Annotated in this window: 54 protein-coding genes, 1 tRNA gene, 1 riboswitch and 1 other annotated feature (1 of these 57 running past the window's edge); of the genes, 34 read left to right on the top strand and 21 right to left on the bottom strand. The window is 40.2% G+C overall.

Going from position 1 to position 57,671, the window contains the following annotated elements; all coding sequences use genetic code 11:
• A protein-coding gene (gene typA, locus E4T92_RS08130) for a translational GTPase TypA (RefSeq protein WP_135094210.1) crosses the window boundary here: on the top strand, positions 1–1,164 show its 3' portion. It extends 687 nt beyond the left edge of the window; only the last 1,164 of its 1,851 coding nucleotides appear in the window; the start codon falls outside the window, past its left edge; the stop codon is at positions 1,162–1,164.
• A gap of 272 nt (positions 1,165–1,436) precedes the next feature.
• On the opposite strand, the gene E4T92_RS08125 is transcribed toward typA, so the two are convergent.
• Positions 1,437–2,651: a pyridoxal phosphate-dependent aminotransferase gene (locus E4T92_RS08125; RefSeq protein ID WP_077542105.1), complete on the bottom strand. Its 1,215-nt coding sequence runs from the start codon at positions 2,649–2,651 to the stop codon at positions 1,437–1,439.
• Between the two features lie 144 nt (positions 2,652–2,795).
• Here E4T92_RS08125 and E4T92_RS08120 point away from each other — a divergent pair, with 144 nt between their 5' ends.
• The 4 genes from E4T92_RS08120 (at position 2,796) to E4T92_RS08105 (ending at position 7,947) form a co-directional block, all read left to right on the top strand.
• Complete coding sequence (locus E4T92_RS08120; protein ID WP_135094209.1) at positions 2,796–4,088, top strand: isochorismate synthase; 1,293 nt, start codon at positions 2,796–2,798, stop codon at positions 4,086–4,088.
• Complete coding sequence (menD, locus tag E4T92_RS08115; protein WP_135094208.1) at positions 4,079–5,785, top strand: 2-succinyl-5-enolpyruvyl-6-hydroxy-3-cyclohexene-1-carboxylic-acid synthase; 1,707 nt, start codon at positions 4,079–4,081, stop codon at positions 5,783–5,785. The genes E4T92_RS08120 and menD overlap by 10 nt, the downstream gene beginning before the upstream one ends.
• A 32-nt stretch (positions 5,786–5,817) precedes the next feature.
• Positions 5,818–6,561, top strand: coding sequence for a 2-succinyl-6-hydroxy-2,4-cyclohexadiene-1-carboxylate synthase (menH, locus tag E4T92_RS08110; RefSeq protein ID WP_135094207.1), 744 nt, complete (start codon positions 5,818–5,820; stop codon positions 6,559–6,561).
• A 69-nt stretch (positions 6,562–6,630) separates the two neighbouring features.
• Positions 6,631–7,947 carry an MFS transporter gene (locus tag E4T92_RS08105; protein WP_135094206.1) on the top strand — a complete coding sequence of 439 codons (1,317 nt, stop codon included), beginning with the start codon at positions 6,631–6,633 and terminating at the stop codon, positions 7,945–7,947.
• Positions 7,948–8,022: 75 nt separating this feature from the next.
• Here the strand turns inward: E4T92_RS08105 and raiA are convergent, their stop codons facing one another.
• The 3 genes from raiA to E4T92_RS08090 all read right to left on the bottom strand — a co-directional run bounded on the left by raiA (position 8,023) and on the right by E4T92_RS08090 (position 11,257).
• Complete coding sequence (gene raiA, locus E4T92_RS08100; RefSeq protein ID WP_077542100.1) at positions 8,023–8,343, bottom strand: ribosome-associated translation inhibitor RaiA; 321 nt, start codon at positions 8,341–8,343, stop codon at positions 8,023–8,025.
• 227 nt (positions 8,344–8,570) lie between these two features.
• The gene (locus E4T92_RS08095; RefSeq protein WP_135094205.1) at positions 8,571–9,950 is read right to left on the bottom strand and encodes a sodium:alanine symporter family protein; all 1,380 of its coding nucleotides are present in this window, start codon (positions 9,948–9,950) and stop codon (positions 8,571–8,573) included.
• 82 nt (positions 9,951–10,032) lie between these two features.
• Positions 10,033–10,158, bottom strand: a riboswitch (glycine riboswitch).
• A gap of 208 nt (positions 10,159–10,366) precedes the next feature.
• Entirely contained in the window at positions 10,367–11,257 is an 891-nt protein-coding gene (locus E4T92_RS08090; protein WP_077550354.1) for a LysR family transcriptional regulator, read from the bottom strand.
• A 116-nt stretch (positions 11,258–11,373) separates the two neighbouring features.
• Between E4T92_RS08090 and E4T92_RS08085 the strand changes: the two genes are divergently transcribed.
• From E4T92_RS08085 to E4T92_RS08075, 3 genes are all read left to right on the top strand, one after another.
• Positions 11,374–11,757 carry a nuclear transport factor 2 family protein gene (locus tag E4T92_RS08085; protein ID WP_077542096.1) on the top strand — a complete coding sequence of 128 codons (384 nt, stop codon included), beginning with the start codon at positions 11,374–11,376 and terminating at the stop codon, positions 11,755–11,757.
• Between the two features lie 49 nt (positions 11,758–11,806).
• A complete protein-coding gene (locus E4T92_RS08080) occupies positions 11,807–12,943 on the top strand; it encodes an NADH-dependent flavin oxidoreductase (protein WP_135094204.1) in 1,137 nt (378 codons plus the stop codon).
• A 371-nt stretch (positions 12,944–13,314) separates the two neighbouring features.
• Positions 13,315–13,782 carry a flavin reductase family protein gene (locus E4T92_RS08075; RefSeq protein ID WP_228063582.1) on the top strand — a complete coding sequence of 156 codons (468 nt, stop codon included), beginning with the start codon at positions 13,315–13,317 and terminating at the stop codon, positions 13,780–13,782.
• Between the two features lie 183 nt (positions 13,783–13,965).
• Here the strand turns inward: E4T92_RS08075 and tkt are convergent, their stop codons facing one another.
• A complete protein-coding gene (tkt, locus tag E4T92_RS08070; RefSeq protein WP_135094203.1) occupies positions 13,966–15,963 on the bottom strand; it encodes a transketolase in 1,998 nt (665 codons plus the stop codon).
• A 96-nt stretch (positions 15,964–16,059) separates the two neighbouring features.
• Positions 16,060–16,728: a YtjB family periplasmic protein gene (locus tag E4T92_RS08065; RefSeq protein WP_135094202.1), complete on the bottom strand. Its 669-nt coding sequence runs from the start codon at positions 16,726–16,728 to the stop codon at positions 16,060–16,062.
• Between the two features lie 70 nt (positions 16,729–16,798).
• Here E4T92_RS08065 and serB point away from each other — a divergent pair, with 70 nt between their 5' ends.
• On the top strand, positions 16,799–17,743 hold the full coding sequence (serB, locus tag E4T92_RS08060; RefSeq protein ID WP_135094201.1) for a phosphoserine phosphatase: 945 nt from the start codon (positions 16,799–16,801) through the stop codon (positions 17,741–17,743).
• Between the two features lie 18 nt (positions 17,744–17,761).
• The gene (locus E4T92_RS08055; protein WP_018355389.1) at positions 17,762–18,253 is read left to right on the top strand and encodes a YajQ family cyclic di-GMP-binding protein; all 492 of its coding nucleotides are present in this window, start codon (positions 17,762–17,764) and stop codon (positions 18,251–18,253) included.
• A 210-nt stretch (positions 18,254–18,463) separates the two neighbouring features.
• On the opposite strand, the gene argH is transcribed toward E4T92_RS08055, so the two are convergent.
• Positions 18,464–19,837, bottom strand: a complete 1,374-nt coding sequence (gene argH, locus E4T92_RS08050) for an argininosuccinate lyase (protein ID WP_135094200.1) — start codon at positions 19,835–19,837, stop codon at positions 18,464–18,466.
• Between the two features lie 237 nt (positions 19,838–20,074).
• Between argH and E4T92_RS08045 the strand changes: the two genes are divergently transcribed.
• From E4T92_RS08045 to rho, 3 genes are all read left to right on the top strand, one after another.
• A complete protein-coding gene (locus E4T92_RS08045; protein ID WP_135094199.1) occupies positions 20,075–20,707 on the top strand; it encodes a DUF417 family protein in 633 nt (210 codons plus the stop codon).
• Between the two features lie 52 nt (positions 20,708–20,759).
• On the top strand, positions 20,760–21,653 hold the full coding sequence (locus E4T92_RS08040) for an AraC family transcriptional regulator (protein WP_135094198.1): 894 nt from the start codon (positions 20,760–20,762) through the stop codon (positions 21,651–21,653).
• A gap of 131 nt (positions 21,654–21,784) precedes the next feature.
• Positions 21,785–23,047 carry a transcription termination factor Rho gene (rho, locus tag E4T92_RS08035; RefSeq protein WP_018355393.1) on the top strand — a complete coding sequence of 421 codons (1,263 nt, stop codon included), beginning with the start codon at positions 21,785–21,787 and terminating at the stop codon, positions 23,045–23,047.
• Between the two features lie 379 nt (positions 23,048–23,426).
• On the opposite strand, the gene aspS is transcribed toward rho, so the two are convergent.
• Positions 23,427–25,193 (bottom strand): aspartate--tRNA ligase, encoded by a 1,767-nt coding sequence (gene aspS, locus E4T92_RS08030; protein ID WP_135094197.1) that lies wholly within the window; start codon positions 25,191–25,193, stop codon positions 23,427–23,429.
• A 215-nt stretch (positions 25,194–25,408) separates the two neighbouring features.
• On the opposite strand from aspS, the gene cmoA reads away from it, so the two are divergent.
• Positions 25,409–26,134: a carboxy-S-adenosyl-L-methionine synthase CmoA gene (gene cmoA, locus E4T92_RS08025; RefSeq protein ID WP_135094196.1), complete on the top strand. Its 726-nt coding sequence runs from the start codon at positions 25,409–25,411 to the stop codon at positions 26,132–26,134.
• Between the two features lie 66 nt (positions 26,135–26,200).
• Here cmoA and pgtP read toward each other — a convergent pair whose 3' ends face one another.
• The gene (pgtP, locus tag E4T92_RS08020) at positions 26,201–27,532 is read right to left on the bottom strand and encodes a phosphoglycerate transporter protein PgtP (protein ID WP_135094195.1); all 1,332 of its coding nucleotides are present in this window, start codon (positions 27,530–27,532) and stop codon (positions 26,201–26,203) included.
• Positions 27,533–27,797: 265 nt separating this feature from the next.
• Between pgtP and gloA the strand changes: the two genes are divergently transcribed.
• The 4 genes from gloA (at position 27,798) to priC (ending at position 31,239) form a co-directional block, all read left to right on the top strand.
• Positions 27,798–28,205 (top strand): lactoylglutathione lyase, encoded by a 408-nt coding sequence (gloA, locus tag E4T92_RS08015; RefSeq protein ID WP_077542085.1) that lies wholly within the window; start codon positions 27,798–27,800, stop codon positions 28,203–28,205.
• Between the two features lie 74 nt (positions 28,206–28,279).
• Positions 28,280–28,963, top strand: coding sequence for a ribonuclease T (gene rnt, locus E4T92_RS08010; protein WP_077542084.1), 684 nt, complete (start codon positions 28,280–28,282; stop codon positions 28,961–28,963).
• A 91-nt stretch (positions 28,964–29,054) separates the two neighbouring features.
• Positions 29,055–29,178, top strand: a sequence feature (His leader region).
• 94 nt (positions 29,179–29,272) lie between these two features.
• Positions 29,273–30,625, top strand: a complete 1,353-nt coding sequence (locus tag E4T92_RS08005) for a Na+/H+ antiporter family protein (protein ID WP_135094194.1) — start codon at positions 29,273–29,275, stop codon at positions 30,623–30,625.
• Positions 30,626–30,657: 32 nt separating this feature from the next.
• Positions 30,658–31,239 (top strand): primosomal replication protein PriC, encoded by a 582-nt coding sequence (priC, locus tag E4T92_RS08000; protein ID WP_135094193.1) that lies wholly within the window; start codon positions 30,658–30,660, stop codon positions 31,237–31,239.
• A gap of 90 nt (positions 31,240–31,329) precedes the next feature.
• Here priC and E4T92_RS07995 read toward each other — a convergent pair.
• Positions 31,330–31,419, bottom strand: a tRNA-Ser gene (locus E4T92_RS07995).
• 137 nt (positions 31,420–31,556) lie between these two features.
• The gene (rne, locus tag E4T92_RS07990; protein WP_135094192.1) at positions 31,557–34,325 is read right to left on the bottom strand and encodes a ribonuclease E; all 2,769 of its coding nucleotides are present in this window, start codon (positions 34,323–34,325) and stop codon (positions 31,557–31,559) included.
• A 403-nt stretch (positions 34,326–34,728) separates the two neighbouring features.
• Between rne and rluC the strand changes: the two genes are divergently transcribed.
• The 3 genes from rluC (at position 34,729) to E4T92_RS07975 (ending at position 36,746) form a co-directional block, all read left to right on the top strand.
• Positions 34,729–35,697 (top strand): 23S rRNA pseudouridine(955/2504/2580) synthase RluC, encoded by a 969-nt coding sequence (gene rluC, locus E4T92_RS07985; protein WP_135094191.1) that lies wholly within the window; start codon positions 34,729–34,731, stop codon positions 35,695–35,697.
• Positions 35,698–35,786: 89 nt separating this feature from the next.
• On the top strand, positions 35,787–36,065 hold the full coding sequence (gene hfq, locus E4T92_RS07980) for an RNA chaperone Hfq (protein ID WP_077542079.1): 279 nt from the start codon (positions 35,787–35,789) through the stop codon (positions 36,063–36,065).
• Between the two features lie 381 nt (positions 36,066–36,446).
• Complete coding sequence (locus E4T92_RS07975; protein ID WP_135094190.1) at positions 36,447–36,746, top strand: DUF5339 domain-containing protein; 300 nt, start codon at positions 36,447–36,449, stop codon at positions 36,744–36,746.
• Between the two features lie 61 nt (positions 36,747–36,807).
• Here the strand turns inward: E4T92_RS07975 and ruvB are convergent, their stop codons facing one another.
• From ruvB to nudB, 5 genes are all read right to left on the bottom strand, one after another.
• Positions 36,808–37,815 (bottom strand): Holliday junction branch migration DNA helicase RuvB, encoded by a 1,008-nt coding sequence (ruvB, locus tag E4T92_RS07970; protein WP_077542077.1) that lies wholly within the window; start codon positions 37,813–37,815, stop codon positions 36,808–36,810.
• A 13-nt stretch (positions 37,816–37,828) separates the two neighbouring features.
• Entirely contained in the window at positions 37,829–38,443 is a 615-nt protein-coding gene (gene ruvA / locus E4T92_RS07965) for a Holliday junction branch migration protein RuvA (RefSeq protein WP_135094189.1), read from the bottom strand.
• A 61-nt stretch (positions 38,444–38,504) separates the two neighbouring features.
• Positions 38,505–39,077 carry a crossover junction endodeoxyribonuclease RuvC gene (gene ruvC, locus E4T92_RS07960; protein ID WP_135094188.1) on the bottom strand — a complete coding sequence of 191 codons (573 nt, stop codon included), beginning with the start codon at positions 39,075–39,077 and terminating at the stop codon, positions 38,505–38,507.
• 46 nt (positions 39,078–39,123) lie between these two features.
• Entirely contained in the window at positions 39,124–39,864 is a 741-nt protein-coding gene (locus E4T92_RS07955) for a YebC/PmpR family DNA-binding transcriptional regulator (RefSeq protein WP_077542074.1), read from the bottom strand.
• A 68-nt stretch (positions 39,865–39,932) separates the two neighbouring features.
• On the bottom strand, positions 39,933–40,370 hold the full coding sequence (gene nudB, locus E4T92_RS07950; RefSeq protein ID WP_077542073.1) for a dihydroneopterin triphosphate diphosphatase: 438 nt from the start codon (positions 40,368–40,370) through the stop codon (positions 39,933–39,935).
• Positions 40,371–40,601: 231 nt separating this feature from the next.
• Between nudB and rsfS the strand changes: the two genes are divergently transcribed.
• The 9 genes from rsfS (at position 40,602) to lipA (ending at position 48,688) form a co-directional block, all read left to right on the top strand.
• On the top strand, positions 40,602–40,910 hold the full coding sequence (rsfS, locus tag E4T92_RS07945) for a ribosome silencing factor (RefSeq protein WP_135094187.1): 309 nt from the start codon (positions 40,602–40,604) through the stop codon (positions 40,908–40,910).
• Positions 40,911–40,962: 52 nt separating this feature from the next.
• The gene (rlmH, locus tag E4T92_RS07940; RefSeq protein ID WP_135094186.1) at positions 40,963–41,430 is read left to right on the top strand and encodes a 23S rRNA (pseudouridine(1915)-N(3))-methyltransferase RlmH; all 468 of its coding nucleotides are present in this window, start codon (positions 40,963–40,965) and stop codon (positions 41,428–41,430) included.
• Positions 41,431–41,448: 18 nt separating this feature from the next.
• Positions 41,449–43,401, top strand: coding sequence for a penicillin-binding protein 2 (gene mrdA / locus E4T92_RS07935; protein WP_135094185.1), 1,953 nt, complete (start codon positions 41,449–41,451; stop codon positions 43,399–43,401).
• Positions 43,402–43,409: 8 nt separating this feature from the next.
• On the top strand, positions 43,410–44,525 hold the full coding sequence (gene rodA, locus E4T92_RS07930) for a rod shape-determining protein RodA (RefSeq protein ID WP_135094184.1): 1,116 nt from the start codon (positions 43,410–43,412) through the stop codon (positions 44,523–44,525).
• Between the two features lie 52 nt (positions 44,526–44,577).
• Entirely contained in the window at positions 44,578–45,441 is an 864-nt protein-coding gene (locus E4T92_RS07925) for a septal ring lytic transglycosylase RlpA family protein (RefSeq protein ID WP_135094183.1), read from the top strand.
• A 20-nt stretch (positions 45,442–45,461) separates the two neighbouring features.
• The gene (locus tag E4T92_RS07920; RefSeq protein ID WP_135094182.1) at positions 45,462–46,649 is read left to right on the top strand and encodes a serine hydrolase; all 1,188 of its coding nucleotides are present in this window, start codon (positions 45,462–45,464) and stop codon (positions 46,647–46,649) included.
• Positions 46,650–46,759: 110 nt separating this feature from the next.
• Positions 46,760–47,038, top strand: coding sequence for a DUF493 family protein YbeD (gene ybeD / locus E4T92_RS07915; protein WP_135094181.1), 279 nt, complete (start codon positions 46,760–46,762; stop codon positions 47,036–47,038).
• A 1-nt stretch (position 47,039) separates the two neighbouring features.
• Positions 47,040–47,681 carry a lipoyl(octanoyl) transferase LipB gene (gene lipB / locus E4T92_RS07910; RefSeq protein ID WP_135094180.1) on the top strand — a complete coding sequence of 214 codons (642 nt, stop codon included), beginning with the start codon at positions 47,040–47,042 and terminating at the stop codon, positions 47,679–47,681.
• Between the two features lie 44 nt (positions 47,682–47,725).
• Positions 47,726–48,688 (top strand): lipoyl synthase, encoded by a 963-nt coding sequence (lipA, locus tag E4T92_RS07905; protein ID WP_077542064.1) that lies wholly within the window; start codon positions 47,726–47,728, stop codon positions 48,686–48,688.
• 75 nt (positions 48,689–48,763) lie between these two features.
• Here the strand turns inward: lipA and E4T92_RS07900 are convergent, their stop codons facing one another.
• On the bottom strand, positions 48,764–50,419 hold the full coding sequence (locus E4T92_RS07900) for a putative transporter (RefSeq protein ID WP_135094179.1): 1,656 nt from the start codon (positions 50,417–50,419) through the stop codon (positions 48,764–48,766).
• 160 nt (positions 50,420–50,579) lie between these two features.
• On the opposite strand from E4T92_RS07900, the gene E4T92_RS07895 reads away from it, so the two are divergent.
• From E4T92_RS07895 to mreD, 4 genes are all read left to right on the top strand, one after another.
• Complete coding sequence (locus E4T92_RS07895) at positions 50,580–52,367, top strand: ABC transporter ATP-binding protein/permease (RefSeq protein ID WP_135094178.1); 1,788 nt, start codon at positions 50,580–50,582, stop codon at positions 52,365–52,367.
• 149 nt (positions 52,368–52,516) lie between these two features.
• A complete protein-coding gene (locus E4T92_RS07890; RefSeq protein WP_077542061.1) occupies positions 52,517–53,572 on the top strand; it encodes a rod shape-determining protein in 1,056 nt (351 codons plus the stop codon).
• Positions 53,573–53,645: 73 nt separating this feature from the next.
• Positions 53,646–54,701 (top strand): rod shape-determining protein MreC, encoded by a 1,056-nt coding sequence (mreC, locus tag E4T92_RS07885; protein ID WP_135094177.1) that lies wholly within the window; start codon positions 53,646–53,648, stop codon positions 54,699–54,701.
• Complete coding sequence (gene mreD / locus E4T92_RS07880; protein WP_135094176.1) at positions 54,701–55,189, top strand: rod shape-determining protein MreD; 489 nt, start codon at positions 54,701–54,703, stop codon at positions 55,187–55,189. Before mreC ends, mreD begins: the two co-directional genes overlap by 1 nt.
• Positions 55,190–55,321: 132 nt before the next feature.
• Here the strand turns inward: mreD and E4T92_RS11270 are convergent, their stop codons facing one another.
• The 4 genes from E4T92_RS11270 to E4T92_RS07860 form a co-directional block, all read right to left on the bottom strand.
• Positions 55,322–55,642: an SEL1-like repeat protein gene (locus tag E4T92_RS11270; RefSeq protein WP_135094175.1), complete on the bottom strand. Its 321-nt coding sequence runs from the start codon at positions 55,640–55,642 to the stop codon at positions 55,322–55,324.
• Entirely contained in the window at positions 55,643–55,855 is a 213-nt protein-coding gene (locus tag E4T92_RS07870) for a hypothetical protein (protein WP_135094174.1), read from the bottom strand.
• A 15-nt stretch (positions 55,856–55,870) separates the two neighbouring features.
• Positions 55,871–56,404, bottom strand: coding sequence for a hypothetical protein (locus tag E4T92_RS07865; protein WP_135094173.1), 534 nt, complete (start codon positions 56,402–56,404; stop codon positions 55,871–55,873).
• Between the two features lie 307 nt (positions 56,405–56,711).
• Positions 56,712–56,894 carry a hypothetical protein gene (locus E4T92_RS07860; protein ID WP_135094172.1) on the bottom strand — a complete coding sequence of 61 codons (183 nt, stop codon included), beginning with the start codon at positions 56,892–56,894 and terminating at the stop codon, positions 56,712–56,714.
• Between the last annotated feature and the right edge of the window lie 777 nt (positions 56,895–57,671).

Below are 57,671 nucleotides of genomic sequence, written 5' to 3'. Positions count from 1 at the left end.
GGTCGCATTAAACGTGGTTCAATTAAACCAAATCAACCGGTCACTATCATTAATAGCGAAGGGAAAACCCGTCAAGGGCGTGTTGGTCAAGTGCTTGGGCATCTGGGTTTACAACGTTATGAAGAAGAAATGGCCTATGCCGGCGATATCGTGGCAATTACCGGTTTAGGCGAACTCAATATTTCCGATACCATCTGCGATATCAATGCCGTTGAAGCCTTACCTTCATTAACGGTTGACGAACCAACTGTGACGATGTTCTTCTGTGTGAATACATCTCCATTTGCCGGTCAAGAAGGAAAATATGTCACTTCACGTCAAATTCTTGAACGTTTAAATAAAGAATTGGTTCACAACGTAGCGTTACGTGTGGAAGAAACCCCAAACCCGGATGAGTTCCGTGTATCCGGTCGAGGCGAATTACATCTTTCCGTATTGATTGAAAATATGCGCCGTGAAGGCTATGAACTTGCCGTTTCCCGTCCAAAAGTTATCTATCGTGAAATTGATGGCAAAAAACAAGAACCTTATGAGCAAGTGACCATTGATGTGGAAGAACAGCACCAAGGTTCTGTGATGGAAGCCTTAGGTATCCGTAAAGGTGAAGTGCGTGATATGTTGCCGGATGGTAAAGGGCGTGTTCGTTTAGAATATATTATTCCAAGTCGTGGCTTAATCGGCTTCCGTGGCGAATTTATGACCATGACTTCCGGTACCGGTTTGCTTTACTCCAGTTTCAGCCATTATGATGACATCAAAGGCGGCGAAATCGGTCAACGTAAAAATGGTGTGTTAATTTCTAACGCAACAGGTAAAGCTCTCGCTTACGCATTGTTTGGTTTGCAAGAACGAGGCAAATTAATGATCGATGCCAACGTGGAAGTCTATGAAGGTCAGATTATTGGTATCCATAGCCGTTCAAACGATTTAACCGTTAACTGCTTACAAGGTAAAAAACTCACCAATATGCGTGCTTCAGGTAAAGATGACGCCATTGTCCTCACCACACCGGTGAAATTTAGCCTTGAACAAGCCATTGAATTTATTGATGACGATGAATTAGTGGAAGTGACACCGGAATCGATCCGTGTTCGCAAAAAACTTTTGACGGAAAACGATCGTAAACGGGCAAATCGTACCACAACCAGTACAAGCACCCACTAAACAAAAAATGGAATCAGTGATGATTCCATTTTTACATTGAAAGTGCGGTCAATTTCTACCGCACTTTTTCTGTTGTTCGGTATGATGTAGCAGTCACACAAAGCTGTTTTTGGGGTAGATAGGGACACACTGCGTGTGTCCAAATTTTAACCTATTGAAATGATTTGGCTTTATAACAGACACACGCAGTGTGTCCCTACATTTCGTTAATCCCTATTTTGTGTATTTTCCCATAATCATTAAAAATATGACGTTTTTCACCGCACTTTTTCCTATTGATGATAGTTTTCTAAGAAACGCCCTAATTTGGTAATCGCCTCTTCCAACTGGTTCACATAAGGTAAGGTGACAATGCGGAAGTGATCCGGTGAATGCCAGTTAAATCCTTTACCATGCACAAGCAACACTTTTTCTTGGCGAAGTAAATCCAGCACCATTTTTTCATCACTGTGAATATTAAATTTTTTCACATCAATTTTCGGGAACATATAAAGCGCTCCCATAGGTTTCACGCAGCTAATACCGGGAATTTGTGTTATCAATTCATAAGCTTTATTACGTTGCTCCAATAGACGTCCGCCCGGCAAAATAAACTCATTAATACTTTGATAACCGCCCAGTGCTGTTTGAATCGCATGCTGCATTGGTACATTGGCACACAAACGCATTGAGGCAAGCATATCCAATCCCTCAATATAACCTTGTGCATGATTTTTCGGGCCATTTAGAATCATCCAGCCTTGGCGGAAACCGGCGACACGGTAAGATTTTGACAAGCCGTTAAACGTCACTGTTAATAAATCCGGTGCTAATGCCGCAATGTGATGATGAACCGCATTATCGTATAAAATTTTATCGTAAATTTCGTCCGCAAAAATAATCAGATTATGTTGGCGAGCCACTTCCACGATTTCGTCCAACAAGGCTTTGCTATACACCGCTCCCGTTGGGTTATTTGGGTTGATAATCACGATAGCTTTGGTTTTCGCATTAATTTTAGCCTTAATATCATCTACTGCGGGAAACCAATTGGCATCTTCGTCACACAGATAATGCACGGCTTTGCCACCGGAAAGCGTCACTGCCGCCGTCCATAATGGATAATCCGGCATAGGAACCAACACTTCATCTCCATCATTTAATAAGGCTTGCATTGCCATCGTAATCAACTCAGACACGCCGTTGCCAATATAGACATCGTTCACTGTTGAGCCTTGAATACCCTTTGATTGATAATATTGCACAATAGCCTTACGGGCTGAATACAAGCCTTTTGAATCGCAATAGCCTTGCGCAGAAGGCAAATTACGCAAGACATCTACCAAAATTTCATCCGGCGCTTCAAAACCGAATGGGGCAGGATTACCAATATTTAATTTTAAAATTTTATTGCCCTCTTCTTCCAAACGGAGCGCTTCTTTATGTACAGGGCCACGAATATCATAACAAACGTGTTCCAATTTATCGGACTTAGGGAATAATCGCATATCAATTCCTTTTATTTTTGTGATAAGTGCGGTTAATTTACGCTGAATTTTCAATCTTGCAAAGATTTTGTAAAAAAATTTTTTGTGTCAGATAAATTACGGTAGAATACGAGCTAATTTTTTGTCTATTTTGAACAAGTTAAAATGGGTAGTTTAGAGCAAGCCAAAAGCCAATTAAGTTCTCAAATTGAAACTTATTTGCAACAAGGGAAAACTGATATTGTGCGTTTTCAAGCCACGATCGCCAATATCAATTTATTGGCATGGCTAAAATCACAAACCACTTATCCACAATTCTATTTGCGCTTTCGTGATGAAAATAAAGTCATCGCGGCATTGGGGGAAGTACGGTCTTTTTGCCAATTAAATATAGCACAAGAATTTATTGAGACATTTGATTTTCCTCTGCTAGGCGGACTACAATTTCAGGGATACGGACAATTTATTCTGCCGCAATTGATGATAGAAAAAAATGATAAAACTATCACGATAAGTTGCTTTGTAGAAGGCAGAGCGTCTGCGCAAACGGCTTTGGAACAATTAAAAACTTTGCCTAAAATAACCGCACTTTGCGAACTGCCAAAACAAATACCGCTCCGTACAGAGCAACGGGCAAATAAACAAATGTGGTGCGATTGGGTTAATCAGGCACTTTATGAAATAAAACAGGGCGAACTCACAAAACTGGTATTAGCGAATGAAACGGTTTTTCACTTAAAACAAGCCGTCAATGCTTATGACTTCCTTGCAGAAAGCGAGTGCCGGAATCAGGGCTGTTACCATTTTTTATGGGCGGAAAGTCCTCATTCCACATTCGTAGGCTCAACGCCTGAGCGCCTATTTGCCCGTGAATATAATTTATTTTTAACGGAAGCCCTTGCCGGTACCGCACCGATTACGGCTGACTCAAAAGAAAATCAACAACAAGCAGAATGGTTATTAAATGATGAAAAAAATTTAAACGAAAACTGGCTTGTGGTTCAAGATATTTCACAGAATATCAAATCTATGGTGGAATCTATTGATGTCAGTGAAGTAGAGCTTAAACCTTTACGCAAAGTTCAACATTTGTTGCGAAAAATTCGGGCAAATTTGACCGCACATTATCGAGATTCCGCACTACTCAAAGCGATTCACCCCACTGCGGCAGTTTCCGGTTTACCTCAACAACAAGCGAGAATGATTTTATCGGAAATTGAAACCTTTGATCGTGGGTGGTATGCCGGCACATTAGGATTAATGAGCGAGGCTTATTCGGAATTTTGTGTCGCGATTCGTTCCGCATTTATTGAGGGAAACCGAATTCGTGTCTTTGCCGGAGCCGGCATTGTTGAAGGCTCAGAACCTTTAGCAGAGTGGAAAGAAATTGAACGTAAGGCATCAGGATTAATAACCCTTTTTGCAGAAAATAATAATGGAGAAAAAGAATGTCTGTAAGCGTGTTTAATCGTTGTTGGTCAAAAGTGGTGTTAGAGACCTTGAGTCGCCAAGGTGTCTCCCATTTCTGTATTGCCCCCGGCTCACGCTCAACCCCTTTAACCCTTGAGGCCGTCCGCTTACAAAACGCTGGCCGCGCCACCTGTTATAGCCATTTTGATGAGCGTGGTTTAGGCTTTTTTGCTCTTGGTATTGCTAAATCCACTCAAGCTCCCGTGGCAATTATCGTCACTTCCGGTACAGCAGCAGCAAACCTTTATCCGGCAATCATTGAAGCACGCCAAAGTGGTGTCAATCTCATTGTTTTAACGGCAGATCGTCCACCTGAATTATGGGAATGTGGCGCCAATCAAGCCATCTTGCAACAAAATATGTTTGGCGACTACCCTGTTGCCAATGTCAACCTACCCAAGCCAAATGCCGACTATTCTGCACAATGGCTAGTTTCTCTGATTGAGCAAGCAATATTTCAGCAAACCCAACAAGGTGGCGTAGTTCATATTAATGTACCTTTTGCCGAACCACTTTATGAGGCTTCGGAAGATGCGATTGATACACATCCTTGGCTACAACCACTTCAACGTTGGCTTGCACACAATAAACCTTGGATTAGTCACGAATCTCAACAACAAGAAGTAATGATGCATGAAAATTGGGATCACTGGCGTACCAAACGTGGGGTGATTGTCGTCGGGCAACTCCCAATGGAACAAGCTATGGGTATCAATGCTTGGGCAACGACTATGGGCTGGGTGTTATTAACGGATATTCAATCCGGCGTAGAACCCATGACACCTTATGCCGATATTTGGCTTGCCAACCAAACTGTGCGTGAAAAATTATTACAGGCAGACATTGTGATTCAGCTTGGCTCTCGTTTTATCAGCAAGCGTATTAATCAATTTTTACAAGCCTTTAAAGGCGAATTTTGGATTGTGGAACAAACGCAAAAAGCGGTGGATCCTTATCATCATACCCATACACGTTTTAATGCGAAAGTCCACCACTGGCTACGGGCACACCCTCCTCTTCGTCAAAAACCTTGGCTACTGGAGCCTCTTGCGTTGTCCAAATTCTGTGCTGGTTTTATTGAGCAGCAAGTAGGCGGTAACCTTAACGAGGCCTCCCTTGCCCATCATATTGAACGTGTATTGCCTTACAATGGGATCTTGTTCCTCGGCAATAGTTTATTTGTACGCCTTGTGGACGCTCTCACCAAGCTCCCTGAAGGGTACCCGATTTATACTAATCGTGGTGCAAGCGGAATAGATGGTTTATTGGCGACGGCTGCCGGTATCGGCGTGGCAACCAATCAACCTGTTGTGGCAATGATTGGCGATACTTCAACCCTGTACGATCTCAATTCCCTTGCACTTTTTAAAAATGTCACACAACCGACCATTGTTTTTGTCATCAACAATAATGGCGGGGCGATTTTTGATATGTTGCCGGTGGAGGAAGAGGTCAAAGATCGTTTTTATCGCTTACCCCATAACAGTGATTTCTCACAAATTGCAGCAATGTTTGATATTAAATATGCTCACCCTTACACTTGGGCAGATTTAAGCAGCGTGTTAAAACAAGCCTACACGCGTCGTAAAACGACATTGATTGAAATCAAAACAAATCCAAACGATGGTAGCAATATTTACAAACGTTTAATTGAACAAATCAGCCATGCTGTGATTGGTGAATAAGGAAATTAAGGGCGAATCCCGCCCTTGTTTTTATGATGAATATTATTTTTCTCCACGGTCTTCTCGGCACCTCTTCCGATTGGCAAAAAGTTATCGAAAATCTACCGCACTTTCATTGCGTTTCTGTTGATTTACCCTTCCACGGCAAAGCAAAGGAAACCCCCGTCCAGAGTTTTAATGATACCGCTGAATATCTTTCCCAAAAAATCCAAAGTGCAGTCAAAAATGAACCCTATTTTCTCGTGGGCTATTCCCTTGGTGGGCGTATTGCTATGCATTATGCTTTACAAGCTCGTGTGGAAAAAGGGAACTTGCAAGCCATCATTTTGGAAGGGGCTAATTTAGGCTTAAAAACAAAAGAGGAGAAACAAGTACGCTGGCAAAACGATACCCATTGGGCAATGCGATTTACCCATGAACCGCCTGAGAATGTGTTGGAGGATTGGTATCAACAGCCCGTATTTTCCCATTTAACCGCCCATCAACGGACAACACTTGTTGAAAAGCGAAAAGCGAATTGTGGTGCGAACATTGGAAAAATGTTACTTGCCACCAGCCTTGCCAAACAACCGAATTTCCGAGACAAAGTGCGGTCAAGTTCTCTGCCATTTTTTTATTTTTGTGGTGAACAAGATCTTAAATTCCAAGCCCTTGCCTATTCCGAACAACTCAATTTAACAAGCATTCCCAATGCCGGTCACAATGCCCATTCAGAAAACCCTCTCCTATTCGCTCACAAACTTGAGAAACTGATTTTAGAAATTGCTCAACTTTAAAGGAAATGCTAGGATTTAAGCCTTTTCATTTATCACATTTTTTATCTTGTATTTTCTAAGGAAAGTAATATGACAGCACAACTTCGCAATAACCCGATGAAGGTGGCGCTTGCCTCAATGGTCGGTACAGCAATTGAATTTTTTGATTATTATATCTATGCAGCAGCTGCCGTACTGGTATTTAATACCCAGTTTTTCAACAGCGATGATCCCCTTTCAAATGATCTTCTTTCCCTCTCAACTCTCGCTTTGGCTTTTTTTGCCCGTCCTATTGGCTCAGCATTGTTTGGTCACTTTGGGGATAAAATTGGGCGTAAAAAAACCCTTGTCGCTTCCCTCTTACTCATGGGTGGCTCAACCGTGATTATCGGATTACTACCCAGCTATTCCCAAATTGGTATCTGGGCACCTATTTTGCTTTGTCTTTGCCGTGTTGGTCAGGGAATCGGCCTTGGTGGTGAATGGGGAGGTGCGGCTTTAGTGGCAACGGAAAATGCACCGGAAGGGAAACGTGCGTGGTATGGTACGTTTCCACAATTAGGCGCACCTATCGGTTTATTTGTCGCCAATGGAACCTTCTTCTTAGTCAGCTATTTTTGGGGGCAAGAAGCACTGGTTGAATGGGCTTGGCGAATTCCGTTTATCTCTTCCGTGTTATTGGTATTTGTCGGCTTATACGTCCGTTTAACCTTACACGAAAGCCATGTTTTCATTGAGGCGGAACAAAAAGGTAAAAAATTAAATGCTCCGGTCAGCGTTGTCTTTACCAAACACTTAAAACCGATGGTGATTGGCACATTCATTATGGTGGCAACCTATTCCCTTTTCTACATTATGACCGCCTTTGCACAGGCGTATTCACGTACTGCACCAAATCTTTCCGAAGCCGGTCATCCTCTCGGCTTAGGGATTCCGGCAAATACTTTCACGGGTTTATTATTAATCAGCGCTATTGTTTTTGGTATTTTTATCAGTATTTCCGGTATTTATGCCGATAAAATCGGGCGTCGTAAATGGCTGATTTGGGTGACTCTTGCCATTGGCGCACTCGGGTTATCTATGCCGCTATTCTTACAAAACGGGACACCTACAAGCGTATTCGCTTTTCTGGTTATCGGAATGGCAATCATGGGAATGACTTTTGGCCCAATGGCGGCACTGTTGCCGGAATTATTTCCAACCGAGGTGCGCTATTCCGGTGCTTCTCTCGCTTATAATTTAGCTTCTATTATTGGTGCCACTATTGCTGCCATGATTTCGTTGAAAATTAATGCCTCATTTGGTGTCATAGGTGTGGGAATTTATTTAGCGATTAACGCACTAATGACCTTATTAGCACTGCTTGCCTCAAAAGAAACAAAAAACGTTGATTTAACGCAGATCTAGCATATTAAGCAAAAATGCCAAGGTATTTACCTTGGCATTTTGTTTTAGAAAAGTGCATCAAAAATGACCGCACTTCTAATTAAAAGAATCCTTTAAACGTTCATCAGCACGGCGAGATTCACCTTTATGTTGCAATTTATTTAATTGACGCTCTAATTTTTCTTCCACCTCATTGATCGCTTTATACATATCATCAGCCGTTGCAGTCGCAATCAGATTACCAAGTGGCGTACCAATGGAAGCCTCAACACTAAAACCATTTGGTACTTTATTGAGTATAAAATGCGGATTAATTAGCTGCGTGTGCCATTTCTCCAATTTAGCCAGACGACCTTCCACATGTTCACGAATTGCAGGCGTGATTTCCATTTGTTTGCTGGTGATATTTAATGTCATAGCTGTACCTCTTCGTGTTAAGAACCTTTAGGTTCGGTTTGATTCAAGATCAAAATAGTCTCTTCAATAGGATTTTTCAAGCCATTTTTTAATGAAAAAAATACTAATATGTAAAAATATGATCTAGCTCTAATTTCTGAAGATTGCCAATTTTCTTTTCTGCGAGAATTGTTATGATAGAGAACTGCAAAAAGGATGCCTTTTGGCATCCTTTTCTTTTTGAGTGATTACAACTGAGAGGGGGATTGTTCATCTTGATCGTGATGATTAATCTTTAAACGATTGAAATAATCTTTGGTTTCTTCAACTACGATCTTGCGTAATCCGATTAAGGCAATTAAATTCGGAAATGCCATTAAGCCATTCACAATATCCGCTAAAATCCAAATTAAATCCAATTTCAAGAAAGAGCCGATCCCCACCAAAATAATAAATATTAAGCGATATAAACGAATACCACGGGTTCCGACCAAATACACGAAACAACGCTCACCGTAATAACACCAACCTAAAATTGTCGTAAACGCAAAGAATAATAAGCCTACAGTGACAACTGTTGCACCAAAATCTAACCCAAGCCCTTTGGCAAATGCAGCATTGGTTACCGTTGCACCGGCAAGTTCAGGGTTACGCCATGCGCCGGTAAGAACCAATACAATCCCTGTCATTGAACACACAATAATGGTATCTAAAAAGGTTCCGGTCATGGAAATAAGACCTTGGCGAACCGGCTCTCGTGTTTGGGCGGCAGCGGCAGCAATAGGTGCACTGCCTAAACCTGATTCATTAGAGAAGATCCCCCTAGCCACCCCCGATTGAATGGCTTTCATCACAGTAAAACCTAATACCCCGCCCAGTGCGGATTGCGGATCAAAAGCACTATGAATAATCAACATCACCGCATCTGGTACCCGTTCCCAATTCAACAAAATAATAATCATTGAGACGAGTACATAAGAAATCGCCATAAAAGGCACAATGATCGATGATGTCGTGGCAATACGTTTTACCCCACCTAAGATAATCATTGCGACCAATACCGTCACCACCACAGCAGTGATAAGAACCGGAATATGAAAGGTATCTTCCATAGCGTGCGTAATCGCATTCACTTGCGGGAATGTGCCGATACCGAAAAAGGCGACTAATACACCAAACACCGCAAACATCTTGGCAAGCCATTTGATGCCTAGACCACGCTCAATGTAATACATCGGGCCGCCGGACATAAACCCACGGCGATCTTTGACCCGATATTTCACCGCCAGTAAACATTCCGCATACTTGGTCGCCATACCAAGCAATGCTACCAGCCACATCCAAAAGATCGCACCGGGCCCGCCCGCTTGCACCGCTGTCGCAACACCGACAATATTTCCCGTCCCAATAGTTGCCGCTAAAGCCGTACTCAGTGCCGCAAAAGAAGACACATCCCCTTTTCCGCCACGTTCTTTTTTAAACAAATAACTAATTGCAAGCGGTAAATAGCGGACTTGAATAAAGCCTAAACGTAAGGTGAAATAAAGCCCTGTACCCGATAATAAAATCAGTAATGGTGGGCCCCAAATAAAGCTATCAATCGTGGATAAAATTGTCGTGAATGACATTGTGATTCCTCGTTGTCTAAAAACAAATAAACGCAACAAGGAGACAAAAAGCATCCGTGAAAAGAAATAAAATACAGATTGTCTTTTAGCCCCTGTCCTTTTGCCTGAGCGTTTGAAAAACGGCGTGAAAAACCACCGCTCTTTTGCGCCTTCGGCGTCCATTTACCCCACTATCTATAGGGCAATGGATCTCTCCAAGGGTTCGTCCAGTAACAGTCCCTGCACTGATGTGCGCCTGAAAGATTTTACATCGTCGGCGTAGGGTTAATTCCCTACTCTCCAGCTACCTTCATCCGAACTCATTTTTCTCTGATTCATCAGGAAAAACGGGGAGGATTTTAGCAAAATCAAAGACTTCAATCAATTGTCAAGCACAGAGAAAATAGCTAAAAAGTGCGGTCAATATTTATGATATTTTATATCCGAAGCCATTCCACCAAAGTTTTTAACAGTGGTGAATATTCTGTACGATTAGGAAAGTAGAGATAATAACCGGGATAAATGCATTCCCAATCACTTAATATACGGCAAAGTCTGCCAGACTGAATATCGGCTTCTACTTCATCTGCCATTTCCCATGAAATCCCTATATTGTCTAAGGCCGCTTGACGGGTCATGGGAGGCTGGTTAACAATCAAATTCCCCTGCATGGCTAATTTAAACCGTTCACCTGTTTTTGAGTGTTCAAATTCCCACGGCAACAAGTTGTTGTAAGTGGGAATACGTAAGCGAATACAGTTATGTTTAAGCAGCGCCTCCGGCGTTTGAGGTGTACCGTGGCGGGAAAGATATTCGGGTGTAGCTACATAACACATTCGGACAGCCTCCGACACTCTCACTGCAATCATATCTTTATCCATTAATCCTCCCTCACGAATACCGGCATCATAGCGTTCTGCTACGATATCAATAAACTTCATCTCTGCCGCAAGTTCCAGAGTAATATTCGGATAATGTTCCAAAAAACGGCGGAATTTTTGCCAAAGGACAACTGAAATCGCATGAATAGTGCCATTAATTCTCAGCACGCCACGTTGTTGGTTTTGATTATTTAAAATATTGAGTAAACGGCTATCAATGTCTTGAAATAATGGACAAAGCTGCTGATAAAGCTGCTGCCCTGCATCAGTCGTGGCAACGCTTCGGGTAGTTCGATTGAACAGTTTCAAGCCTAAACGGCGTTCTAACTGACTAATAGTATGGCTTACCGCTGCTCGTGAAAGATTCAATTGAGCCGCCACTTTGGTAAAACTACCCGTTTGAGCAACAAGCAAAAAAGTGCGTAAATCGTTTAAGTTTTCTTGCATAGCTAAAGATAGATTGTCAAATATTATTGAACAAGTTAGTTTAAATTTGGTATCTAGTCAATCTAAATTAGATCACTATAATGCCACCATCTTTTAAACAACAGAGGAAAAGAAAGATGACGAAACCAACTTACACAACTGAATATAAAGCCATCGAACAAGTTTTATTAAACGAATACAGTGAAGGAGGGAAACAAGCGAAAAGCGAGATTATGCAGCCTGCTTTTCACGAAGTCGCAACAATGTATAGCGTGGGTGAAAACGGAGCAATCGCAGGCGGATCTGTAACAGAAAGTTTATTCCCTGTGATTGACAACCACTTTACTCCCTCAGAAAATCCGACTGTTGCGATTGCCTATATTGATATTACCGGCAACGCAGCTTCCGCTCGTGTAGATACCGACAATCTAAGCGGCTATGGTTTTACTGATTATTTCAACTTGTTAAAAATAAATGGAACATGGCAAATTGTAAGTAAAATTTTCCATGCTCATTATTAATCCATAAGGCGGAAATTTCCGCCTTTTACGCTATTAAAGGAGATAAATTATGAACAAATTTCAACCGATCCTAGAGCCTTATACATTAAACAATGGCATCACAATTAAAAACCGGCTTGCTGTTGCCCCAATGACTCATTTTGCCTCACACAATGATGGCACAATCAGCGAGGAAGAACGTGTTTTTCTAAGCAATCGTGCCAGTGACATTGGCTTATTTATTGCCGCCGCAACCCTCGTGGCAGATGGTGGCAAAGCCTTTTACGGACAGCCCGAAGCCATTCACGAAAGCCAATTAGATAGTTTAAAAGCAACCGCAGATATAATCAAAAACCAGGGTGCAAAAGCCATTTTGCAAATTCACCATGGGGGTAAACTTGCCATTACGGAATTGTTAAACGGCAAAGATAAAGTCGCCCCCTCTGAAGATGAAAGCAGCGGTAGCCGAGCATTGACCAATAATGAAATCCATGAGCTAATCTCAAATTTTGCTAACGCCACAGAATTAGCTATCAAAGCTGGTTTTGATGGGGTGGAAATCCACGGCGCAAACGGTTACTTAATCCAACAGTTTTTCTCAGCCCAAAGCAACCGACGTACTGATCAATGGGGAGGTAGCCTAGAAAATCGTTTGCGTTTTCCCCTTGCTATAGTCGATGCAGTCATCGCTATGCGTGAAAAATATCATCGTCCAGATTTCATCATTGGCTATCGTTTTTCTCCTGAAGAAAGTGGCGACAATGGGTTAACGATGGTGGATACCTTTGCACTCATTGACGAATTAGTTCAAAAACCGTTGCAATATTTGCACGTTTCCCTGTGGGATTTTTACAAAAAAGCCCGTCGTGGTGCCGACAGCAATCAAACCCGCTTAGCATTAATACACGAACGCATCAACGGTAAACTACCGCTTATCGGTGTTGGTAATCTATTCACCGCAGAACAAATCCTCGCCGCCTATCAAACAGGTTGGGCAGAATTTATTGGTCTCGGTAAAACTGTGATGATTAATCCCAACATTGCCACGTTAATTCAAGAAAATCGCTTACAAGAAATCATCACCGAGCTTGACCCAAATCAAGCAGATCATTATGGTATTCCAAACCGATTGTGGGAAATGTGCGTAGTGGGTGGTGCGTGGTTACCACCTGTGAAAGGGAAAGCATGGCAACCGGTAGATATTTAACAATAATTTTCAATAAAATTGTCAACACGAACCTATCTAATCGTTGCAGTATTATGTAGCAAATACACAAAATAGACATTTCAATGATATGTAGGGACACACTGCCTGTGTCCGCTTATAACATATTGAAATACGGACACACGCAGTGTGTCCCTACCCCAAAAACAGATTTTTGCCACGGATAATACCGAATAGTTGTTGATTCGGTAGGGGGCGTAACGATGGCGTCTGTTATAAAAAACGGACAATCTCAATATGTTGAGAAAAAATAACGTCACGGTCACCCTATATTTTCCCCTTTGTATATTTACTAAGAACTCAAAACACGGTAAAAACCAACCGCACTTTTATCAATAAACAAGGAACAAAAAATGGCAATTAAACCTGTTGAACTGGAAAAGTTCTATCGCTTAATCAACCACGGTCCCACAACGATGATTTCCGCTAAAGCAGAGGGCATTGAAAATGTGATGTCTGCAGCGTGGGTCTGTGCAGTGGACTATCTACCGAAAGCCAAATTAATGGTAATCATCGACAAAGCCGCTTATACACGAAAATTGATTGAAAAGAGCGGTTATTTTGCCGTACAAATTCCCATCGCGAAACAAGCTAAATTAGTTGTCGAAATGGGACTGAGCCGTAAAGAAAATCCGGACAAATTAGATAAATTGAGTCTATTTTATCAAGAAGGCTTCGATGTTCCCTTGGTGGAAGGCTGTGCTGCTTGGATTATCTGTAAAGTGATCCCTGAACCTGAAAATCACGAGAAACACGATATGTTTATCGGTGAAGTGCTTGCAGCATGGGCAGATGATCGTATTTTTAACAAGGGACATTGACAATTTGATGATGCATCTGATGAACTGAGAACCTTGCACTATATTGCAGGTGGACATTTTACAAAATAGGAAAAGGGGTGAATGTAACAAGTGGAGAAGAATAAAGGATAGAACGCATTTTCCGATCAAAAAAGCACTATTGCATAAAAAAGGTGGGAATATCCCACCTTTCTAAGTTTAAAATTAAAGAATTTCTTTCGCTGTCGCCACCACGTTATCCACAGTGAAACCGAACAATTTGAATAACTGATCAGCCGGCGCAGACTCACCGAATGAATTCATTCCCACGATACGACCGGCAAAGCCCACGTATTTATACCAGAAATCAGAAATTCCCGCTTCAATCGCAACACGCTTAGTGACAGAGGAAGGCAAGACACTTTCACGGTATGCTTCGTCTTGTTTATCGAAACGGTTGGTGCTTGGCATTGAAACTACACGCACGTTTTTACCTTCTGCAGCAAGCACATCTGCCGCTTTAACGGCAAGTTCTACTTCTGAACCCGTTGCAATTAAGATTAAATCCGGTGTGCCGTTACTGTCTTTTAAGATATAAGCACCGCGTGCCACATTCGCTAATTGCTCAGAAGTGCGGTCCATTTGTGCCAAGTTTTGACGGGTGAAGATTAATGCACTCGGGCCGTCTTGACGTTCTACCGCTTGTTGCCACGCCACCGCTGATTCAACCTGATCGCAAGGTCTCCAGGTTTCAAGATTTGGAATTAAGCGTAATGAAGCCGTCTGCTCAATAGGTTGATGGGTTGGACCATCTTCGCCTAAGCCGATAGAATCGTGGGTATAAACAAACAATGCGCGTTGTTTCATTAATGCCGCCATACGCACTGCATTGTGAGCGTATTCATAGAACATTAAGAAAGTTGCACCATAAGGAATGAAGCCACCGTGTAAAGCGATACCATTCATAATGGCAGACATTCCAAATTCACGTACACCATAGTTGATGTAGTTGCCATCCACATTTTCATTTGCACGGATTGGTTTTGAACCGCTCCATAAGGTGAGGTTAGAACTTGCTAAATCCGCCGAACCACCTAAAAACTCAGGCAATACTTGTGCATAGGCTTCAATCGCATTTTGTGAGGCTTTACGGCTTGCAATACTTGCCGGATTAGCTTGTAATTTTTCAATGAAGGCTTGAGAATATGTTGACCAATCCGCAGGTAATTCACCAGTCATACGACGTTTAAACTCAGCCGCTAACTTAGGATAGGCTTTTTCGTACGCAGCAAATTTTTCTTCCCACGATTTTTCAGCTGCCGCACCTTTTGCTTTTGCATCCCACTCGGCATAGTATTCTGCCGGAATTTCAAACGGTGCATAATCCCAATTTAAGGCTTTGCGGGTTAAAGCAATTTCTTCATCACCCAAAGGAGCACCGTGGCTATCATGAGAATTTGCTTTGTTTGGTGAACCAAAACCGATAATGGTTTTGCAAATAATTAAGGTCGGTTTTTCTTTTTCTGCTTGGGCAAGAATGGTCGCCGCACGAATTTGTTCAGCATCGTGACCATCTACATTGCGAATAACCTGCCAGCCGTAAGCTTCAAAACGGGCTGCCGTGTCATCACTAAACCAGCCGTCAACATGACCGTCAATAGAAATATTGTTGTCATCATAGAAAGCAATTAATTTGCCTAAACCGAGTGTCCCCGCTAAAGAACAAGCCTCGTGAGAAATCCCTTCCATTAAACAACCGTCGCCTAAGAATACATAAGTATAGTGATCGACAATATCATGGCCTTCGCGGTTAAATTGACCGCCTAACGTTTTTTCTGCAATCGCCATACCTACCGCATTGGTAATCCCTTGACCTAGCGGGCCGGTTGTAGTTTCAACACCCGGTGCATAGCCGTATTCCGGATGGCCCGGTGTTTTAGAATGTAATTGACGGAATTGTTTTAAATCTTCAATGGAAAGATCATAACCGGTTAAATGTAACAAGCTGTAAATCAGCATTGAACCATGCCCGTTGGACAAAACAAAGCGGTCACGATCTGCCCATTTTGGATTGGTCGGATTATGTTTTAAGAAATCACGCCATAATACTTCAGCAATATCCGCCATGCCCATTGGCGCACCGGGGTGGCCTGATTTTGCTTTTTGTACGGCATCCATACTTAAAAAACGAATTGCGTTTGCGAGTTGTTTACGAGTCGCCATATTGTTTCTCCTGTGATTAAAAATAGTTTTCTGCATTCTACCTCATTTGCGTCAGAATTTAGGCAAAATAATTGAAATTTTATACAATTATTTAATCTATCCCCTACGCCGTCTTTGATGATAACGCTGAGTATTTGATTTCATGGGTAAATTGACCGCTCTTTTAGGCTCATTTGATGCACGATAGGTACGACGGTAATGACTTAAAAAATAATGAATGGAACTTGCTACCACTACCCCTAACAAAAATACGACGATCAATTCACCGTAAAGTTGGCGAAAAATTTGATTAATTTTACTTTGAGGAGATTGGGCATACTGCCCATCAAAAGTGACACGTAAAAAACCTTGAATCCCTAAGTTAGAGTAAATAGGCTCGACAATTTGCTGAGCGTTTTGTTCTCCATCCCGTTGTTCTAATCCTAATCTTTTACGTAAACGCTCAGAGTCTGTACTTTGTGCGAGCAATTTCCCTTGAGCATCATAAATTGAGGCATCCAATACAAAATGTTCCTGCACTAAATTATCTAGATTTTCCGTAAGCTTTTCAGTTTGTGCATTATTCACTAATAACACGGCAAATAAATTCGCTTGTTGACGGACTAAAATATGGGATAAATGAGAAACCTGATTCACACTCGCAAACTGCGAACCAATCTTAAACTGTTGCACACCAAATAAAATGACGGCAAAGGCAGCAGTGCAAAGGATCACAATCAGCACTAACATCACGGATTTTGTTAATTTTTCTTTGATTAAATGCAAGTTATTTTTCCCCAATTCGCCCTTAAATCGGCTAGAATAGTTTTACTTTTCACAATTTACAGGATTTTCTATGCAAATTCAAAACCTTGCAAGTATTACACAAAAATACCCGGCATTTCCAACCGCACTTTCGTCCGATTCGCCCCTTGTCTCATTAGAAGATAGTTTCATTCTCTACGGCATACAATTAAACCTTTCAACACTCACTCAATTTCAGCAAAAGTGCGGTCAAAATTTTCAGTGTTTTGATGCTTGGAATATCGCGAAAAATACGGTCGTTTTACTTAAAGGAAAATGGCATGATACCTTCCTTTCTACCGCTCACGAACTAGGTTTAGATATTGCTTTACTCAACTTTGAAGCAAAATTATCAGAAAAAGGATTATTAGTGATGGATATGGATTCCACTGCCATCCAAATTGAATGTATTGATGAAATCGCCAAGCTTGCAGGTACGGGGGAATTAGTGTCCGCAATTACCGAAAGTGCAATGCGGGGCGAACTTGATTTTGAACAGAGTTTACGCCGTCGGGTCAGCACATTAAAAGATGCTCCTGAAACTATTTTACAAGAAGTACGGGCAAATTTACCCTTAATGTCCGGTTTACAGGAAACCATTCAAACTTTACAACAATATGGCTGGAAAACAGCCATTGCCTCAGGCGGCTTTACTTACTTCGCCGATTATTTGAAAGATTTATTGAACTTAGACTGTGCTGTCTCCAATCAATTCGACATTGTAGATGGTAAGCTCACAGGTTTAGTCAAAGGCGATGTTGTGGATGCACAATATAAAGCCCACACACTTCAGCGTTTACGCGATGAATACCGCATTAGTGCTGAAAATACCCTTGCTATTGGTGACGGCGCGAACGATTTAGCCATGATGAATGTCGCCGGATTAGGGGTCGCTTTCCACGCTAAGCCGAAAGTGCAACAACAAGCGCAAATTGTGGTAAACTTCGCCGACTTAACTGCACTTTTATGTCTTTTAAGTGCAAGAGAAAGAATTTAACGTTAATGGGAGAAAATTATGCCATCTTTTGATATTGTGTCTGAAATTACTATGCATGAAGTGCGTAACGCCGTAGAAAATGCAAACCGAGTATTAAGCACACGCTACGATTTCCGTGGCGTGGAAGCCGTGATTGAACTCAATGAAAAAAATGAGACCGTAAAAGTGACGACCGAATCCGAGTTTCAACTCGAACAACTGATCGAAATCTTAATCGGCGCATTTGTTAAACGTGGTATTGAGCACGGATCATTAGATATTCCGACAGAAAGCGAACACCACGGTAAACTTTACACCAAAGAAATAAAATTAAAACAAGGCATCGAAACCGAAATGGCGAAGAAAATCACCAAATTAGTGAAAGACTCTAAAATTAAAGTTCAAGCCCAAATTCAAGGTGATCAAGTGCGGGTAACAGGTAAATCCCGTGATGACTTACAAGCGGTGATTCAACTGGTAAAAGGCGCAGAGCTAGGACAACCATTCCAGTTTAATAATTTTAGAGATTAATTCTTTTACCCAAAAAGTGCGGTCAGAAATTCCGGTATTATGTAGGGACACACTGCGTGTGTCCGTTATAAAATCAAATCATTTCAATAGATTAAAATTCGGACACACGCAGTGTGTCCCTACTCACCCCAAAAACAGATTTGTGCCACTATTATAATGGCCAGAAATTCAAATATTTTCCTAACCGCACTTTTTTATTTGCTTTATCCGTTAGGCAAATCTTGCTTTCGCTTCGGCAATCGCCTCTGCCACTCTCAGTGGTGAAACCCCACCTTTCGCACAACGTTTATCCAAACAAGATTGAAGGGAAAGAATATCATACACATCATCGCCCACCACTTCGCTAAATTGACGGAATTCCGGAATAGTAAGATCCTCCAATCCCTTACCTTTCTCAATGGCATACACCACTGTTTCACCCACAATATGATGAGAATCTCGGAAAGGTACGCCTTTTGCCACAAGATAATCAGCCAATTCGGTGGCATTGGAATAACCTTTTAGTGCTGCTTCACGGGTACGTTCAACATTCACTTTTAATTCATCCAGTACAAAGGTCGCCATATCGACACAATCTTGCCAAGTATCGAGGGCATCAAAAATCCCTTCTTTATCTTCCTGCATATCTTTATTGTAAGCGAGCGGTAAGCCCTTTAATGTCATCAGCATACCGGTTAACGCCCCCATTACTCGACCCGCTTTACCACGAATCAATTCACAAGCATCGGGGTTTTTCTTTTGTGGCATTAAAGAGGATCCCGATGTCACCCTATCCGATAATTCCACAAAATTCGCTTCGCCACTGTTAAAAATAATCATATCTTCCGCAAAACGGGAAAGATGTGCCATACTCAGGGAGGCGGTAGAAAGTAATTCTACGATATGATCGCGATCCGATACGCTGTCTAAACTATTGCGGGTGGCAAAACTAAAGCCTAAATCCTGAGCCAACACATCACGATCCACCGCATAAGCCGTACCAGCCAACGCACCACTACCAAGCGGGCAAGTGTTCATACGTTTATAAGCATCAGTCAAACGAGTGTAATCCCGATCAAACATTTCTACATAAGCCATACACCAATGGGCGAAAGTGATGGGCTGTGCACGCTGTAAATGCGTATAGCCCGGCATCACGGCTTCTTGGGTATTTTCAGCAGTTTGCACTAAATGGCGTTGTAAATTCCGAATCGAATCCTGTAATTCGATCACTCGTTGTTTACACCACATTTTAATATCAAGTGCGACCTGATCATTACGACTACGTCCGGTATGCAATTTTTTGCCAAGATTACCGACTTTATCAATCAGTTTACTTTCCACCCAGCTATGAATATCTTCCGCTTCATCTTGCAAAATCGCTTGCGGATTTGACCGCACTTCAAGCAATAATTCATTTAATGCTTGTTCTAATTGTTGCTGTTCCTCTTGCGTTAATACATTCACTTTGACTAAGGCTTTCGACCAGCCGATTGATCCTTCAATATCTTGTTCGGCTAAACGATAATCAAAACGTAATGAATCATTAAAATCTTTAAAACGCTTATCTGCGGCTTGTGTAAAACGCCCACCCCAAAGTGCCATAATATCCTCTTTCTTATCATCAATGACCCCAAAGTGCGGTCAAAATATACGGAATTTTTGAAGGGAACATTCTATCAATTCCCCCTAAATAAGTGAAATATTTTAAAAAAATCGCCAATATCTTCGAGGATAAAATGAGACAATTTATGGATAGATTAAGACAAATCATCTAATAACTTCAGTTTAATTACTTTAAAATCCGCCCCCGATTTATCATTAATAATTAGGAGTTATCTTATGCAAGTGTTGATCGAATTTATTGCTAAAATTATTGCCCCTTGGCAACGTCAATTTATCAATTTTATCCGTATTGCCATTTTTATTGTTATGGCTTGGATTGGAGGCTTAAAAGCCTTCCAATACGAAGCGGACGGGATTGCACATTTCGTATCCAATAGCCCTTTTATGAGCTTTTTTTATAATAACAGCGACAAATACGCCCCAAATGAAAAAGGCGAAATGGTTAAAGAATATGTTTTGCACAAAAACCCTGAAGGGAAAATGGTTCAAAAAAATATTGAATGGCATAAACAAAACGGAACTTATACCTTCTCTTACGGATTGGGCATCGTGATTGTGTCTATCGGGATTTTAACACTAATGGGGATTTGGAATGCCAATATTGGGCTGATTGGCGGGCTATTGACCTTCGGAATGTCAATTGTTACGCTTTCGTTCTTGATTACCACCCCGGAAACTTGGGTACCTAATCTAGGGGGTGATTTTCCTACCCCTAATTACGGTTTCCCTTATTTATCTGCAGCAGGACGTTTGATCTTAAAAGATATTATTATGATGGCAGGTGGATTAACCGTTGCAGCAGAATGTGCAAATCGAATTCTACGTAAGAAAGCAGATGGACTTGCGTAAGAAAAACGAAAAATAGGGAGCGGTCTCCCTATTTTTCTTTACAGAGGTAAAAATGGATATTCTCGATCAGCTTATTAAATTTGCCCAAATATCCGGGAGTATTAATGTTCAATGTCAATTACAAGAAGCCTGGTATATTCGCCATGAATGGCAATCTTGCCACGGGATTGTGCATATTGTTTCACAAGGGCAAGGCTATTTACATATTGACGGAATTGAAAAAGCAATAAAGCTGAAAGCAAATGATGTGGTCTTTTTCCCCCACTCTCTCGGGCATACCTTAACACATCAACCAAACTACCATCACCCAACTCCAATAAATACCCAAACGAAGGGTGCTTTTACCTTAAAACAATGCGGCAATGCAAGACCTGATTTAAGTTTATTTTGTGCTAACTTTACTTATGATAAACAATCAGAATTATTTAATAATCTCCCTGAGATGATCTTATTAAATTTGCGGGACGCCTCTTTAAAACCGTTATTAGACATATTGCAGCGTGAAGCCGATGATTATCAAGCCGGTTCTGCCAATATTATCAATGCCTTACTCAGTGTATTGCTCACCCTGTTAATTCGCACCTATTTGCAACAAGATAATGCACAACTCAACGGCTCTCTAAAGGGATTACGAGATAAACGTCTTTATAGCGTGATATCGAATATCATCGCAAAACCGGAACAGGAATGGAAAATTGAAACACTTTGCCATATAGCGAATCTATCCAAAGCCCAACTTATAAGGTTGTTTAATCAGCAAATTGGGGTCAGCCCTTATAATTTTGTCAATAATATGAGATTGCAGAAAGCAGCGGAATTACTGAAACACTCTCAGCAATCCATACTTAGTGTCGCACTAAATTGTGGTTTTCAATCAGAAAGTAATTTTGGTAAAGCATTTAAAAAATATTATCAATTAACGCCGGGACAATACCGTAAAAAATAAAATAATTTTGTAAAAGTTTGTGCTGAAAACTAGACACTATCCCATTTTAGTGATACCTTACGCACCAATTTCAGGGGCTCAGCCCACCATTCATTAACTCAACTCTTAATTAATCTCAACGATTACTCATTATGCATTTAACAGAACTTAAAAATACGCCGGTTTCGGATCTTGTGAAGCTAGGCGAGGAGCAAATGGGCTTAGAAAATTTAGCCCGTTTGCGTAAACAAGACATTGTCTTTGCTATCTTAAAACAACACGCAAAAAGTGGTGAAGATATTTTTGGCGGTGGCGTGTTAGAAATTTTACCCGATGGCTTTGGCTTTTTGCGTTCTGCTGATAGTTCATACTTAGCCGGTCCTGACGATATTTATGTTTCCCCAAGCCAAATCCGTCGTTTCAACTTACAAACCGGTGACAAAATTGAAGGCAAAATTCGTCCACCCAAAGAAGGCGAACGCTATTTTGCCCTGCTTAAAGTCGATCAAGTCAATGACGACAAGCCTGAAGTTTCCCGCAGCAAAATTCTCTTTGAAAACTTAACACCGCTCCATGCCAATTCCCGTCTAAAAATGGAAAGAGGCAATGGTTCGACAGAAGATTTAACCGCCCGTATTTTGGATTTAGCCTCGCCTATTGGTAAAGGTCAGCGTGGTTTGATTGTCGCACCACCAAAGGCGGGTAAAACCATGCTCTTGCAAAATATTGCACAAAGCATCACCCATAACTATCCGGAATGTGAGCTCATTGTTCTGTTAATTGATGAGCGTCCGGAAGAAGTGACAGAAATGCAACGCTCGGTAAAAGGCGAAGTCATTGCCTCAACCTTTGATGAGCCGGCGGCTCGTCACGTTCAAGTCGCTGAAATGGTGATCGAAAAAGCCAAACGCTCTGTCGAACATAAAAAAGATGTGGTGATTTTGCTCGACTCAATCACACGTTTGGCTCGTGCTTACAATACTGTTACCCCGGCTTCCGGTAAAATCTTATCCGGTGGTGTGGATGCGAACGCATTACACCGCCCTAAACGTTTCTTCGGTGCAGCACGTAATGTAGAGGAAGGTGGCAGCTTAACGATTATTGCAACCGCACTTGTGGATACCGGCTCAAAAATGGACGAAGTGATTTTTGAAGAATTTAAAGGGACGGGTAATATGGAACTCCATCTTTCCCGTAAGATTGCTGAAAAACGTGTCTTCCCAGCGATTGACTTCAACCGTTCGGGTACGCGTAAAGAAGATCTCCTCACCACACCTGATGAACTACAAAAAATGTGGATTCTTCGCAAAATCCTTAACCCGATGGGTGAAGTGGAAGCAATGGAATGGCTCATTGATAAACTCGGCGTAGCCAAAACCAACGAAGAGTTTTTTGAAATTATGAAACGTTCATAAATGATATGCCAAGAGGCTTAAAATCAAAATCAAAATCAACATCAAAATAAATACAAAAGGGAAACACAATGTTTCCTTTTTTGTTAACAGAAATCCAGAGATAAAAAAGTGCGGTCAAAATTGACCGCACTTTTTCTTAAAACCGGAATTATGTAGCTGTTGCACAACACTGATTTTATATTTGTTTATAGAGACACACTGCGTATGTCGGTTATAAAAAACAATTTCAGTGGATTATCAAGCGGACGCACGCACTGCGTCCCTACCACTAAGGTTATTTAATTAATTTAGCGATTTTTACAAAATAAATTTATTATGCTTTATGGTATCTTCCATTGAGATTCCTTGTGCATTGGCTAAATAATAACGCTACCTTTAATTATTCCCCTTTCACAACTGAGATAGCGAGTTCATCCAAGGCTTGTGGGTTCGCAAAACTTGGTGCTTCAGTCATTAAACAAGCCGCTGCCGTCGTTTTCGGAAAGGCAATGACATCACGAATATTGTCCGTACCGGTTAATAACATCGTTAAACGATCTAATCCAAAAGCAAGACCGGCATGGGGTGGCGTACCAAATTTTAATGCCTCCAACAAGAAGCCGAATTTTTCACGTTGTTGCTCCTCATCAATACCTAAAATACGAAATACCGTTTGCTGCATTTTCTGATCGAAAATACGCACCGAGCCGCCGCCCACTTCATAACCGTTAATCACCATATCGTAAGCATTTGCAACAGCCTCCGTAGGTGTAGCTTCCAATTGCTCAGGTGTGAAATCTTTTGGTGAAGTAAACGGATGGTGCATTGCCGCGAGACGACCTTCATCATCACGTTCAAACATTGGGAAATCAATCACCCAAAGCGGTTGCCACTCATCTAAACGGGTTAATCCCAGATCACGACCAAGTTTTAAACGTAGTGCTCCCATCGCATCCGTTGTAATTTGCCACTTATCTGCACCGAAGAAAAGAATATCACCAGTTTGTGCACCTACACGTTCAAATAAGGCTTTTAATACGTCTTCATTTAGGAATTTCGCAATCGGACTTTGTACCCCTTCAAGCCCTGCATTTACATCATTCACTTTTAACCAAGCTAAACCCTTCGCCCCATAAATACCAACAAACTGGGTATATTCATCAATTTGTTTACGGGTAATTTCATTGCCGTTTGGCACTCGAATAACGGCAACCCGACCATTAGGATCATTTGCCGGACCTTGGAATACTTTGAAATCCACATCTTTCACAATATCAGCGACATCAACCATTTCTAATGGATTACGCAAATCCGGTTTATCCGAACCGAAACGTTGCATCGCTTCTTGCCATGTCATCACAGGGAATTTTCCTAAATCGATACCAATGGTATCCAACCACAAGCCATGCACCATGCGCTCCATAATGTCACGTACTTCTTGGGCTGTTAAAAAAGAGGTTTCCACATCAATTTGAGTGAATTCAGGTTGGCGATCTGCACGCAAGTCTTCATCACGGAAACATTTCACTATCTGATAATAGCGATCAAAACCGGACATCATCAGCAACTGTTTGAAAAGCTGTGGAGATTGAGGTAAAGCATAGAACTTGCCTTTATGTACACGACTTGGTACAAGATAATCGCGCGCACCCTCTGGTGTTGCCTTGGTCAGCATTGGGGTTTCAATATCCAAGAAACCGTTATCATCCATAAAACGACGCACAAAACTGGTAATTTTCGCTCGGTTTTTCAAACGCTGCGCCATTTCCGGACGACGTAAATCAAGATAACGATATTTTAAGCGTTGTTCTTCTGTATTATTCTGATTGAAATCAAGTGGCAATACCTCAGAGGCATTATAAATACGCAATGCCTTTGCCAGAATCTCCACTTCACCCGTTGCCATATTTTTGTTGATTTGATTCTCCGGGCGGGACAGAACTTCCCCTTTAATTTGAATACAAAATTCGTTACGCAAACTTGCCGCAGCAGTTAATGCTTCTTGATATTTCGGGTCAAAGCACACTTGCACAATACCCTCACGATCACGCATATCAATAAAAATTAAGCCACCTAAATCACGGCGTCGATGAACCCAACCACTTAGTGTTACTTCTTGTCCGATGTTGTTACGGTTTAACGATCCGCAATAATGTGTACGCATCATACTCTTGTTCCTTAAATATTCTGTAAAAGTGGAAAATATCGCCGAATTATACGGAAAAAGCCATTCATTTTAAATCAGAAACAGAAATTTATTTGACCCACTGAAAACTTTCCCTAAAATAACCGCACTTTTAACCGAGGGGACGTGATATTAAAAACTGTGCTTGCATAAAATGTCGTATCTTATTACCCGCCTCTCCAATAAATAGCATATAAATCATGAAAGACACCCTCTTTTCTACGCCAATCGAAAAACTTGGCGATTTCACTTTTGATGAAAACGTTGCAGAAGTATTTCCTGACATGATCCAACGTTCTATACCGGGCTATACAAATATCATTACCGCCATTGGCATGTTAGCAGAACGCTTTGTTACGCCGAATAGTCAAGTTTATGATCTCGGCTGCTCACGTGGTGCTGCGACACTTTCAGCACGAAGAAATATCCATCAACCTGACGTCAAAATTATTGCTATTGATAATTCTCAACCTATGGTTGAGCGTTGCCGCCAGCACATTGCAGCCTACCACAGTGATATTCCCGTGGAAATTTTGTGTGAGGATATTCGCCATGTTGAAATCAAAAATGCCTCTATGGTGATTTTAAACTTCACTTTACAATTTTTGCCACCTGAAGATCGTATGGCGTTACTCACAAGAATTTACCACGGACTAAACCCTAATGGCGTTTTGGTCCTTTCTGAAAAATTCTGCTTTGAAAATGAAAAAGTCGATCATTTACTGATCGATCTCCATCATCAGTTCAAGCGAGCCAACGGTTATAGCGAACTTGAAGTCAGCCAAAAGCGTACTGCGTTAGAAAATGTGATGAGAACAGACAGCATTGAAACCCACAAAGTGCGGTTAAAAAATATCGGATTTTCTCAGGTAGAACTCTGGTTTCAATGTTTTAATTTTGGCTCAATGGTAGCCGTCAAATAACAAAATAAAAAAGCGCTCAATTCACATGGTTTTAAAAAATGAGCGCTTTTTATAAAAAACTAAGAATTAGTTTGAGCCACTTGGTTTATGAAATAAGGTGAATGCAATAAAGAGGAATCCTAAGAAACAAGACACAATGAGTGCATAAAATCCCCCATCCCATCCAAACAAATCAACCAGTTTACCCATCACATAACCCGCACTCGCCGATCCCAATAAATAACCAAACAAGCCGGTTAAACCTGTTGCCGTCCCCGTTGCAATACGTGGCACTAAATCAGCGGCTTGTAACCCAATCATCATAACCGGGCCATAAATTAAGAAACCAATCGCAACGAGACAAATATTATCCACAAATGGATTACCTGCCGGATTTTTCCAGTAAACAATAATAGCGATGAATACCCCGGTTAGAAACAATAACATTGGTGGGGCACGATGACCTTTGAAGACTTTATCACTTAAATAACCACTGGTTAACATACCGAAAATCCCGGCATATTCATATAAGAAATATGCCCAACTCTGCTTATCAACCGAAAAATGTTTCACTTCTTTTAGGTAAGTTGGTGCCCAATCAATAATGCCGTAACGAATGAAATAGACAAAAACGTTAGCAATAGCAATTGCCCATAAGAATTTGTTATTAATGATATATTTTTCGAAAATATCTTTAGAGGAAAGTGTATGTGCAGATTCAACATGTTGTACGATTTTTTCGCCTTTCCATTCATCCACAGGTGGTAGCCCCTGAGATTCCGGTGTATCCCGCATCAGCCAAAACATAATAAAAGCCAACACAATAGCAATTAATGCCGGCAAATAAAATAAAGATTGCCATGTACCAAAAATCGCTAAACCTAGGATCGCTAAAGGCCCAATTAAACCACCACCTAAATTATGGGAGACATTCCACCAACTCCACCAAACACCCCGCTCGGATATGGAGAACCAATTCGTCATGGTTTTTGCACCCGGGGGATATCCCATTCCCTGAAACCAGCCATTAAAGGCGGCTAAAATAATCATCAATGGAATAGAGGCTAATACTCCGGGCACTAATCCAAAAATTAAGCTCACTGCGGCCGAGCCAAGCAAACCTATCGTAATAAAATATTTTGGATTACTTCGATCAGACACATTCCCCATAATGAACTTACTAAAGCCATAAGCAAGAGATAATGCCACACCAACAGTCCCTAAATCCGCTTTAGTAAAACCATATTCATCAATTAAATAAGGTATCGCCAGAGAAAAGTTTTTACGAATAAGATAATATGCAGCATAACCGATGAACACGCCGGCAAAAACCTGCCAACGTAATTTTTTATACGCCGCATCGGTTTTAGAACGATCCATTCGTGGTGCCGGTGGAGAGGCTTTTAAAAAAGAAAACATATCAAACTCCCTGTATAAAATCTAAACACGCTCATTGAAATAGAATATAAACGTTTCGTTACAAAAACATTCAAGTAAAATCTCAACAACCCAAGTAAAGTATAACCCTCATATCAGACTCCAATTTTATTTTAAATCAAACAATGTTGGATTTTTTCCAACGGGCTTGATAAATTGAAACCTTTCACCACTTTTACTGATTTATAGTTTGATCTATGGCATAATTTTACTTCGTTTCCTCACATTATTTATAAAGGACAAACCCATGCGAATTTTACATACGATGTTACGTGTGGGCGATTTAGATCGCTCAATTAAATTTTATCAAGAGGTTTTGGGCATGCGTTTATTACGTACCAGCGAAAACCCTGAATACAAATACTCTTTAGCCTTTCTCGGTTACGATGATGAAGATAAATCCTCAGTCATTGAACTGACTTATAATTGGGGAGTGACAGAATATGATCTCGGCACAGCATATGGCCATATTGCTATCGGGGTAGATGATATTTATACCACCTGTGAAGCTGTTCGTACTATGGGTGGAAAAGTCACCCGTGAACCCGGTCCGGTAAAAGGCGGTAGTACGGTGATAGCCTTTGTAGAAGATCCTAACGGTTATAAAATCGAATTTATTGAAAATAAAAGTGCAAAAGCCGGGCTCGGCAATTAAAAGTGCGGTCAGTTTCCGCAAGGTTTTAATAACGTAGCGTTGTCTACGTTATTTTATTTTTTTAGGATACGATTATGTCCGATTCTCAAATTCCTTATCATCATCAATTAAAAAATCGCTTCAGAGGCTATTTCCCTGTCATTATTGATGTGGAAACGGCTGGTTTTGAGGCTAAAAAAGATGCGCTATTAGAACTGGCGGCTATTACGCTAAAAATGGATGAAAATGGCTATTTACAGCCCGATCAAAAATGTCATTTTCATATCGAACCTTTTGAAGGGGCAAATATCAACCCCGAATCATTGAAATTCAATGGCATTGATATTCACAATCCATTACGCGGTGCAGTATCCGAATTAGAAGCGATCACTGCGTTATTCCAAATGGTACGCCGTGGGCAAAAAGAAGCAGATTGTCAGCGTTCTATTATCGTGGCACATAATGCAGCTTTCGATCAAAGTTTTGTCATGGCTGCAGCGGAGCGTACCGGCGTCAAACGCAACCCATTTCATCCCTTTGGAATGTTTGATACTGCAAGTCTGGCAGGATTAATGTTCGGACAAACGGTTCTCGTGAAAGCCTGCCAAGCCGCAAACATTCCTTTCGACGGCAAACAAGCTCATTCTGCGCTCTATGACACTGAACGTACCGCGGAATTGTTCTGTTATATGGTAAATCATTTAAAAGATCTTGGTGGATTTCCCCACTTAAATAGAGCGGAAAACGAAAAAACGAAGGAAAAATCAACCGCACTTTAAATTTTTCCAAAAGAGGGGTTGCAATCGTTTTCGTTTTCCAGTAGTTTAAAAGACAATTCTTACTTGGAGATTTAAATATGAACATTATCCGCCATCATCACCATTTCACTGAATAATCTTTCAGGTATGTGGCGTGCTTGGAAGACATCTTCCGAGCCAAATAGGATAGTGAAAAATCTTACCCCTCGGAAGGCAACTTTCGAGGGGTTTCTTTTATCATACAGGAGTAAATTAACGATGCGACATTATCCCTTTTGTTTCTTGAACGTTTCCCCCTATTCACACATTAATCTATAAGGAAAAAACACAATGTTATCAAACCCCGTTGTTATCTCAATAATTGTGCTACTTGCACTTAGTCTGCTACGTATCAATGTTGTAATCGCTCTCGTGATCGCTGCACTCACCGCCGGTTTATTCGGTGATCTTGGTTTAACAAAAACCATCGAAACCTTCACCGGAGGATTAGGTGGTGGTGCTGAAGTTGCCATGAATTATGCCATGCTTGGCGCCTTTGCTATCGCAATCTCGAAATCAGGCATCACTGATTTACTCGCCTATAAAATCATCAAAAAAATTAATAAAACGCCAACAGGCAACAATCTGGCTTGGTTTAAGTATTTAATTTTTGCAATATTGGCTCTATTTGCGATTTCATCTCAAAACCTATTACCGGTACATATTGCCTTTATTCCTATTATTATCCCGCCACTATTATCAATCTTTAATCGTCTAAAAATTGATCGCCGAGCAGTGGCATGTGTACTCACCTTTGGTTTAACCGCTACCTATATGCTTTTACCGGTGGGCTTTGGTAAAATCTTTATTGAAAGTATTTTGGTGAAAAATATCAATCAAGCAGGAGCATCGCTCGGCTTACAAACTGATGTCGCCCAAGTTTCACTGGCAATGTTACTACCGGTCGCCGGCATGATCTTGGGGCTATTAACAGCAGTCTTCATCACTTATCGCAAACCTCGTGAATATAATGTAGCTATTGAAGAACCGACTACCAAGGAAATTGAAGCGCATATTGCGAATATTCAACCAAAACACATCACGACAAGTTTAATTGCTATTGTCGCAACCTTCGCAACACAATTAGTCACCAGCTCAACAATCATTGGTGGCTTGATCGGTTTGGTTATTTTCGCTGTATTTGGTATCTTCAAACTCAAAGAAAGTAATGATATCTTCCAACAAGGCTTGCGTTTAATGGCGATGATTGGATTTGTGATGATTGCTGCTTCAGGATTTGCTAACGTCATTAATGCCACCACAGGTGTGACAGATTTAGTGCAAAACCTTAGTAATGGTGCAATTCAAAGTAAGGGCTTGGCCGCATTTTTGATGTTACTTGTTGGTTTGCTCATCACCATGGGAATAGGCTCTTCTTTCTCAACGGTTCCTATTATTACCTCAATTTATGTGCCACTTTGCTTATCCTTTGGCTTCTCTCCATTAGCGACGGTCTCTATTGTAGGGGTTGCCGCCGCATTAGGTGACGCAGGATCGCCTGCCTCTGACTCGACATTAGGGCCAACATCAGGTTTAAATATGGATGGTAAACACGACCACATTTGGGATTCTGTTGTACCTACGTTCATTCACTACAATATTCCACTCATTATCTTCGGCTGGATTGCCGCAATGTACCTTTAACGATTATAATCCCCCCCTCAGGGGGATTTTTTATGCGCATTCAACAACTCATCAACACGCTAGAACAAAAGGTTCAACAGCTCCAACAAATCTATTCATCACGACAAGAAGAAAAAATTTTCACTAAATTTGACCGCACTTTATTTAGCGAAAATGGACAAACTACTGCATTTTATTTTGCTGAAATTGAGACAACCTTAAAAAAAATAAAATCCCTTTATTCAACTGATGTTGATCACTACAAGTTCATTACCGAGCATTTACTCAAACAATGTCGCGCACTATCTGAGGCGCTAAATCGAAAACAACATCAACCTATTTCACCAAAACCTAAAACATCCCCGGTAAAAAAAGCACATCACGATGTTCACAAACTGCCACCACGTGAACGTTTAGAAAAATATTATGAGGCTCTCGAACAGCTGAACAATTTATACCTACAGCAGAAAGATCTGATAAGTATTGAAAAAAATCCTGAAGAACAAAAAAAAATAATAAGATTAGCAGAGGGGTATAAATACCGCCGTCAAAAATGCCAAGAAGCAATTGATCTATTAGAGGAGTATTTAGCTTTTAAAGAAGAGCAAGAAATTAAAAATAACTCAGAAAAATAACCGTCACCAACCACTGTATTCCACTGAAAACTATTGATAATGAAAAAGCAAAATCCCCTAACTTTTGATTAGGGGATCTTAAAAATTTAATGGCGGAGGAAGTGAGATTCGAACTCACGGAGGGCGTAAACCCTCGCCGGTTTTCAAGACCGGTGCCTTCAACCACTCGACCATTCCTCCGTGATTTAAGCGAGGTGAATAATACGTTTTTTACCTAACCTCGTCAAGAGTAAAAAAACAATATTTTTTCGAATGATTAATTTTACCTCAATTTTAGATGAAAAAATTGGCACATTACTGTGCCAATCTTATTTTTCTTATTCAATCTTCGCTTGGGTTGGCTCAGAATAGACATGACTAATCGCACTATGATGACCGGCAGAACCTTTACCATAAAAATAATAGCGAGATTCCATCCATTCAATAATAGCAAAAGGTTTGCCCATTTCCTCACTTGCTTTTGCGAGTGTCATTTCCGCTTTTGTATGAACAACAGAAGAAACTGTCCCTAAGCGACCGTCAAATGTATAAGTGCGGGCAAATTCTACGGTATTTCCTATCTCCGGCTTTTCAGGCTGCATTAATACCACAGAGGGTTCGTCATTTTGAGCGTTATCTTTAGCGTGAAGACGTTCTAATGACTCTTGGACTTTTTTCTGTACTGATTCATTTGCCGGTTGTGTAATGAAGTCCAATGCAGGTTTAATTTCCACAGGACTCTCCTCAATCACAATGCCGGTAGCCGGTGTAATAAACCCTTTCTTGGTTTTCTCTTGCTCAAGCAATTCATCGACGGATAAGAATTGATTCTCTTTAGGAGAGGGGGCATTTACCGTTGAATAATCCATCCATACCTTACCACTTGCTAATTCAGGTGAAACAACTGCTGCAAACAATGGCATTGGAGATTTAGCTTCATAACGACGACGGCGTTGATTATTTGCGACACGTAGATGACGTGGCATACGGCGTTGACGTTCTTGACGTTCCTGATGAGGTTGTTTTTCTTCAGTCGCTGTTTGAACCATTTCAACACTTGGCTCATTATCATCTATTCGTACACGTTTATTTAAATCGCGACGTTGACGACGTTGTACAACAGTTTGCTCCGTTTTCTCTTCCGGTTTATTCTCTAAAACAGGAGGCAAATTGACCGCACTTTCAATAATACTTTCATCCACAGTATTATTTCGACGAGAACGACGTTGGTTACGCTCACGCGTTAAACGCACATTATCCTCTTCAAATTTTGGCGTATCATTATTTTCCACTTTGGTGCGACGTGTCACACGCTGTTCTTGTGGCCGGCGCGGGGTTCGATTATGACGAGCGCGATTATTTTTGCTTTTATTTTTTTCTTCCTCTATATTCTCAGAAGTAAATAAGCGTTTAATTTTAGCCATAAATTTTGCAAGTAACGATGGCTCTTTTGATTTACGCTCTAACGGTGTTGGAGCAGCCTCCGAAATAGAAAGTGATACAGCCGCACTTTCTACCGCTACTTGCTCTTGCACCACAGTGGTATCAGAATTTCGAGACGTTAAAGCTTCGTCTCCCGTATCATCTTGCAAACAATGAATTTTCGCTAAATTGTAGCTAAGTTCATTCACTTCTTCTCCATCGCGGACGCGAAATACGCTGAAATGAGGCGTTTCCATCGCTTCATTTGGCACCACGATCACATCAACACTATGACGCTTTTCAATACTACTGATAGCTTTACGTTTCTCATTTAAAAGGTAAGAGGCAATTTGCACCGGCACAATCGTATGAACTTGCTTGGTATTTTCTTTTAGCGCTTCTTCTTCAATTAAACGTAAAATTGACAAAGACAGAGATTCATTATCTCGGACTTTCCCCGTGCCCTGACAACGAGGGCAAATATGATGAGAGGATTCCCCCAATGATGGGCTTAAACGTTGACGGGACATCTCCAATAAACCGAAACGAGAAATTCGACTAATTTGAATCCGAGCACGGTCTTGGCGTACCGCATCACGTATACGATTTTCCACCTCTCTTTGGTGGCGAACCGGTGTCATATCAATAAAGTCAATAACGACCAGTCCCCCTAAATCACGCAAACGCAATTGACGAGCAATTTCATCTGCTGCTTCAAGATTAGTATTAAGTGCCGTTTCTTCAATATCACCACCCCGGGTCGAACGAGCCGAGTTAATATCGATCGCAGTTAAAGCTTCTGTGACATCAATCACAATAGAACCACCGGATGGTAAACGCACTTCACGTTGGAATGCCGATTCAATTTGAGATTCAATCTGATAATGGCTAAAAAGTGGCACCTCACCCTGATAGAGTTTCACCCGATTGATAAAATCCGGACGAACCAATTTGATATGGGCTTTTGCCTTTTCAAAAATTTTCGGACTATCAATTAAAATCTCACCAATATCTCTGCGTAAATAATCACGAATCGCACGAACAATCACATCACTTTCTTGATGAATTAAGAAAGGTGCCGGTCGACTTTGTGATGCTTGTTTAATTGCTTCCCAATGGTGTAGCAATACTTTTAAGTCCCATTGCAGTTCCTCCGGTGATTTACCAACCCCTGCGGTACGTACAATCAACCCCACACCTTCCGGCACCACTAAAGAACTTAATGCCTCTTTTAGTTCAGTACGTTCATCACCTTCAATACGACGGGAAATACCACCGGCACGTGGATTATTTGGCATAATCACCAAATAACTTCCAGCAAGGGAAACAAAGGTTGTGAGCGCCGCACCTTTATTACCGCGCTCTTCCTTATTCACTTGAACAATAATTTCTTGTCCTTCACTCAAAATATCACGAATATTTGGACGCCCCTGGAAAACATAATCTGCCGGAAAATATTCACGGGCAATTTCTTTTAAAGGTAAAAAACCGTGACGTTCTGCACCATAATCGACAAATGCCGCTTCAAGACTCGGTTCCACTCGGGTAATTTTTCCTTTGTAGATATTCGCTTTTTTCTGTTCATGACCCGGACTTTCGATGTCCAAATCAAAAAGGCGTTGTCCATCAACAAGCGCCACCCGCAACTCTTCTTTTTGAGTTGCATTAATTAACATTCTTTTCATTGTCAATTCTCTTTCTTAAATTTTAAAAGGTACCTCAAAATAAACCGCACTTTGCTTCGTTATCGACCTCGTGTTTCTCGCGCCAGTCAATCTCACGATTGTATGTTGCTGGGTGCATTGATAACGTTATGAAACAATAAAAGGACTGTTTTATAAAACAACGCGATATTTCTTCACGCGCTGCAAGCGGCACATTTATTTAGAGAAAAAATGCTGATTATCAATGTCTTATGCCAAATGCTGCATTGAATTGCCATCAACAAAACTTGTCATTTTCTACACGGAATTTTATGCGTAAAAGGACGCCCTATTATCCATAGAAACCAATAAATTAGCAAGGTGAGAATTACCCTCAATAAGTCTTTTATGATATGATTCGCACCAATTTTAGAAAGGTGAAAAAATGACAGAACAGAAAGAAAACATCATCAATGCCTCTGTAAAAATACTCACAATCAGTGAAGATGAAGCCGGTCAGCGCATAGATAATTATTTGTTGTCGAAACTCAAAGGTGTACCAAAAAGTTTGATTTATCGCATCGTTCGCAAAGGTGAAGTGAGAGTGAATAAAGGACGCATTAAGCCTGAGTATAAATTACAAACGAATGATGTGGTGCGCATACCGCCTGTGCGCACCACAGAAAAAAATAACGCACCGGTATCGAAAAACTTAAATAAAGTTGCGGATCTTGAATATAAAATTTTGTTTGAGGATGATTGTTTAATTGTGCTAAATAAACCTTCCGGTATTGCTGTACACGGGGGAAGCGGGTTAAATTTTGGTGTAATTGAAGCATTACGTGCATTACGTCCGGAGACCCGTTTTTTAGAGTTAGTACATCGTTTAGATCGGGATACATCCGGTATTCTGCTTATCGCGAAAAAGCGTTCGGCACTACGAAATCTACACGAACAACTTCGTCTGAAAACAATACAGAAAGATTATTTGGCTTTGGTGCGTGGACAATGGCAGTCCCATATAAAAATAGTGAAAGCGCCACTATTAAAAAATGAACTTTCTAGTGGCGAACGTATTGTACGAGTCAATGAACAAGGTAAACCTTCTGAAACCCGTTTTTCTATTGAAGAACGTTATCCGAATGCCACATTAATAAAAGCGTCACCGATCACCGGGCGAACCCATCAAATTCGTGTCCACACCCAATACATGGGGCATCCAATTGCACTAGACGATAAATATGGTGATAAAGATTTTGATGAAAAAATGAAAACTCTTGGCTTAAATCGTTTATTTTTGCACGCTTTCTCTATTCGTTTTGAACACCCAAAAACAAATGAAACATTGCGGATAAACGCCCCTCTTGATGAAAAGATGAAGACAATACTGAAAAAGTTAAGGGAAAGCAAATAGACAAATTTAACATTTATTGCTATATTGGCGCGGAGACAGCAGGTTTCTATCAACATTTTCATAATAACGACAACAAAAAGGATAGCAAAATGGCAAAAGGACAATCTTTACAAGATCCTTACTTGAATGCATTACGTCGCGAACGTATTCCCGTGTCAATTTATCTTGTCAATGGGATTAAATTGCAAGGTCAAATTGAATCATTCGATCAATTTGTGATTCTATTAAAAAATACTGTTAATCAAATGGTATATAAACACGCAATTTCTACTGTGGTTCCTGCCCGTTCCGTTTCCCATCACAATAATAACCACCATAATGTACAAGCGACAGAAGTTGTAGAAACAACTGAAACAAAAACGGAATAGTCGGTTGAAAGCTATTTGATATCATGTAGCAAATATACAAGCCGTGGAATTTGAACGACATATAGGGACACACCGTGTCCCTCAAGTAGCTTGGAAATCTACTCTATGTTACAGTTTCATAATAAAGTGCGGTTGAGTTTTGCTTTAAATTTTAGTTGCACACTCTTATTGTTAATGAACCAGCCTATTTTTCGATAATGTTCACGATTATCAACCTTCCTCGTTGTCATGAGAAAAATAATACACTGACAGGCTTTAATAAATTTTTGTGCTAACTTCACAAATTTACAAAAAGTCTTCCCTTATAACTAGACATTCATAAAAGATTTTGATATTTTCTCGCCACTCATATTTGGAGAGTTTGCCCAAAAGGATTTCATAATGAAAAAAATTTCAATGATTTTAACCGCACTTTTTTCAGCGGTATCACTTTCTGTCTTTGCTACGCCACAAAAAATAAGCACCTCCCTACCAAAACAATGTGTACAATTATTTAAAGAGACCGAGAGCTTAATCGCTCAAGCAGAAAAACAGCCGGGTACACATACTCAAGTAAACAAAATAAAAAGCAAGTTAAACCAAAGTAAAAAACAAATTCTCGAAATGGAGCTTGCTACACAGTTAAAAAGTTGTGATATTGGTTTAGCCCGATTAACCAATATGAAAAACTATTCTGAATAACATCACCCACTTCCATATTAATAGAAAAGGCTTATCAATTATTTGGTAAGCCTTTTCTTATCTAGTCGGTTAATTTTTGTATGCCAAAATGACGGTAGGTTTGTGAAGTAGCAATGCGCCCACGTGGTGTACGTTGTAAAAACCCCTGCTGAATCAAATAGGGTTCTAATACATCTTCAATGGTATCACGCTCTTCACCAATGGCCGCGGCGAGATTATCTAATCCAACCGGTCCGCCATCAAAACGTTCGATGACTGCTGAAAGCAATTTTCGATCGAGATAATCAAAACCAGCATCATCCACATCTAGCATTAAAAGTGCCTGTTTCGCAATATCCACAGAAATCACACCATTATTACGCACATCCGCATAATCTCGAACTCGGCGTAACAGGCGATTTGCAATACGCGGGGTACCACGTGAACGACGTGCAATTTCAAACGCGGCTTCTTTTTCTAATTCAAGGTTCAGACATGCTGCACTGCGTGCCACAATAGAGGTTAAATCATCAACGGAATAAAATTCTAAGCGCTGCACAATGCCAAAGCGATCACGTAAAGGAGAGGTTAAAGAACCTGCTCTGGTGGTAGCACCAACCAATGTGAAAGGGGGGAGATCTAATTTAATTGAACGAGCCGCCGGCCCTTCGCCGATCATAATATCCAACTGGTAATCTTCCATAGCAGGATAAAGTACTTCTTCTATAGCCGGAGAAAGGCGATGAATTTCATCAATAAACAGCACATCATGAGGTTCAAGGTTCGTTAGCATTGCCGCTAAATCCCCAGCTTTTTCCAATACAGGGCCGGAAGTCGTCCTAATATTTACTCCCATTTCATTGGCCACAATATTCGCAAGTGTTGTTTTCCCTAACCCTGGAGGACCAAAAATCAATAAGTGGTCCAGTGCATCCTGACGCAGTTTGGCAGCTTTAATGAAAATATCCATCTGCTCACGCACTTGAGGTTGCCCCACATAATCTGCCAATAATTTTGGACGAATAGCACGATCCTGAATATCCTCGTCAAATTTAGCCTGACCACTAATAATTCTATCTGTTTCAATCATGACTCAACTCTTATTATAATGCGGCTTTTAGGGCGTCCCGAATAAGCTGTTCACTCGTTAATTCCGGTTTTGCAACACGTTTTACCATTTTCTCTGCATCCATTGGTTTATACCCAAGCGCAATCAATGCAGAAACCGCTTCATCTGCCGAATTTTCTTGTGCAGAAAATGAGGAGGATTCGGTTGGGATATGGGAGCTTTCTACAAAGAAATCACTTTGTTTCACACCTTTGAATTTCCCTTTTAATTCCACAAGTAAACGCTCTGCGGTTTTCTTCCCGACCCCCGGAATTTTAGTAAGTTTAGAAAGTTCTTCACGCTCAATCGCATAAATAAATTGATCAACAGACATTGCGGAAAGAATCGCCAATGCTAATTTAGGCCCAACACCATTGGTTTTAATCAGTTCACGGAATAAAGTGCGGTCAGTTTTTTGGGCAAATCCAAAAAGCAAATGCGCATCTTCACGTACAACAAGATGGGTAAATAAGGTGATTTCTTGCCCGATTTCCGGCAAATTATAGAAACTTGTCATCGGCAAAAGCAATTCATAGCCCACGCCTTGAACATCAAGTAGAATTTCAGGAGGTTGTTTCTCTAACAGAACGCCTTGCAAACGACCAATCATAATTCATCCATAACACGTAAATTTTGTGCGTAGAATAAAATAAAACTGGACGAACATCCAGTTAAATTTTTAATCTAAAGCGACCTCGGCTATATCGAGCCTTCAAAAGTGCGGTCATTTTTTCCTGTGTTTCTGTTATTTTGACAGAACTTGCAATATGCAACGAATGTTGTATTGAATGCGCATGAGTAATCGCAATCGCTAAGGCATCGGCTGAATCAGCCTGAGGTTTATCGGATAATTTCAAAATACGGGTTACCATCTCTTGAACTTGAATTTTATCTGCAGAACCAATACCCACGACAGTTTGTTTCACCAAGCGTGCGGCATATTCAAACACGGGTAAATCTTGGTTTACCGCTGCCACAATTGCTGTCCCTCGAGCCTGTCCCAGTTTTAATGCAGAATCTGCATTTTTCGCCATAAAAACCTGTTCAATAGCGAACATATCCGGCTGAAATTGAGTGATAATTTCCGTCACCCCCGCATAAATGCGTTTTAATCGGGTAGGGAGATCCTCCACTTGTGTACGAATCACTCCACTGCCTAAGTATTCTAAATGGCGACCGGTTTGGCGAATCACCCCATAGCCGGTCACTCGTGAACCGGGATCGATGCCTAAAATAATACTCATATTTTCCATAAAAAATGGGTAGGAAATCTACCCATTTATCACGTCATTAAAGTTGTGCAGCAACTTCGTCACTAATTTCACCATTGTGATACACATTTTGTACATCATCACAATCTTCCAGCATTTCGATTAAACGTAGAAGTTTCGGTGCGGTTTCAAGATCAAGCGCAACGGTTGTGGAAGGAATCATGGTGACTTCCGCTTCTTGAATTTTAAAACCGGCTTTTTCAATATTATCGCGCACATTACCTAATTCTTCCCAAGCTGTGTAGATTTCAAATGAACCATCATCTTGTGGTTGAATATCATCTGCACCGGCTTCAATTGCAGCTTCTGTTAAGGTATCCTCATCGCCTTCTGCAATTAAAATTAATCCTTTTTTGCTAAACAGATAACCTACAGAACCTTCCGTTCCTAAATTTCCACCACACTTCGTAAAGCTAGGGCGAACTTGTGAAATGGTACGGTTTGCATTATCACTTAAGCATTCTACCATCACGGCTGTACCACCCGGCCCATAACCTTCGTAAACTTTCGTCTCCATGTTAGTGTCATCGCCACCACCTACACCACGATCAATCGCACGATTAATGGTATCGCGCGTCATATTATTACTTAGTGCCTTATCGACTGCGGCACGTAAACGCGGGTTGGCACTAACATCGCCGCCACCTAATTTTGCTGCTGTCACCAATTCACGAATTAATTTTGTAAAAATTTTACCACGCTGTGCATCTTGCGCTGCTTTGCGGTGCTTAATATTAGCCCACTTACTATGACCTGCCATTTGATTTCCTTCTATTTTCTAATCTTGGGTGAATATCACCTATTATCGGCATCAGATTCTGCCCTTTTTTATTCACCTAAATATGTTTTCATTGCCACTGCATTATTCGGCGATTTCGTCATTCGTATCGCCTCGTCCACGGGCACCCATTTAAAATCTAAATGTTCCGTTAATTGAGGAATAAATTCCTCTTTCACAGCACACAAAAACCAATGCTCGCGACAGTGAGTCACGTTCGGTGCGTATTTATAGCGGAAATGCGGAAAAATTTCAAATTCTACACACCGATTACAATCAAAAAGTGCAGTGGAATTCGCTGAAATTTTTAACCGCACTTCCTCCCAAAGCTCCCGTCTTGCAGTATCTCTTGGTGTTTCATCTTTTTCGATTGTTCCCGTCACCGATTGCCAAAAATCTGGATCATCGCAACGTTGAAGCATTAAAACACGTTTGGAATTTTTACAATAAACCACCACAAGAACGGATTGATTATTTTTATAAGTCATTGCCCACTCACTTTATTTACTGTTTATAGCGAAAGGTATTCATAAATTATTTTCCATAATAGACATCGCATCTTACCTATTTTGAAATAAAGTGCGAACTTAGGCGACTAGATTTTCTTCGCTTTGCTAAGCCTTTATTTTATTTATATTATCGGCAAAAATTTCGACAAGCCCTAGTCCTTAACTTGATTCGATGGTAGAATTCCGCATTTTTATGGGTAAGGAAAAACAATGTCATTAGTTAAGTTTATCATAGATACCTTAGATGATTTAAAAGGCACTGATATTGTGCATTTTGATGTGCGTGGAAAATCATCAATCACAGAAAATATGGTGATCTGCACAGGAACATCCAGCCGCCAGGTCTCCGCAATGGCAGATAATTTAATTGCTGAATGCAAAAAAGCCGGCGTAGAAACCTTTGGTGAAGAGGGGAAGAATACTGCTGATTGGATTGTGGTCGATTTGGGACAAACTATCGTTCATATTATGCAACGAGATGCCCGAGAACTCTACCAATTAGAAAAACTTTGGGCATAAGTGCGACCATAACAGCGTTAAATTTAACTGTACTTGATCAAAAGGAACATCAGTGAAAATCACACTAATTGCTGTCGGAACCAAAATGCCGGCTTGGGTCACAACCGGATTTGAGGAATATCAACGCCGTTTTCCTAAAGATATGCCTTTTGAGTTGATTGAGATACCAGCTGGGAAACGGGGAAAAAATGCGGATATTAAACGTATTTTAGAGCAAGAGGGAAAGGCAATGTTAGCGGCTTGTGGAAAAAGCAAAATCGTAACCCTTGATATTCCCGGTAAGCCTTGGACCACTCCCCAACTCGCAGAACAATTGGAATCTTGGAAAAATGATGGGCGTGATGTGTGCTTACTCATTGGTGGACCAGAAGGGCTTTCAACGGAATGTAAGTTAGCGGCAGAGCAAAGTTGGTCGCTTTCCCCTTTGACCTTACCTCATCCGCTTGTTCGAGTGGTTGTCACAGAAAGTTTATATCGTGCGTGGTCGCTCACAACGAATCATCCCTATCATCGAGAATAAAAGCGCGGTCAATTTTAGATGAATTTTAAGAAATTCTTCTCATCTCCTACAAATGATCCGATTCGTGATAAAAAAGCGGAACGGAATCTTTTTGTACGCCGAACTTTAGTCGCATTTATCGGTATTCTCGCACTTACGGGCGTGCTATTTACCAATATCTATCACCTTCAAGTGGTTAATTTTGATACTTACCAAACTCGCTCCAACGGCAATCGAATCAAACTTTTACCTGTTCCCCCTACTCGTGGGTTAATTTACGACCGCTACGGTGAGCTTTTAGCAGAAAATCTCACTTTTTTTGGGTTGTATATCGTGCCTGAAAAAACGGAAAATTTAGACCGCACTTTTGATGAGCTTCGCTATATTATTGGCTTAACGGATGAAGATATCGACAATTTTAAAAAAGAGCGTCGCAGAGGCTCCCGCTACACCTCTATCATGCTTAAACCGAATTTAACAGAAGAGCAAATTGCTCGTTTTGCCGTGAATCAGTACCAATTTCCAAGTCTTGAAGTTCGCCCCTATTTTAAACGTAACTATTTATATGGCGATGTCATGACACATATTCTCGGTTATGTCGGGAAAATTAATGACAAAGATGTTGAGAAGCTAAAAAAGAACGAAAAATTTGCTAATTACGCCGGCTCTCATGATATGGGAAAATTGGGAATTGAACGTTACTATGAAGATCAATTACACGGTACAACCGGTTTTGAAGAAGTTGAAATTAATAATCGTGGTAAAGTGATTCGTAAATTACGCGAACAGCCGGCTGTTGCAGGAAAAAGTATTCACCTAACCATTGATCTCGCACTTCAACGTTACATTACCGATTTACTGAGTGGACAAAAAGGAGCCGTTGTGGTTCTTGATCCCAAAGATAGTAGTGTGTTAGCCATGGTTTCAACACCAAGTTACGATAATAATTTATTTGTAGACGGCATTTCTAGTGCCGATTATAAACGTTTATTAGAAGATCCCGCCCGTCCGCTTTATAGTCGGGCAACACAAGGGGTATATCCTCCTGCTTCAACGGTAAAACCATTTATTGCTGTCGCAGCACAAACGGAAAATGTGATTACTCAACATACGACGATTTTCGACCCCGGTTACTGGATGTTACCCAACACCACAAAACGCTTTCGTGACTGGAAAAAATCAGGTCATGGCTACACAGATTTAAACAAGGCAATTACCGAATCCTCTGATACCTACTTCTACCAAGTTGCTTATAATCTAGGGATAGATCGCTTATCCTCTTGGATGAAACGCTTTGGTTTTGGTATGCCAACAGGGATCGAAATCAATGAAGAAGTGTCAGCCAATATGCCAACCAAAGAATGGAAACAAAAGCGTTATAAACGTCAATGGGTACAAGGGGATACGATTTCAGTGGGTATCGGACAAGGTTATTGGACCGCCACCCCATTACAAGTTGCCAAAGCTACTGCAATTTTAGTCAATAATGGCAAAGTTAATACACCGCATTTAATGAAGTCAGTGGAAGGGGCAATTATTGAACCTTATCAAGATCCTTTACTTTATGAAGATATCACCGAACCTAAACAGGCTTATTGGGATGCCGCTAAACGAGGAATGTTTAATGTGGTACATTCCGGGGCGGGTACAGGGCGTAAAGCCTTTATTGGGGCAAATTATCATGTGGCAGGGAAATCCGGTACAGCACAAGTATTCAGTTTGAAAGAAAACCAAAAATATAATGCAGCAGGGTTGAAAAAAGAATTACATGATCATGCTTGGTTTACCGCTTACGCACCTTATGAAAATCCCAAAATTGTAGTTGCGATTATTTTAGAAAATGCAGGCAGCGGTTCGAGTAATGCCGCTCCAATGATTCGCAAAATTATGGATTACTATCTCAACAAACGTTTACCTGAAATTGAACATAAAGTAAATTTGGAAAATCCCCCTCATAAAGCAAATGAAATGCCAAATAGAGAAAATAGGTAAATAGAATAATGGAAGAAAAAACACCACTTTGGCTTCGTTTATGGCGGCCGTTACACTTAGACTTTTGGTTATTATTAGGGCTTATCGCGATCACAGGCTATGGTATGCTCGTGCTTTATAGTGCTTCCGGTGCAAGTGAAGCAATGTTCCGCAATCGAATTATCCAAGTTTGCCTCGGTTTTATCGTTCTACTCGTGATGGCCCAATTGCCACCTAAGTTTTATCAACGAATTGCCCCTTATCTTTATTTGATCGGATTTATTTTACTCATCCTAGTTGATGCTATCGGAACAATCAGTAAGGGAGCACAACGTTGGTTGGATCTTGGCTTTATCCGTTTTCAACCTTCGGAAATTGTCAAATTAGCAGTACCCTTAATGGTAGCGGTCTATCTAGGCAATCGCCCGCTTCCGCCTAAATTAAGCGAAACCTTTATTGCCATTGCAATGATTCTTATCCCTACCTTATTAGTGGCGATTCAACCCGATCTAGGGACATCAATATTAGTCAGTGCATCCGGATTGTTCGTTGTTTTCCTCGCGGGAATGAGTTGGTGGTTAATTTTTGCTGCGGTTGTAGGATTAGCCGGATTTATCCCCATTATGTGGCTTTATTTAATGCATGATTATCAACGAACCCGTGTCTTGACACTACTTGATCCGGAAAAAGATCCCCTTGGGGCGGGCTACCATATTTTACAATCTAAAATTGCTATTGGTTCTGGGGGAATCTGGGGTAAAGGATGGATGCAAGGCACACAATCTCAATTGGAGTTTCTGCCGGAACCTCACACAGATTTTATCTTTGCCGTCATGAGCGAAGAGCATGGCATGGTAGGCTTTGGCATTTTAATTGCTATTTATCTCTTTATTATTATTAGAGGGTTAATGATTGCCATTCATGCCCAAACCTCTTTTGGGCGAATTTTGGCCGGTGCTACAACATTAATTTTTTTCGTGTATTTGTTCGTAAATATTGGTATGGTAAGTGGCATTTTGCCAGTGGTAGGTGTCCCCTTGCCTTTGTTTAGCTATGGTGGCACATCTTATGTGGCAATTATGGCAAGTTTTGGATTGGTTATGTCTATCCATACACACCGCACAAAATTTATGAACGGGAACTAATTGATGTTTTTAAGGTTCTTTACATAACACACTTAACTGGAATAATTCACTGATGACATTAAAAACATTTGTAAAATTAACCGCACTTTTTTTGACCATATCAATGGGAATTTTGCCGGCACAGGCTAAAAATGATACCAATAAATTATATGGTATCAAGGGGGCGAACCTCAACCAAACAACGCCTCATCACGCCCCTCACAGCTATACAGTGAGAGGAAAAACCTATACAACACAAAGCCACACCATGGCCAAAAACTATTCCAAAACCGGTGTAGCGAGTTATTACCATCGTAAATTTAATGGTCGCCGAACCTCAAGTGGTGAAACCTATAATTCAAATCTCTATACTGCAGCACACAAAACTCTGCCAATTAACTCTTATGCACTTGTCACTAATTTACGTAATAATCGTAAAACCATTGTCCGTATTAATGACCGTGGCCCTTTTAGCCATGATCGGATTATTGATTTATCTTATGTGGCTGCAAAAGAAATCGGTTTGATTGCACGAGGAACAGGAAAAGTAAAGGTTGAGGCTCTTCATATTGCACCAAATGGCAATATTTCAGGGGCGGGGACCAAAACCCTTGCCAAGCTTGCAAAAACAGCGTCAGCTTCTAATCGCCTTGTAAAGAGAGAAGAAAATGAAGGAAAGCGCCATTTAAATGAATCTAAAGCATCTAAGGAACAATATACGTTAAAAATGCTAAATTTCCCTACCGAAAAACAGGCAAATAATATGATTACACGCCTTGCACTTGATAATATTAATGCAGAAGTCAATCATCGTAATGGCAAGTATGAAATTCATTTCGGTCCTTTGGAAAATAAACAGCTCACCACACAGTTAAAAGCAAAATTGCAAAAAATGGCCGGTGAAAAGCCATTAATTGTTTATACTCATAAAAATTAAGATTTTATTAAGGAAATGCTATGTTAAAGCAAAGTGCTAAATTCACTAAAACTGCTCTTCTTTCTGGAATTATTGCGGTATCTTCTACTGCCATTGCACAAGAGGATATGCAATATGGCATTACACCGCCGCAGGTCAACGCCCAAACCTATGTTTTGATGGATTACCATTCCGGGGCTATACTCGCTGCATTAAATCCGGATCAACGCCAATATCCCGCCTCATTAACAAAAATGATGACAAGCTATGTTGTCGGGCAAGCCTTAAAACAGGGAAAAATTCATAATACCGATATGGTGACCATTGGCGAAAGTGCTTGGGGACGTAATTTCCCTGATTCATCTAAAATGTTCTTAAATCTAAACCAACAAGTATCAGTGCAAGATCTAAACAAGGGCGTAATTATTGTTTCCGGAAATGATGCCAGTGTGGCACTAGCGGAACATATCTCAGGTACAGTGTTAAACTTTGTGGACACCATGAATAAATATGTCCAACAGTTTGGTTTAAAAAATACCAACTTCACTACACCACATGGTTTAGATGATCCAAATCAATATTCTTCCGCACGTGATATGGCGATTATCGGTACACATCTTATTCGTGATTTGCCTGATGAATATAAAATCTATGCTGAAAAAGATTTTACCTTTAATAAAATCAAGCAACCTAACCGTAATGGCTTGTTATGGGACAAAACCATGAACGTGGATGGAATGAAAACCGGCCATACCAGTCAAGCAGGTTATAATCTCGTAGCTTCAGCAACAAATTCGGGCAATATGCGTTTAATTTCTGTTGTAATGGGCGTACCAACTTATAAAGGTCGTGAAGTTGAAAGTAAAAAACTATTGCAATGGGGTTTTGCGAATTTCGAGACGTTAAAAACCCTTGAGGCGAATAAAGAAATTTCAGAACAACCAGTTTATTACGGCGATGAAAGTAGTGTGAAATTAGGAGTATTACAAGATAGTTTTATTACCGTGCCAAAAGGTAAACAAACTGAATTAAAAGCCCGTTACGAATTAGATAGCAAATACTTACAAGCCCCTTTAGCGAAAGGTCAAATCGTTGGGAAAGTCATTTATCAGCTTGATGGCAAAGACGTTGCAGTCGTTAGTTTACAAGCCATGCAAGAAGTCAAAGAAGGGGGATTTTTGGGAAATGCTTGGGATTGGTTAGTATTAACGATAAAAAGTCTTTTCTAAAATACCTTGAATTTCAACCGCACTTCCCCATTTTACAAAGGAATTTATTATCTCAAACCGGGCAGATTTAAGATCTGCCCTTTATCTCACCCAAAATAGAGAGAACAATTATGGCAACAGAACAAGATTACGAAAAACTGAAAGAATTAATGGAATTCCCTGCTGCAATGACGTTTAAAGTCGCAGGCATAAACCGCGAGAATCTAGCACAGGATTTAATTGCTGTCGTACAAAAATATCTTCCGGGGGACTATATCCCCAAAGAAAAACGAAGTAGTAAAGGCACATACAATTCTGTTTCTATTGATGTCATTGCACAAAACTTCGAGCAAGTGGAAACCCTCTATAAAGAACTCGCTAAAGTTGAAGGCGTAAAAATGGTGATTTAGTATGGCTAAATTACCCCTTATCGTCCGCCAACTTGGTTTACAGGATTATCAAGAAACTTGGCATAAAATGCAAAGTTTTACGGACAATCGCAATGCTGAAACCACAGATGAGATCTGGTTGGTAGAACATCCTTCGGTATTTACCCAAGGGCAAGCGGGAAGATCTGAACATTTGCTGCAAAGTTCTAATATCCCCGTTGTACAATCCGATCGTGGTGGGCAAATTACTTATCATGGGCCGGGGCAGCAAATTATGTATGTGTTGATTGATATTCGCCGCCATCAAGACTTAAATGTTCGTCAATTAGTGACCGCACTTGAGCAGACGGTGGTAAAAACTTTAGAGGATTACGGTATTCAAGGTTACCCTAAACCCGATGCACCGGGTGTCTATATTGACGGTAAGAAAATTTGTTCATTAGGATTGCGTATTCGTAAAGGTTGTTCCTTCCACGGATTGGCATTTAATATCAATATGGATTTAACGCCATTTCATTATATTAACCCTTGTGGCTATGCCGGTTTAGAAATGTGCCAACTTGCCGATTTTATCTCGAAAGAAGAAGCAACATTAGATAACGTCTCCCCCAAATTAATTAAACACTTTGCCGAACTTTTGGGCTATAATGTAACGAATTTTTAACAATAAAAATGCCTAGTTTAGGCATTTTTCTTTAGGAAAGAATCATGTCAACGCCGTTTAAAATGGAACGAGGCGTCAAATATCGTGACGCTGCCAAGACTTCCATTATTCCTGTAAAAAATATTGATCCCAATCAAGAGTTACTGAAAAAACCGGAATGGATGAAAATCAAATTACCGGCAAGTTCACTGAAAATTGAAAATATTAAAAATGGTATGCGTCGTCATGGATTGCACTCGGTTTGCGAAGAGGCTTCTTGCCCGAATTTACATGAGTGTTTTAATCATGGTACCGCTACTTTTATGATTTTGGGGGCGATTTGTACCCGCCGTTGCCCGTTTTGTGATGTTGCACATGGAAAACCTTTACCGCCTGATCCGGAAGAACCACGTAAACTCGCTGAAACGATTCAAGATATGAAATTGAAATATGTGGTGATTACGTCCGTAGATCGGGATGATTTGCCGGATCGTGGTGCTGGACATTTTGCAGAATGTGTAAAAGAGGTGCGGGCATTGAATCCGGGAATTAAAATTGAAATTTTAGTGCCTGATTTTCGTGGTCGAATTTCCCAAGCATTAGAAAAATTAAAAGAGAATCCCCCGGATGTATTTAATCACAATTTAGAAAATGTCCCCCGTCTATACAAAGAAATTCGTCCGGGCGCAGATTACGAATGGTCACTAAAACTCCTTCGTGAATTTAAGGAAATGTTTCCTAATATCCCAACAAAATCAGGCTTAATGGTTGGCTTGGGGGAAACTAACGAGGAAATTTTAGACGTGATGCAAGATCTACGTGATAACGGTGTGACAATGCTCACTCTAGGGCAGTATTTACAGCCAAGCCGACACCATCTTCCGGTTGCTCGTTATGTACCGCCTGCAGAATTTGATGAATTCCGGGACAAAGCCAATGCTATGGGCTTTGAACATGCGGCTTGTGGGCCTTTTGTACGTTCCTCGTATCATGCGGATCTCCAAGCCAGTGGCGGTTTAGTAAAATAAAAACGGCATCAAAAATGACCGCACTTTTACTAAGTAAAATGGGTTGCTTTAAAAAGCAACCCATTTTTTATCGGCCTAAGCCACCCAGAGCAATACTGCCAGTAGTTGCGGAGAGATAATCCTCAGGAACATCACTAATGGATAAACTGTTGCGTAAGAAAGTGAAGCCGCACCATTATCTTCTTTGATTTCATTGGCGAAAGCAAGAGCCGGGGGATCGGTCATCGAACCGGCGAGCAACCCACAAATACTGAGATAATTAAGTTTGGCATAGATACGTGCAATCACCCCTACAATCATCAAAGGAATGAAAGTAATAAACATACCATATCCCATCCATTCAAGCCCTGCACCATTGACTAAGGTATCAACAAAATTACCACCGGATTTTAAACCTACCACCGCAAGGAAAAGCACAATACCTATTTCACGCAAGGCAAGGTTCGCACTTGGCGGCATAAACCAATAAAGTTTTCCAATACTACCAATTCGAGCAAGAATTAAAGCAACAACAAGAGGACCACCGGCTAACCCCAGTTTTAGGGCAACAGGAAAACCCGGAATATAGAAAGGAATAGATCCCAACAAAACACCTAATCCAATACCAAGAAATACCGGCAACATTTGTACTTGCTGGAGCTTTTGTTGCGCATTACCAATAATAGAAATGGCTTTATTAAGCACCTCAGCACGACCCACCATATGCAATACATCACCAAATTGTAACGAGGTATTCCCACTTGGTACTAATTCCACTCCGGTACGGTTAAGGCGGGAAATTACCACTCCATATTTTTGGTGAATATGAAGTGTTCGAATTTTTTTCCCCAGCACTTTCTCATTTGTCACAACAACCCGCTCTGCACGAATTTCTCCACTAGTGGAAATAACGGGAACATCCACTTCATCACCAATGACAAGACGCATTTTTTTTAGACCTTGTTCATCACCAACCAAATGCAATATATCATCAAGATGAATTTCCGTATCTGCTTTGGGAACAATAGCACTTTCCCCACGTATTAAACGAGAACATACTACGTCTTCATCATCAAACCCCGGAATTCCAACTAACGTAATGCCGTCTAAATTACGATTGGTTACTTTTACCGAAATGGTATGTAAACTTTCTTTATCTTGTCCACTCTCTTTATTGAAACGTTGAGCTTCTTCATCAATTTTAATTCTAAAAAATAAACGAATTAACCACATTGCAAGTAAAATCCCACAAATCCCGAAAGGATATGCCATTGCATATGCAATCCCCATCGTGGCTGTCGCCTGCGGCATACCTAATTCACTTAAAATTTGTTGTCCCGCCCCTAAAGATGGCGTATTGGTCACTGCACCGGAATAAATACCTAATGCGATATCCAAGGGAACATCCGCCATTTTGTGCAAAATAAAAACAGACAGTGAACCAATAATAACAATTAAAATGGCAAGCCCATTGAGCTTTAAGCCTGATTGGCGTAAAGAGGCAAAAAAACCGGGACCAACCTGAATCCCAATAGTATAAACGAATAAAATCAAGCCGAATTCTTGCACAAAATGCAAAGTATGTTCATTAAGTTTCAACCCATACTGATTAGTAAAATGCGCAACAATAATACCACCAAATAATACACCGCCTATTCCTAGACCAACGCCCCTAATCTTCCAATGCCCTATCCATAAACCAATGACTGCGACAAGGGCAAGGAGACTAATCGTAATTGCAATTTCACTCATAGTGACCTCATAAACTAAATTTACCTATAACGGATTATAACAACTTGATTTTTTGAAAACTTAATCAAACTCAAAAAATGATAACTTCATCACAATTTTTCTTGCTTAATCATAAACACTGCCTAAAATGACCGCACTTTTATTTTTTTCGGATAAATTTATGGATTACGGACAAGAAGCGATCACTTCCCTCCTATGGGTTTTAAAAACCCTCATGATTACCTCAGTCACATTTAGTGCCGGAATTTTTTTGCTCGTACGCTTTACCCATTGGGGAAAACAATTTTGGATGTTTGCCGGTGGTTACCTTTCACCTAAACGTAGCATTAAGCCGTTGTTATTTTTCTTGTTGATTGTGGCACTCACCCTAGTCAGTGTGCGTATAAGCTTGGTGTATTCAGAATGGAACAATAGTATGTACACTTCGCTACAAGAATTTAATGAACCCGTCTTCTGGCAACAAATGGGCTTATTTTGTGTCATTGCAGCAAGTGCCGTCTCTGTCTATTTAATCAGCTATTACATTGAACAACGTTTTGTGATTGATTGGATTACTTGGCTAAACGATGAACTTGCCGGTAAATGGATGGGAAATCGTGCCTATTATAAAACACAATATCTATCAGCAAATCTAGACAACCCCGATCAACGTATTCAACAAGACGTACAATCTTACGTTAAAACCACATTATCACTAAGCACCGGTGTTATTGATGCCGTCACCTCCATGATTTCCTATACAATTTTATTATGGGGATTGGCTGGACCAATGCGGGTATTTGGCGTCAATATTCCACACATGATGGTTTTTTTAGTTTTTGCTTACGTCATCTTTACCACATTAATCGCATTTCGACTTGGTCGCCCATTAATCAGTCTCAATTTTGCCAATGAACGTCTTAATGCAAACTATCGCTATTCTCTGATTCGTGTTAAAGAATATGCGGAGAGCATTGCGTTTTATGCCGGTGAAAAAGTCGAACAAAATTTACTTTATCGCCAGTTCCGTGCGGTTATCACTAATATGTGGAATATTGTATTTAGAACGCTAAAATTCTCCGGTTTCAACTTGGTGGTCAGCCAAACATCTGTTGTCTTTCCTCTATTAATTCAAGTCGGTCGATATTTTGAGAAACAAATCAAACTTGGTGATTTAATGCAAACTTTTCAGGTATTTGGTCAATTACATTCTAACTTGTCTTTCTTCCGTAATACCTATGATAATTTTGCCGGCTATAAAGCAACTCTTGACCGCTTAACCTGCTTTACTTATGCCATTGATATGGCAAATAGAGAATCAAAAACCAAAATTCAGACGACTGAAAATGAGGTGATTTTCGAACATTTAAGTATAAAAAATCCCTTCGGACAAATACTTATTGAAGATCTCAATCTTATTTTGCCACAGGGTACAAGCCTATTAATTCAAGGAAATTCCGGTGTTGGGAAAACCACCTTATTACGTACAGCTGCGGGGCTTTGGTCTTATTCCCTAGGAAAAATTTATTGCCCTCAAGAACAACTTTTCCTCTCACAAAAACCTTATCTACCGCAAGGTAGCCTGCTGGCAGCATTGGCATACCCAAAAAATGTGGAAGAAATCGACCGCACTTTGGCGGAAGAAACCTTACGTAAAGTTCAACTGGGGCATTTACTTACCCGCATTGAGCAAGAGCAGGACTGGACACGAATACTCTCCCTTGGTGAGCAACAACGTTTGGCATTTGCCCGTTTATTGCTACATAAACCGAAAGTCGCCTTTTTAGATGAAGCCACGGCAAGTATGGATGAAGGGTTGGAAGATGCCATGTATCGGCTACTGAAAGAGGAACAACCGACAATGACTATCATCAGCGTAGGACATCGCTCAACATTAAAAGCGTTTCACCAACAACAGCTTGATATTTTATCCAAAGGGGAATGGTCGCTAAGCAAGATCGACAGATAATAGGGAAAGTGCGGTTATTTTTTACAGCATTTTTCCTTACTCAGTGTAAAAATACTATTATCAATAGCGATTTTTTGGTACATTTAGCGCAATTTTTTCACACTCAAATATGAGTAAATTTTTCATCCATTCAAATTAACGGAATTATTATGTTATTCAAAAAGATACGAGGTTTATTTTCAAACGATCTTTCTATTGACTTAGGGACGGCCAATACCCTGATTTATGTAAAGGGACAAGGCATTGTATTAGACGAACCCTCTGTTGTGGCCATTCGCCAAGATCGTATGGGCTCATTGAAGAGTATTGCTTCTGTGGGGAGAGAAGCGAAACAAATGTTGGGTCGTACGCCAAAAAGTATTATGGCAATCCGCCCAATGAAAGATGGCGTCATTGCAGATTTCTTCGTTACTGAAAAAATGTTGCAATACTTTATTAAACAGGTTCACAGTGGCAATTTTATGCGCCCAAGCCCTCGTGTTTTAGTTTGTGTGCCGGCCGGAGCAACGCAAGTTGAACGCCGAGCGATAAAAGAATCAGCGATTGGTGCCGGTGCTCGTGAAGTTTATTTAATTGAAGAACCGATGGCGGCGGCAATTGGTGCGAAATTACCGGTTTCTACCGCCGTAGGTTCTATGGTGATCGATATCGGTGGAGGAACAACTGAAGTTGCCGTGATTTCCTTAAATGGTATCGTTTATTCTTCCTCTGTACGCATTGGAGGGGATCGCTTTGATGAAGCCATTATCTCCTATGTTCGCCGCACTTTCGGTTCGGTCATCGGTGAACCGACCGCAGAACGTATTAAACAAGAAATAGGTACGGCTTACATTCAAGAAGGCGATGAAATTAAAGAAATGGAAGTGCATGGTCACAATCTTGCAGAAGGTGCGCCACGTTCGTTCAAATTGACCTCTCGTGATGTGTTAGAAGCTATCCAACAGCCTTTAAACGGTATTGTAGCGGCTGTGCGTACCGCACTTGAAGAATGCCAACCTGAACACGCTGCAGATATTTTTGAGCGGGGAATGGTATTAACCGGTGGCGGGGCTCTATTACGCAATATTGATATTTTACTCTCACGTGAATCCGGTGTACCAGCCATCATTGCAGAAGATCCTCTTACCTGTGTGGCTCGTGGAGGCGGTGAAGCATTAGAAATGATTGATATGCACGGTGGCGATATTTTTAGTGACGAGATCTAATATATTACCTATAAAAGTGCGGTTGATTTTGACCGCACTTTTGTTTTAAGTCATCTGTAGTTCAGGTATTTTCATGAAACCGATTTTTGGTAAATCCCCGCCCTTAGGTGTTCGTTTAACCCTTGCTGTCATTGCCTCTATCGCATTGATTTTGGCTGATGAGCAAAATTCAATGAATAAAGCCCGCAGTGTAATGGAAACGGCGGTTGGCGGTTTATACTATTTAGCAAATACGCCTCGCACAGTATTGGATAGCGTGTCAGATAATTTCGTGGATACCGGCAAGCTACAAATTGAAAATAAAGTTTTACGTGAGCAACTTCGTGAAAAAAATGCAGATTTATTATTGTTAGATCAATTAAAAGTTGAAAATCAACGTTTACGCTTGTTGCTTAATTCCCCATTAAGAACCGATGAATACAAAAAAATTGCCGAAGTGTTGACAGCAGAAACCGACGTATATCGTCAACAAATTGTCATAAATCAGGGAGAAAAAGACGGGGCTTATGTCGGTCAGCCGGTGATTGATGAGAAGGGTGTGATAGGACAAATTATTTCTGTTGGCGCTGAAACTAGCCGTGTACTATTGCTAACAGATGTTACCCATTCCATTCCTGTACAAGTACTTCGTAATGATGTGCGGATAATCGCAAGCGGAACAGGACATACTGATGAATTAACACTAGATAATGTGCCACGCTCCGTGGATATTGAAAAAGGCGATCTGCTAGTTACCTCGGGATTGGGTGGCCGCTTTATTGAAGGCTATCCTGTTGCTATTGTACAAAATGTATCACGTGATGGTTCTAATTATTTTGCCACTATAAAAGCTAAGCCCCTCGCCTCTTTAGATCGCTTACGTTACGTTCTTCTGCTATGGCCGAGCAGTCTGGATATGTCAAAAGTGAAGTCAATGTCACCAGAAGAAGTTCGAGAATTGGTGCAAAAACGTCTGGAAAGCCAAACGAATGGCTCCAATACTATTGTGCGTAAAACAAAGATGACTACTGATGCTCAAGAACCAATAACAGAAAATAATAAAGAGGGGGCTGAACCTGAAATTCCTCTTGAAGCACCACTAGATGAGATGATTTCACCGGAACAGCAAGAACATAGAGAGGAAGACTAATGCAGATGCGTTTAATTTTTCAATGGGCAACAATTCTATTCTTTTTTATCATTGCATTAGTTATGGAACTCGCCCCTTGGCCGATCGGATTTCAAGCCTTTAAACCTGCTTGGCTAATTTTAGTGCTGACCTATTGGGTACTTGCAATTCCTAATAAAATTAATATCGGCCTCGCATTTTTGGCTGGGGTAATATGGGATCTTGTATTAGGTTCAACATTAGGTATCCATGCGCTGGTTCTATCCATTGTTTTTTATTTTATTGCCAAAAACCATCTAATACTACGTAATCTTTCCCTGTGGTTTCAAAGCTTATTAATCATTATTTTTGTTTTCGTTATTCGTTTTTTAATTTTTCTTGTGGAACTATTTTTACATAGTGCAACCTTTAATTGGCAAGAAATTTTTGGTGCAATCGCATCGGGCATTTTATGGCCTTGGGTATTTTTACTGATGAGAAAAATCCGCCGAAAAGTAGGGCTTCATTAGCTTTAATTACAAAAAAGTTTCACGAAACTACATAAGAAAAAGCGCTTTCCCATTAAAGAAAGCGCCTTTTTCTTATCTTTTTAATAAATTTGATTCCCTTATTTCGTCTTTTATAAGAAAACCGTTGAAAAATTAACGAATTTTTTCATTGACTTCACGGAATAAGTCACAATATTTCTGCTCTTTTAAATCGCAGAGTTTACCATAGTATTCCTTTGCTTTTTCTAAATCTTGACGAACGCCTAATCCTTTATAATAGATTTGTGCTAAACCAGACAGTGAACTCATATTATCCATCTCATATTCTAGTATCTTTTCATAAATAGTTCTGGCTTTATCATATTTACCTATCTCAAAGTAAATGTCTGCCAAATCACGTGAGCAATAAATCTCATCATCATTCCAAGATCCAGAAAGTTCACCACATCTTGCTCTTTCTAATAAATGATACATCTATTTTTTCTCTTCCTGAGAATATGTATGATAAATTTTTATTAAAATATCACTACTTGTATATTCCCGATTCTCCTCTCCTAAATTCCACGCTTTTTCATAATATGCTCTAGCACGACCCAAAGAATCATTATCTCTTACCAAATATCTTGTAAGATCATCTCCTAAAAATACTAATGCAGGAGAATAATTTTCAGATGCGAGTGATTGCATTTTATTTAGTTCATCCTACTTCTCCATTTCGGAACGGCTATAATAAGACAGCATAGCGAGGTAAAACTCTGCTTCTTTTTTCTGTTCCTCATCTCCCATAAGCAAAACTAATTGATAAATCTCTTTTGCTGCTTCCTCAATAGTATTTTTAGCTAGATAAGCTAAATCTAACAGATTTTTAATAGCCTTTTCATCTTTATTTTTTAAAAAGTCATTTTTATAAAGTTCTATTTTTTTATCAATAAGATATTGAGCATAATTAAGATCTTTAGAATAATATTGGTAATTATAAGAGTTCAAATAGTATGAAATGATATCACTAGAACTAATATCAAAAGATGAAATAATATTATCGGAAGAAATCCAATCTTCAATTCCTGTAGGATTTTTTTCAAAAAATTCATTTAAATGCACTAATGCAACTTTTTGAATTGCCAGCCTACTATCGCCTAGGCAACCCAATAGCCCCCGTTTTTTATTTGCCCTTCGTAATAAATCATATCTAGCAGATTTATTACCTGATTTTGCAGCATTAATGTAAATCTTCATTAACCAACCTAGCTTATCATATAGTAGAATATCCCCATACCCATTCACTTCCTTAAATCTTTGCAAGATATTTGGTAGACATTGTATATACTATGAAGCTCATATTCTGCATTAGCACTACCTAATTGAGATAAAATATTAAGCCGCGTTTTATAACCCATACTATACCAAACAATGACACCAATACTTATAATGACTACAGCTAAAACAGATTTTTTCCTGGTTTTTAATTTATTTAAAATATTCATCATTCACCCTATTTTTCAACTAAAAAACAGCCTTAATAAATTAAGGCTGTGAGATTTAATTATTTCACCAATTCAATTGATTTAATCCCAAAATCAATATCCTGATCAAAATAATAATATAATTGCTCGGCAATAAAGGCTTGTGCCTTATACATAGCAATTTTCTCTGATACTGCTTCAACAAAATGAAAACTTCCAATAGCCTCTTGTTGTGGGTAAGTATATTCAATTTGATAGATCATTTTATTTATTCTCTAAATTTATTTTTAACCAAGGGTTATTTGTTCTTTCTGCAAGAAAGAACAAAAACAGTGTACACTGTTTGCAAATAGGCTATATTTTGAGCATTAGGTAAAGAATAAACTTTGCCTTCATTGAAGGTGGGATAAATAAGATATGGGGTATATGAATATAATAGGTATATAAAAAGTGCGGTCTGCTTTATAGGACTTTTATTATTTTAGACGAATATAAAGAGATTTAATAATAAGGTAAAGAACATAGAATTTAGAGTAATCAATAAAAGGTAAGCTTGGATATTCTTAAAGAATCTTTCTTATAAAATTAAATTATTCTAACGTGAAGATCTTATCAAGGCTAAATTTTTTCATGCTAATCATTCCCCTGCAGATTTCAATGTAAATCAATAAAATTGAGATTAATATTAAAATTGACCCCATTTAATTGGAGCTGCTCTTCAAAGAAGATTTTTTAATTCTTACTGTAGGTAAGATGAGATACATGGCTCAGAAGGAAAGTCATTTGCTATTTGGCATTGAATATTTAGCATGATGTCACTACAGCGTGAGCAAGAGATTTTAAATGTCTCATAAAATTTTATTCACAGGAAAAATTGTGTCGTATTCTAACATAGTTTAGGTTGGCCTTCTCCTCTGAGAATCTTGTCGACAAACAGGACATTTTTGGGCGTATCCTGTAAACAAAAATCCCCAAGCTCATCAACTCGGGGATTTATGGGTAATAAAGCCCTGGCGGTGCCCTACTCTCACATGGGGATA

Origin of the sequence: Pasteurella sp. WM03 (assembly GCF_004570945.1) — a bacterium.
Taxonomy (GTDB): domain Bacteria; phylum Pseudomonadota; class Gammaproteobacteria; order Enterobacterales; family Pasteurellaceae; genus Rodentibacter.
This window is presented reverse-complemented; position numbering and strand designations above follow the sequence as displayed.

Excerpts from the sequence above, each read along its gene's own strand:
- E4T92_RS08045 (WP_135094199.1), top strand. The coding sequence starts at position 20,075 with ATGCAAGTGTTGATCGAATTTATTGCTAAAATTATTGCCCCTTGGCAA.
- E4T92_RS07895 (WP_135094178.1), top strand. The coding sequence starts at position 50,580 with ATGGATTACGGACAAGAAGCGATCACTTCCCTCCTATGGGTTTTAAAA.
- ruvC (WP_135094188.1), bottom strand. The coding sequence starts at position 39,077 with ATGAGTATTATTTTAGGCATCGATCCCGGTTCACGAGTGACCGGCTAT.
- gloA (WP_077542085.1), top strand. The coding sequence starts at position 27,798 with ATGCGAATTTTACATACGATGTTACGTGTGGGCGATTTAGATCGCTCA.
- E4T92_RS08080 (WP_135094204.1), top strand. The coding sequence starts at position 11,807 with ATGAACAAATTTCAACCGATCCTAGAGCCTTATACATTAAACAATGGC.
- E4T92_RS07890 (WP_077542061.1), top strand. The coding sequence starts at position 52,517 with ATGTTATTCAAAAAGATACGAGGTTTATTTTCAAACGATCTTTCTATT.
- E4T92_RS07975 (WP_135094190.1), top strand. The coding sequence starts at position 36,447 with ATGAAAAAAATTTCAATGATTTTAACCGCACTTTTTTCAGCGGTATCA.
- E4T92_RS07920 (WP_135094182.1), top strand. The coding sequence starts at position 45,462 with ATGTTAAAGCAAAGTGCTAAATTCACTAAAACTGCTCTTCTTTCTGGA.
- E4T92_RS08125 (WP_077542105.1), bottom strand. The coding sequence starts at position 2,651 with ATGCGATTATTCCCTAAGTCCGATAAATTGGAACACGTTTGTTATGAT.
- aspS (WP_135094197.1), bottom strand. The coding sequence starts at position 25,193 with ATGATGCGTACACATTATTGCGGATCGTTAAACCGTAACAACATCGGA.
- argH (WP_135094200.1), bottom strand. The coding sequence starts at position 19,837 with ATGGCACTTTGGGGTGGGCGTTTTACACAAGCCGCAGATAAGCGTTTT.
- menH (WP_135094207.1), top strand. The coding sequence starts at position 5,818 with ATGATGAATATTATTTTTCTCCACGGTCTTCTCGGCACCTCTTCCGAT.
- ruvB (WP_077542077.1), bottom strand. The coding sequence starts at position 37,815 with ATGATTGAAACAGATAGAATTATTAGTGGTCAGGCTAAATTTGACGAG.
- E4T92_RS11270 (WP_135094175.1), bottom strand. The coding sequence starts at position 55,642 with ATGTATCATTTATTAGAAAGAGCAAGATGTGGTGAACTTTCTGGATCT.
- mreD (WP_135094176.1), top strand. The coding sequence starts at position 54,701 with ATGCAGATGCGTTTAATTTTTCAATGGGCAACAATTCTATTCTTTTTT.
- rsfS (WP_135094187.1), top strand. The coding sequence starts at position 40,602 with ATGTCATTAGTTAAGTTTATCATAGATACCTTAGATGATTTAAAAGGC.
- rluC (WP_135094191.1), top strand. The coding sequence starts at position 34,729 with ATGACAGAACAGAAAGAAAACATCATCAATGCCTCTGTAAAAATACTC.
- E4T92_RS08055 (WP_018355389.1), top strand. The coding sequence starts at position 17,762 with ATGCCATCTTTTGATATTGTGTCTGAAATTACTATGCATGAAGTGCGT.
- E4T92_RS08090 (WP_077550354.1), bottom strand. The coding sequence starts at position 11,257 with ATGCAAGAAAACTTAAACGATTTACGCACTTTTTTGCTTGTTGCTCAA.
- ruvA (WP_135094189.1), bottom strand. The coding sequence starts at position 38,443 with ATGATTGGTCGTTTGCAAGGCGTTCTGTTAGAGAAACAACCTCCTGAA.
- rho (WP_018355393.1), top strand. The coding sequence starts at position 21,785 with ATGCATTTAACAGAACTTAAAAATACGCCGGTTTCGGATCTTGTGAAG.
- E4T92_RS07870 (WP_135094174.1), bottom strand. The coding sequence starts at position 55,855 with ATGCAATCACTCGCATCTGAAAATTATTCTCCTGCATTAGTATTTTTA.
- serB (WP_135094201.1), top strand. The coding sequence starts at position 16,799 with ATGCAAATTCAAAACCTTGCAAGTATTACACAAAAATACCCGGCATTT.
- E4T92_RS08075 (WP_228063582.1), top strand. The coding sequence starts at position 13,315 with ATGGCAATTAAACCTGTTGAACTGGAAAAGTTCTATCGCTTAATCAAC.
- tkt (WP_135094203.1), bottom strand. The coding sequence starts at position 15,963 with ATGGCGACTCGTAAACAACTCGCAAACGCAATTCGTTTTTTAAGTATG.
- lipB (WP_135094180.1), top strand. The coding sequence starts at position 47,040 with ATGGCTAAATTACCCCTTATCGTCCGCCAACTTGGTTTACAGGATTAT.
- E4T92_RS07860 (WP_135094172.1), bottom strand. The coding sequence starts at position 56,894 with ATGATCTATCAAATTGAATATACTTACCCACAACAAGAGGCTATTGGA.
- lipA (WP_077542064.1), top strand. The coding sequence starts at position 47,726 with ATGTCAACGCCGTTTAAAATGGAACGAGGCGTCAAATATCGTGACGCT.
- mrdA (WP_135094185.1), top strand. The coding sequence starts at position 41,449 with ATGAATTTTAAGAAATTCTTCTCATCTCCTACAAATGATCCGATTCGT.
- E4T92_RS08095 (WP_135094205.1), bottom strand. The coding sequence starts at position 9,950 with ATGTCATTCACGACAATTTTATCCACGATTGATAGCTTTATTTGGGGC.
- E4T92_RS07865 (WP_135094173.1), bottom strand. The coding sequence starts at position 56,404 with ATGAAGATTTACATTAATGCTGCAAAATCAGGTAATAAATCTGCTAGA.
- E4T92_RS08005 (WP_135094194.1), top strand. The coding sequence starts at position 29,273 with ATGTTATCAAACCCCGTTGTTATCTCAATAATTGTGCTACTTGCACTT.
- rne (WP_135094192.1), bottom strand. The coding sequence starts at position 34,325 with ATGAAAAGAATGTTAATTAATGCAACTCAAAAAGAAGAGTTGCGGGTG.
- menD (WP_135094208.1), top strand. The coding sequence starts at position 4,079 with ATGTCTGTAAGCGTGTTTAATCGTTGTTGGTCAAAAGTGGTGTTAGAG.
- E4T92_RS07955 (WP_077542074.1), bottom strand. The coding sequence starts at position 39,864 with ATGGCAGGTCATAGTAAGTGGGCTAATATTAAGCACCGCAAAGCAGCG.
- mreC (WP_135094177.1), top strand. The coding sequence starts at position 53,646 with ATGAAACCGATTTTTGGTAAATCCCCGCCCTTAGGTGTTCGTTTAACC.
- E4T92_RS08085 (WP_077542096.1), top strand. The coding sequence starts at position 11,374 with ATGACGAAACCAACTTACACAACTGAATATAAAGCCATCGAACAAGTT.
- hfq (WP_077542079.1), top strand. The coding sequence starts at position 35,787 with ATGGCAAAAGGACAATCTTTACAAGATCCTTACTTGAATGCATTACGT.
- E4T92_RS07925 (WP_135094183.1), top strand. The coding sequence starts at position 44,578 with ATGACATTAAAAACATTTGTAAAATTAACCGCACTTTTTTTGACCATA.
- E4T92_RS08120 (WP_135094209.1), top strand. The coding sequence starts at position 2,796 with ATGGGTAGTTTAGAGCAAGCCAAAAGCCAATTAAGTTCTCAAATTGAA.
- priC (WP_135094193.1), top strand. The coding sequence starts at position 30,658 with ATGCGCATTCAACAACTCATCAACACGCTAGAACAAAAGGTTCAACAG.
- ybeD (WP_135094181.1), top strand. The coding sequence starts at position 46,760 with ATGGCAACAGAACAAGATTACGAAAAACTGAAAGAATTAATGGAATTC.
- pgtP (WP_135094195.1), bottom strand. The coding sequence starts at position 27,532 with ATGTTTTCTTTTTTAAAAGCCTCTCCACCGGCACCACGAATGGATCGT.
- E4T92_RS08105 (WP_135094206.1), top strand. The coding sequence starts at position 6,631 with ATGACAGCACAACTTCGCAATAACCCGATGAAGGTGGCGCTTGCCTCA.
- raiA (WP_077542100.1), bottom strand. The coding sequence starts at position 8,343 with ATGACATTAAATATCACCAGCAAACAAATGGAAATCACGCCTGCAATT.
- E4T92_RS07900 (WP_135094179.1), bottom strand. The coding sequence starts at position 50,419 with ATGAGTGAAATTGCAATTACGATTAGTCTCCTTGCCCTTGTCGCAGTC.
- rodA (WP_135094184.1), top strand. The coding sequence starts at position 43,410 with ATGGAAGAAAAAACACCACTTTGGCTTCGTTTATGGCGGCCGTTACAC.
- E4T92_RS08040 (WP_135094198.1), top strand. The coding sequence starts at position 20,760 with ATGGATATTCTCGATCAGCTTATTAAATTTGCCCAAATATCCGGGAGT.
- nudB (WP_077542073.1), bottom strand. The coding sequence starts at position 40,370 with ATGACTTATAAAAATAATCAATCCGTTCTTGTGGTGGTTTATTGTAAA.
- rnt (WP_077542084.1), top strand. The coding sequence starts at position 28,280 with ATGTCCGATTCTCAAATTCCTTATCATCATCAATTAAAAAATCGCTTC.